Source organism: Rhodoferax sp. ZS1R8, from assembly GCF_056521325.1.
Map to the genome: position 1 here is coordinate 113,485 of NZ_JBWMBA010000006.1, position 57,671 is coordinate 171,155.

General features: G+C 61.5%; 49 protein-coding genes (2 of these 49 only partly in view). 22 read left to right on the plus strand and 27 right to left on the minus strand.

The features are described from left to right. The 3 genes in view from xrtQ to AC097P_RS20075 are tightly spaced (at most 13 nt apart) and all read left to right on the plus strand, a layout consistent with a single transcriptional unit that may run on beyond the window. On the plus strand, nucleotides 1-572 hold the 3' portion of the coding sequence (xrtQ, locus tag AC097P_RS20065) for an exosortase Q (RefSeq protein WP_479612206.1). It extends 358 nt beyond the left edge of the window; only the last 572 of its 930 coding nucleotides appear in the window; its start codon lies beyond the left edge, outside the window; its stop codon occupies nucleotides 570-572. A gap of 13 nt (nucleotides 573-585) precedes the next feature. Continuing rightward, complete coding sequence (locus tag AC097P_RS20070) at nucleotides 586-1,152, plus strand: hypothetical protein (protein ID WP_479612207.1); 567 nt, start codon at nucleotides 586-588, stop codon at nucleotides 1,150-1,152. Then, complete coding sequence (locus AC097P_RS20075) at nucleotides 1,149-2,507, plus strand: biosynthetic peptidoglycan transglycosylase (RefSeq protein WP_479612208.1); 1,359 nt, start codon at nucleotides 1,149-1,151, stop codon at nucleotides 2,505-2,507. Before AC097P_RS20070 ends, AC097P_RS20075 begins: the two co-directional genes overlap by 4 nt. 6 nt (nucleotides 2,508-2,513) lie before the next feature. Here AC097P_RS20075 and AC097P_RS20080 read toward each other — a convergent pair whose 3' ends face one another. The 10 genes from AC097P_RS20080 to slmA form a co-directional block, all read right to left on the minus strand. Further along, entirely contained in the window at nucleotides 2,514-3,368 is an 855-nt protein-coding gene (locus AC097P_RS20080; RefSeq protein WP_479612209.1) for an SDR family oxidoreductase, read from the minus strand. Between the two features lie 99 nt (nucleotides 3,369-3,467). Further along, nucleotides 3,468-4,235 carry an enoyl-CoA hydratase gene (locus AC097P_RS20085; RefSeq protein WP_479612210.1) on the minus strand — a complete coding sequence of 256 codons (768 nt, stop codon included), beginning with the start codon at nucleotides 4,233-4,235 and terminating at the stop codon, nucleotides 3,468-3,470. Nucleotides 4,236-4,269: 34 nt separating this feature from the next. Beyond that, a complete protein-coding gene (locus AC097P_RS20090) occupies nucleotides 4,270-5,088 on the minus strand; it encodes an acyl-CoA thioesterase (RefSeq protein ID WP_479612211.1) in 819 nt (272 codons plus the stop codon). 51 nt (nucleotides 5,089-5,139) lie between these two features. Continuing rightward, on the minus strand, nucleotides 5,140-6,333 hold the full coding sequence (locus AC097P_RS20095; RefSeq protein WP_479612212.1) for an acetyl-CoA C-acyltransferase: 1,194 nt from the start codon (nucleotides 6,331-6,333) through the stop codon (nucleotides 5,140-5,142). Between the two features lie 9 nt (nucleotides 6,334-6,342). After that, nucleotides 6,343-6,879 carry a DUF4442 domain-containing protein gene (locus tag AC097P_RS20100; RefSeq protein WP_479612213.1) on the minus strand — a complete coding sequence of 179 codons (537 nt, stop codon included), beginning with the start codon at nucleotides 6,877-6,879 and terminating at the stop codon, nucleotides 6,343-6,345. A gap of 1 nt (nucleotide 6,880) precedes the next feature. Further along, a complete protein-coding gene (locus AC097P_RS20105; protein WP_479612214.1) occupies nucleotides 6,881-9,280 on the minus strand; it encodes a 3-hydroxyacyl-CoA dehydrogenase/enoyl-CoA hydratase family protein in 2,400 nt (799 codons plus the stop codon). 78 nt (nucleotides 9,281-9,358) lie between these two features. Further along, nucleotides 9,359-9,796 (minus strand): DUF2147 domain-containing protein, encoded by a 438-nt coding sequence (locus AC097P_RS20110; protein WP_479612215.1) that lies wholly within the window; start codon nucleotides 9,794-9,796, stop codon nucleotides 9,359-9,361. Nucleotides 9,797-9,855: 59 nt separating this feature from the next. After that, the gene (locus AC097P_RS20115) at nucleotides 9,856-11,652 is read right to left on the minus strand and encodes an acyl-CoA dehydrogenase C-terminal domain-containing protein (protein WP_479612216.1); all 1,797 of its coding nucleotides are present in this window, start codon (nucleotides 11,650-11,652) and stop codon (nucleotides 9,856-9,858) included. Between the two features lie 37 nt (nucleotides 11,653-11,689). Next, the gene (locus AC097P_RS20120; RefSeq protein ID WP_479612217.1) at nucleotides 11,690-12,397 is read right to left on the minus strand and encodes a TetR/AcrR family transcriptional regulator; all 708 of its coding nucleotides are present in this window, start codon (nucleotides 12,395-12,397) and stop codon (nucleotides 11,690-11,692) included. A gap of 109 nt (nucleotides 12,398-12,506) precedes the next feature. Beyond that, a complete protein-coding gene (slmA, locus tag AC097P_RS20125; protein ID WP_479612218.1) occupies nucleotides 12,507-13,223 on the minus strand; it encodes a nucleoid occlusion factor SlmA in 717 nt (238 codons plus the stop codon). A gap of 328 nt (nucleotides 13,224-13,551) precedes the next feature. On the opposite strand from slmA, the gene AC097P_RS20130 reads away from it, so the two are divergent. Next, complete coding sequence (locus AC097P_RS20130; RefSeq protein WP_479612219.1) at nucleotides 13,552-14,331, plus strand: CPBP family intramembrane glutamic endopeptidase; 780 nt, start codon at nucleotides 13,552-13,554, stop codon at nucleotides 14,329-14,331. Between the two features lie 210 nt (nucleotides 14,332-14,541). Here the strand turns inward: AC097P_RS20130 and AC097P_RS20135 are convergent, their stop codons facing one another. The 3 genes from AC097P_RS20135 to argB form a co-directional block, all read right to left on the minus strand. Further along, nucleotides 14,542-15,993: an ATP-binding protein gene (locus AC097P_RS20135; RefSeq protein WP_479612328.1), complete on the minus strand. Its 1,452-nt coding sequence runs from the start codon at nucleotides 15,991-15,993 to the stop codon at nucleotides 14,542-14,544. Between the two features lie 40 nt (nucleotides 15,994-16,033). Further along, the gene (locus tag AC097P_RS20140) at nucleotides 16,034-16,768 is read right to left on the minus strand and encodes a response regulator (RefSeq protein ID WP_479612220.1); all 735 of its coding nucleotides are present in this window, start codon (nucleotides 16,766-16,768) and stop codon (nucleotides 16,034-16,036) included. Between the two features lie 72 nt (nucleotides 16,769-16,840). Further along, complete coding sequence (gene argB / locus AC097P_RS20145; protein ID WP_479612221.1) at nucleotides 16,841-17,731, minus strand: acetylglutamate kinase; 891 nt, start codon at nucleotides 17,729-17,731, stop codon at nucleotides 16,841-16,843. 127 nt (nucleotides 17,732-17,858) lie between these two features. Between argB and rarD the strand changes: the two genes are divergently transcribed. Then, on the plus strand, nucleotides 17,859-18,755 hold the full coding sequence (gene rarD, locus AC097P_RS20150; RefSeq protein WP_479612222.1) for an EamA family transporter RarD: 897 nt from the start codon (nucleotides 17,859-17,861) through the stop codon (nucleotides 18,753-18,755). 140 nt (nucleotides 18,756-18,895) lie between these two features. Here rarD and AC097P_RS20155 read toward each other — a convergent pair whose 3' ends face one another. Continuing rightward, on the minus strand, nucleotides 18,896-20,869 hold the full coding sequence (locus AC097P_RS20155) for an NHL repeat-containing protein (RefSeq protein WP_479612223.1): 1,974 nt from the start codon (nucleotides 20,867-20,869) through the stop codon (nucleotides 18,896-18,898). Nucleotides 20,870-21,194: 325 nt separating this feature from the next. Further along, nucleotides 21,195-22,448, minus strand: coding sequence for a diaminopimelate decarboxylase (gene lysA, locus AC097P_RS20160; RefSeq protein WP_479612224.1), 1,254 nt, complete (start codon nucleotides 22,446-22,448; stop codon nucleotides 21,195-21,197). Nucleotides 22,449-22,578: 130 nt separating this feature from the next. Between lysA and AC097P_RS20165 the strand changes: the two genes are divergently transcribed. Continuing rightward, entirely contained in the window at nucleotides 22,579-23,583 is a 1,005-nt protein-coding gene (locus AC097P_RS20165; protein WP_479612225.1) for a LysR family transcriptional regulator, read from the plus strand. A gap of 26 nt (nucleotides 23,584-23,609) precedes the next feature. Next, nucleotides 23,610-24,440, plus strand: coding sequence for an ABC transporter ATP-binding protein (locus AC097P_RS20170; RefSeq protein ID WP_479612226.1), 831 nt, complete (start codon nucleotides 23,610-23,612; stop codon nucleotides 24,438-24,440). Here the strand turns inward: AC097P_RS20170 and AC097P_RS20175 are convergent. After that, nucleotides 24,427-26,430, minus strand: a complete 2,004-nt coding sequence (locus AC097P_RS20175) for an O-linked N-acetylglucosamine transferase, SPINDLY family protein (protein WP_479612227.1) — start codon at nucleotides 26,428-26,430, stop codon at nucleotides 24,427-24,429. The two genes, AC097P_RS20170 and AC097P_RS20175, sit on opposite strands and share 14 nt — an antisense overlap. Nucleotides 26,431-26,645: 215 nt before the next feature. Between AC097P_RS20175 and AC097P_RS20180 the strand changes: the two genes are divergently transcribed. Beyond that, on the plus strand, nucleotides 26,646-27,935 hold the full coding sequence (locus AC097P_RS20180; RefSeq protein ID WP_479612228.1) for a hypothetical protein: 1,290 nt from the start codon (nucleotides 26,646-26,648) through the stop codon (nucleotides 27,933-27,935). 51 nt (nucleotides 27,936-27,986) lie between these two features. Here the strand turns inward: AC097P_RS20180 and AC097P_RS20185 are convergent, their stop codons facing one another. Continuing rightward, nucleotides 27,987-28,928 (minus strand): hypothetical protein, encoded by a 942-nt coding sequence (locus tag AC097P_RS20185; RefSeq protein ID WP_479612229.1) that lies wholly within the window; start codon nucleotides 28,926-28,928, stop codon nucleotides 27,987-27,989. Between the two features lie 38 nt (nucleotides 28,929-28,966). On the opposite strand from AC097P_RS20185, the gene AC097P_RS20190 reads away from it, so the two are divergent. Then, entirely contained in the window at nucleotides 28,967-29,116 is a 150-nt protein-coding gene (locus AC097P_RS20190; protein WP_479612230.1) for a hypothetical protein, read from the plus strand. Between the two features lie 32 nt (nucleotides 29,117-29,148). After that, nucleotides 29,149-29,634, plus strand: coding sequence for an acyl-CoA thioesterase (locus AC097P_RS20195; protein ID WP_479612231.1), 486 nt, complete (start codon nucleotides 29,149-29,151; stop codon nucleotides 29,632-29,634). 70 nt (nucleotides 29,635-29,704) lie between these two features. Here the strand turns inward: AC097P_RS20195 and AC097P_RS20200 are convergent, their stop codons facing one another. Then, nucleotides 29,705-31,684, minus strand: coding sequence for an alkyl/aryl-sulfatase (locus AC097P_RS20200; protein WP_479612232.1), 1,980 nt, complete (start codon nucleotides 31,682-31,684; stop codon nucleotides 29,705-29,707). A 124-nt stretch (nucleotides 31,685-31,808) separates the two neighbouring features. Here AC097P_RS20200 and AC097P_RS20205 point away from each other — a divergent pair, with 124 nt between their 5' ends. Continuing rightward, nucleotides 31,809-32,732, plus strand: a complete 924-nt coding sequence (locus AC097P_RS20205; protein ID WP_479612233.1) for a LysR family transcriptional regulator — start codon at nucleotides 31,809-31,811, stop codon at nucleotides 32,730-32,732. Between the two features lie 12 nt (nucleotides 32,733-32,744). On the opposite strand, the gene AC097P_RS20210 is transcribed toward AC097P_RS20205, so the two are convergent. Next, entirely contained in the window at nucleotides 32,745-32,945 is a 201-nt protein-coding gene (locus AC097P_RS20210) for a CsbD family protein (protein WP_479612234.1), read from the minus strand. A gap of 204 nt (nucleotides 32,946-33,149) precedes the next feature. Here AC097P_RS20210 and AC097P_RS20215 point away from each other — a divergent pair, with 204 nt between their 5' ends. Then, nucleotides 33,150-33,590 (plus strand): hypothetical protein, encoded by a 441-nt coding sequence (locus tag AC097P_RS20215; RefSeq protein ID WP_479612235.1) that lies wholly within the window; start codon nucleotides 33,150-33,152, stop codon nucleotides 33,588-33,590. A gap of 94 nt (nucleotides 33,591-33,684) precedes the next feature. On the opposite strand, the gene AC097P_RS20220 is transcribed toward AC097P_RS20215, so the two are convergent. Continuing rightward, on the minus strand, nucleotides 33,685-34,803 hold the full coding sequence (locus AC097P_RS20220; protein ID WP_479612236.1) for a beta/gamma crystallin-related protein: 1,119 nt from the start codon (nucleotides 34,801-34,803) through the stop codon (nucleotides 33,685-33,687). 215 nt (nucleotides 34,804-35,018) lie between these two features. On the opposite strand from AC097P_RS20220, the gene AC097P_RS20225 reads away from it, so the two are divergent. Both AC097P_RS20225 and AC097P_RS20230 read left to right on the plus strand, forming a co-directional pair. Further along, nucleotides 35,019-36,257, plus strand: a complete 1,239-nt coding sequence (locus tag AC097P_RS20225) for a nucleotidyltransferase family protein (RefSeq protein WP_479612329.1) — start codon at nucleotides 35,019-35,021, stop codon at nucleotides 36,255-36,257. Nucleotides 36,258-36,356: 99 nt separating this feature from the next. Then, entirely contained in the window at nucleotides 36,357-38,078 is a 1,722-nt protein-coding gene (locus AC097P_RS20230) for a putative bifunctional diguanylate cyclase/phosphodiesterase (RefSeq protein WP_479612237.1), read from the plus strand. 62 nt (nucleotides 38,079-38,140) lie between these two features. On the opposite strand, the gene AC097P_RS20235 is transcribed toward AC097P_RS20230, so the two are convergent. Beyond that, a complete protein-coding gene (locus AC097P_RS20235; RefSeq protein WP_479612238.1) occupies nucleotides 38,141-38,365 on the minus strand; it encodes a prenyltransferase in 225 nt (74 codons plus the stop codon). 345 nt (nucleotides 38,366-38,710) lie between these two features. Between AC097P_RS20235 and AC097P_RS20240 the strand changes: the two genes are divergently transcribed. The 3 genes from AC097P_RS20240 to AC097P_RS20250 all read left to right on the plus strand — a co-directional run bounded on the left by AC097P_RS20240 (nucleotide 38,711) and on the right by AC097P_RS20250 (nucleotide 42,659). Then, entirely contained in the window at nucleotides 38,711-41,014 is a 2,304-nt protein-coding gene (locus AC097P_RS20240) for a hybrid sensor histidine kinase/response regulator (RefSeq protein WP_479612239.1), read from the plus strand. A 93-nt stretch (nucleotides 41,015-41,107) separates the two neighbouring features. Then, complete coding sequence (locus tag AC097P_RS20245; RefSeq protein WP_479612240.1) at nucleotides 41,108-41,908, plus strand: response regulator; 801 nt, start codon at nucleotides 41,108-41,110, stop codon at nucleotides 41,906-41,908. A gap of 25 nt (nucleotides 41,909-41,933) precedes the next feature. Next, a complete protein-coding gene (locus AC097P_RS20250) occupies nucleotides 41,934-42,659 on the plus strand; it encodes a Crp/Fnr family transcriptional regulator (RefSeq protein ID WP_479612330.1) in 726 nt (241 codons plus the stop codon). A gap of 44 nt (nucleotides 42,660-42,703) precedes the next feature. On the opposite strand, the gene AC097P_RS20255 is transcribed toward AC097P_RS20250, so the two are convergent. Continuing rightward, nucleotides 42,704-43,288, minus strand: coding sequence for a BON domain-containing protein (locus AC097P_RS20255; protein WP_479612241.1), 585 nt, complete (start codon nucleotides 43,286-43,288; stop codon nucleotides 42,704-42,706). A 131-nt stretch (nucleotides 43,289-43,419) separates the two neighbouring features. Here AC097P_RS20255 and AC097P_RS20260 point away from each other — a divergent pair, with 131 nt between their 5' ends. Genes AC097P_RS20260 through AC097P_RS20275 form a run of 4 tightly spaced genes read left to right on the plus strand, consistent with a single transcriptional unit; the run spans nucleotide 43,420 to nucleotide 46,751 of the window. Beyond that, the gene (locus AC097P_RS20260; RefSeq protein WP_479612242.1) at nucleotides 43,420-44,454 is read left to right on the plus strand and encodes an ABC transporter permease; all 1,035 of its coding nucleotides are present in this window, start codon (nucleotides 43,420-43,422) and stop codon (nucleotides 44,452-44,454) included. Nucleotide 44,455: 1 nt separating this feature from the next. Then, nucleotides 44,456-45,286 (plus strand): ABC transporter ATP-binding protein, encoded by an 831-nt coding sequence (locus tag AC097P_RS20265; protein WP_479612243.1) that lies wholly within the window; start codon nucleotides 44,456-44,458, stop codon nucleotides 45,284-45,286. Further along, entirely contained in the window at nucleotides 45,271-46,128 is an 858-nt protein-coding gene (locus tag AC097P_RS20270) for an MlaD family protein (RefSeq protein WP_479612244.1), read from the plus strand. Before AC097P_RS20265 ends, AC097P_RS20270 begins: the two co-directional genes overlap by 16 nt. Further along, nucleotides 46,125-46,751, plus strand: coding sequence for an ABC-type transport auxiliary lipoprotein family protein (locus AC097P_RS20275; RefSeq protein ID WP_479612245.1), 627 nt, complete (start codon nucleotides 46,125-46,127; stop codon nucleotides 46,749-46,751). The genes AC097P_RS20270 and AC097P_RS20275 overlap by 4 nt, the downstream gene beginning before the upstream one ends. A 67-nt stretch (nucleotides 46,752-46,818) precedes the next feature. Here the strand turns inward: AC097P_RS20275 and AC097P_RS20280 are convergent, their stop codons facing one another. The 5 genes from AC097P_RS20280 to AC097P_RS20300 form a co-directional block, all read right to left on the minus strand. Further along, entirely contained in the window at nucleotides 46,819-47,133 is a 315-nt protein-coding gene (locus AC097P_RS20280; protein WP_479612246.1) for a BON domain-containing protein, read from the minus strand. A 116-nt stretch (nucleotides 47,134-47,249) separates the two neighbouring features. Then, the gene (locus tag AC097P_RS20285; RefSeq protein ID WP_479612247.1) at nucleotides 47,250-55,688 is read right to left on the minus strand and encodes a glycoside hydrolase family 94 protein; all 8,439 of its coding nucleotides are present in this window, start codon (nucleotides 55,686-55,688) and stop codon (nucleotides 47,250-47,252) included. Nucleotides 55,689-55,692: 4 nt separating this feature from the next. After that, nucleotides 55,693-55,935 (minus strand): hypothetical protein, encoded by a 243-nt coding sequence (locus tag AC097P_RS20290; protein ID WP_479612248.1) that lies wholly within the window; start codon nucleotides 55,933-55,935, stop codon nucleotides 55,693-55,695. 26 nt (nucleotides 55,936-55,961) lie between these two features. Continuing rightward, nucleotides 55,962-56,894: an OmpA family protein gene (locus AC097P_RS20295; RefSeq protein WP_479612249.1), complete on the minus strand. Its 933-nt coding sequence runs from the start codon at nucleotides 56,892-56,894 to the stop codon at nucleotides 55,962-55,964. Nucleotides 56,895-56,916: 22 nt separating this feature from the next. Further along, a complete protein-coding gene (locus AC097P_RS20300) occupies nucleotides 56,917-57,306 on the minus strand; it encodes a DUF4398 domain-containing protein (protein ID WP_479612250.1) in 390 nt (129 codons plus the stop codon). A gap of 245 nt (nucleotides 57,307-57,551) precedes the next feature. On the opposite strand from AC097P_RS20300, the gene AC097P_RS20305 reads away from it, so the two are divergent. Next, nucleotides 57,552-57,671 carry the 5' portion of an OmpA family protein gene (locus AC097P_RS20305; RefSeq protein ID WP_479612251.1) on the plus strand. Its footprint extends 1,032 nt past the window's final position, so only the first 120 of its 1,152 coding nucleotides appear in the window; its start codon is at nucleotides 57,552-57,554; the stop codon falls past the right edge of the window.

Here is a 57,671-nt window from a genome sequence, read left to right on the forward strand (position 1 = left end):
TGACCACAGCCCTGCACACACAATTGCCGGATCTGCTGGTCGGGCTGGTGGGCTTGTTGTCATTGGCCGCGGGTCTGCTGGCTTTCCTGCCGGCACAGGTGGCAACGGCGCCGGTGCTGGGTTTGTCGGTGCTGTCCTTGCCGCTGCTGGCATCGCTGCAGTTTTACGCGGGCTTTCCACTGCGCGTGGTCACCGCCGAGGCCAGCAGTTGGTTGCTATCCCTGGCCCACACCGTGGAGCGCAGTGGCAGCAGCCTGGTCGTCGATGGGCAACTGGTCATCGTCGACGCACCGTGCTCGGGCGTGCAGATGGCCTGGCTGGGCTACTTCACGGCGTGCGCTGTGGCGCTGGTGGTGGGCCGCAACAACCGCAGCTTTCTGCTGCGTCTACCGGTGGTGAGTGTGCTGGTCCTACTTGGCAATGTGGTGCGCAACACGGTGCTGGTCGCGTGTCAGGCCGGCGGCCATGCGCTGCCTGGCTGGGGGCACGAAGCCGTTGGCCTGGTGGTACTGGCCGTGGTCTGCGCCGGCATTGCATGGGCGATGGCATTGAAGCCCCGTACCGATCGCTGAACACGAGGTGACTATGGACATTCTGGCCAACCGCTTTCTGAACCGCGTACTGCACAAGACCTTGTGGGCTGCCGTGCTACCGCTGTGCGCGCTGGCGGGCGTGGTGCAGGTCACCATAGATACCGACCGCGGCGCGCCTGCAACCCGCGCTACATCCTCCCAGGCCAGCGAGCTGCCCAGCCAGTGGCAGGGCGCTGCGCTGCGCCCGCTGGCGCTCAGCGACGTGGAACTGCGCTTTGCCCAACACTTTCCGGGCACCGTGGCACGTATGACCGACGACACGCACACGCTGGTGCTGCGCACCGTCAACAAGCCCACCCGCATGCTGCACCCGGCAACGGACTGCTACCGCGGCCTGGGCTACCGCATCCACAGCGAGCAACTGGAAGTCCACTCCAATAGTAGCGACCGGTGGCGCTGCTTTGTCGCCCAGCGCAATGGGCGAAGCGTGCGCGTCTGCGAACGCATAGAAGATGCCGACGGCCAGGGCTTTACCGATACCTCGTCCTGGTACTGGGCATCCATCGCCGGCCAATCACACGGCCCGTGGAGGGCCATAACCGTTGCAACACCGCTATGAACCGATCCTTGTTGTCCTTGCATGCCGTGTTGCTGTCCAAGGTCCGCGCCCTGTACCGAGTGGCCTACCGCCTGGCCTACCGCCTAGCCTATGGGGTAGGCGTGGCCACGTTCAGCCTGCTGTGCGCCGCCCTCCTGCTGTTCTTTGTGGCCCGCGCAGCCATTCGCCCGGCACCCGGCGCCTGGGCCACCACGGTACACCTGGGACCTGTGCCAGTCGAAGTGGGCGTCGCGTCTCTGTTGTGGCTGGGCACCACGCCATGGGTGGCGCAGCGCCTGGCGGGCCACACGCTGCCCTCCCCCGCGGGGCCGGTGCGGCTGGGCTGGGATGCAAGCACCCAGGCGGTGACGCTGCACTGCCAGCCCTGCAGCCTGCACAACGCCAGTTGGGGAAGTGCTGCACTGCGCTTGCCCGCCGTGGATGTGACTGTGCGCCGTAGCGGCATGCAATTGCAAGGCACGGTTGCGGCCGGCGCCGTGTCGGCCACATGGTATGGCCAGCTGACGCATACCAGTCTGGTGCTGGACATGGACCTGCCTGCCACGCCGGTGCGCGACGGCTATGCGCTGTTTGCCAATGCCATCCCCGAACTGGCTAGGGCACAGATCGACGGCACGTTCGCGCTGCGCGCCACACTGAGTCTGCCGTCCCGCGCGTTAACGGTGCAGCCCCAGCTGGTCGGCATGGCTGTGCAGGGTCTGGGCACTGACCTGTGGACTAACGCGCAAAGCGCCTGCAGCAAGGGGCTGCCGCCCCGCGCGCAGAAGGTGGCGCTGGGTGCCAACAGCCTGCTGGCCCGCGCGGTGATTGCGGCAGAAGACCAGCGCTTTTTTGAACACACGGGTTACGACATCGTGGAGATTGCGCATGCGCTGCGCAGCAACAACCAGCGCAATGTCCTCGCCGTCGGTGGTGCGCCATCCACCAGCCTGCGCGGCGCCAGCACGCTGTCGCAGCAAGTGGCCAAGCTGTTGGTGACCGGCGGCGAACGCGCACCGGTGCGCAAGCTGCGCGAACTGCTGTATGCGGTGGAGATGGAACAGACGCTGGGCAAGGCGCGCATCCTGCGCCTATACCTGGACAACGCTCCATGGGGCGCAACCGTTTGCGGTACCCAGGCCGCTGCCCACACCTACTTCGGTAAACGCGCCGACCAGCTCACGGTGGACGAAGCGGCTTGGCTGGCAGCCATGCTGCACAACCCGGCACGGGAAGCGCGCCGCTGGGCCGAAAGTGGCCGCATCAACGAAGCGCGGGCGCAGTGGGTGGCTGGTGAAATGCGGTTGGCAAGTGGCTCGCGGGCCGCAGGCTGCACCAGGCACGGCAACGTGCAGCCCTGCACCATGCAACGTTAGAGGTGTTTAGTCGACAAAGAAATCCGGCAAAAAGTTCTTGTTGCCCGGCGTCACTGCATAGCCATCCAGATCGGTGATGCCATGCGCGGCCAGCACCGCGTCGTCGATGTAGAAGTTGCCGGTCTCAAACGTGCTGTGGGTCAACACGCTGTAGGCGGCGTCCGCCATGATCTCGGGCGTGCGGCACAGCGCAATGTCCACGCCGGGAATCATCTGCATCGCGGCCGTAGCGATGGCCGTGCGGGGCCACAAGCTGTTGACAGCGATGCCCAGTTTCTTGAACTCACCGGCATGGCCCAGCGTGCACATACTCATGCCGTACTTGGCCATGCTGTAGGCCGTGTGCGGTGCAAACCAGTGCGGCTGCATGGAGAGGGGTGGTGACATCGTCAGCACCTGGGGCTTGCGCCCCGCGGCGGCAGATTTCTTCAGCTCCGGCAAGCAGGTCGCCGTGCACAAATAGGTGCCCCGCGCATTGATGCCATTCATCAAATCGAAGCGTTTCATCGGCGTCGCTTCGGTGTTGGTCATGCTGATGGCACTGGCGTTGTTGACCAGGATATCAATGCCACCAAAGGTTTCTACAGCCTTGGCCGCGGCGGCAAACACCGCGTCGTCGTCGCGTATGTCCACCGCCAGTGGCAGCGCCTTGCCACCGGCGGCTTCAATCTCCGCGGCGGCGCTGTAGATGGTGCCCGGCAGCTTGGGATTGGGGTCGGTGGTCTTGGCCAGGATCACGATGTTGGCGCCATCGCGTGCCGCGCGCTTGGCAATGGCCAGGCCAATGCCGCGCGATGCGCCGGTGATGAACAGGGTCTTGCCCTGCAGGGTGTGGGGTCCGGGTGTGGTACTGGCGTTCATCGGTTTGTCTCCTGGTTGGCAGTCAAAATATTGCTACCGTTTTTATAGCTGCTTACGCGCTCTGCACGGGGGCTGCAGGCCGTTTTCAAGTTTTACCTCTCAGACATTGGAGAAATCCGGCTGGCGCTTCTCCAGGAAGGCGGTGAAGGCTTCCTTGGCGGCGGGCTCCTGCAACAGGCGGGCAAAACTATCACCCTCTTCTGCGATCTGTGCCAGTACTTGGTCCATGTGCCCCTTCTTCATCAGGCGCTTGGTTTCGATCAGCGATGCCAGCGGTTTGGCAGCGAGCTTGCGTGCCAGCGTCTGCACAATACCATTGGCCTCGGTAGGCGGCACGATGCGGTTGACCAAGCCGACCTCGAGCGCGGCCTCGGCCATGAAGGGCTCGCCCAGCAGCAGGGCCTCGGCCGCGCGGTGGTAGCCCATCATCTGCGGCACAAGCAAACTGGAACCGGCCTCGGGGCACAGGCCCAGGTTGACGAAGGGCATCGAGAAGGCGGCGTTGTCGCCAGCGTAGACCAGGTCGCAGTGGAACAGTAGTGTGGTGCCAATCCCCACGGCCGGGCCACAGACCGCGGCGACGATGGGCTTGGGGTGGGTCACGATGCCGCGCAGGAACTTGAACACCGGCGCTTCGTCCTGCGGCATCGGCTTGCGTTGCAGAAAGTCGCTGATGTCGTTGCCCGCGCTGAACACGGTCACATCACCCTGGATGACAGTGACGCGGATGGCGGCGTCGTTCTTGGCCTGCTCCAGCGCATCGGCCATGGCGCCGTACATGGCCTGAGTGAACGAATTCTTCTTGTCCGGGCGGTTGATGGTCAAGGTCATCACGCCGTCGGCAATGTGGGTCAATAGGTCCTGCATGGGGTCTGTCTCCTGATGGGTTCTTTTGACAATATCAGTGTTTGTAGTACGCGACCTGCTGCGTCGTCACCAGCAGGACACCGGCTTCATTCCATAGCTGCGCCGTGTGGTCAAAGTAGCCGTTGCGAAAGGCCTGGGCTTTGGCCTGGGCCAGCAGGTAACCGCTGCCGGTGGCCTGCAGTTGCGCGGTGTCGGCGTGGAAGTACACCGTCATTGTCACCGTGCCCACCGGCACCGCGGTGGCGCGGCGCACGTAGAGGCGGGGGAAGAAGATGTCGGCCAGCGCCGTCAGCGACGCGAAATCCAGCGGGCGCGGCGGCGCGTCACGCACCCACTGCTGCGTCAGGCTGCTGTCGCCACTGCCATCCCACACCTGCGGCATGCCGCCGGCGATAGGCCGCATTTCGTAGTTCTGCACCCAGGCCATGGGTATGCCGTTGGCGGCCAGCGGCACATCGGCGGGCGCAGGTACGGCGGGCAAGGTCTGCTCGTCCAGGCTCCAGGTGTCGCGGCGCACGGCGGTGAAGGCAGTCGCAGTCAGCACCGTCTCGCCGTTTTGCTGCACGGAGATCACCCAGTGCTGCGTGGAGCGGTTGGTGCGTGCCGGGCTGGCGGCTATGGTGAAGGGGCCATCGGCCAGTGCGGCCGCGTAGTTGATCGTCAGTGCCACCGGCTCGCCGAGTAGCTGCGGGTGCAGCAGCACCGCGTTCATGACCTGGGCAGCGCTGATGCCGCCAAAGGGGCCAACCATATTGGCATAGGCCGGACTAGTGTGGCCGGCGAATGTGCCGTCCGCTTGCTGTGCCAGCGCTACCGCCGCGTCAAAAGCATGCTGTGGTGTTGTCGTCGTCAAAAATTTCTCCCATGCAAAAGGCCACCCGCAGGTGGCCTTTGTTCGTTGCGATCAGACGCGTTCAAAGATGCCGGCTGCCCCTTGGCCGGTGCCCACGCACATGGTCACCATGCCGTACTTCAGATTGTGTCGGCGCAGGGCGTGAACCACTGTCGCGGCCCGGATAGCACCGGTTGCGCCCAGCGGGTGGCCCAGCGCGATGGCGCCGCCCATGGGGTTGACCTTCTTCGGGTCCAGGCCCAGCGTGTTGACGACGGCCAGCGACTGGGCGGCAAAGGCTTCGTTCAACTCAAACCAGTCAATGTCGCTGTGCTGCAGGCCGGCATAGCGCAGCGCGGCGGGGATCGCCTCGATGGGGCCAATGCCCATGATCTCGGGCGGCACGCCGCGTGCAGCAAAGCTCACAAAGCGGGCCAGCGGCGTCAGGCCAAATTGCTTGACCGCTTTTTCGCTGGCCAGTATCAGCGCGCCGGCGCCATCGCTGGTCTGCGAACTGTTGCCTGCGGTGACGCTGCCGCGCGCTGCAAACACCGGCTTCAACTTGGCCAGGGCTTCCAGCGTAGTGTCGGGGCGCGGGCCTTCGTCGAGGCTGACGGTGCGGGTCTTGGTACGCAACTCGCCAGTGGCCAGGTCAGGCGAGCGCTCGATGACGTCAAACGGCGTGATCTCATTGGTGAACTCGCCGGCCTGCTGGGCCTTGACGGCGCGCAGGTGCGACTCCAGTGCGAAAGCGTCCTGCATCTCGCGGGAGATTTTCCATTGCTGGGCCACCTTCTCGGCGGTCAGACCCATACCGTAGGCAATGCCGACGTTCTCATCGCGCTCGAACACGGCGGGGTTGAACGAGGTCTTGTTGCCGCCCATGGGCACCATGCTCATGGACTCGGCGCCACCGGCGATCAGGATGTCGGCCTCGCCCACGCGGATGCGGTCAGCAGCCATCTGGATGGCAGTCACGCCAGATGCGCAGAAGCGGTTGACGGTGACACCACCCACGGGGTGGTCAAAGGCCAGGCCCACGGCGATGCGCGCCATGTTCATGCCCTGCTCACCCTCCGGGAACGAGCAGCCGATGATGGCGTCTTCAATCGCCTTGGGGTCCAGCGTAGGCACCTGTAGCATCGCGCTCTTGATGGCGGCCACCAGCAGGTCGTCGGGACGGGTGTTGCGGAAATAGCCGCGGCCCGAGCGCCCGATGGGCGTGCGGGTGGCAGCAACGATGTAGGCGTCTTGAACTTGTTTCATGGTGCTTCCTTAGCTAGCTTTCTTTTTGCCCGACGGTATCCAGGCCCAGATAAATTCACATGCGATGGGCTCGGCGCCGGACTCGTCCGTCACCTGCACGGCAACCGTGACCTCGCCCTTGTCGGACTGCTGCATCAGCGCGCGTTGCGCGTCCGTCAGCGTGGCAACGGCATGCATGGCGCCCTGCGCGCGTTTCTTGAACGCGACCTTGAGTTCCTTGGCCAGTGGCAGGCAGTCGTCGCGCACATTCATGCCCACGACCATGCCGGTGGCGGTCTCGGCCAGCAGCGTCATCGCCGCAGCGTGCACGCCCTGGATGTGGTTCTGCACGCGGCGCTGGTTGGCCACGGCAATCTCCACGCGCTGCGGTGTCAGTTGCAGATACTCCAGCTTGGCTGTGCCGGTGAAGGGCACCGCGCGACGCAGCACTGCATTGCGTGCCCAGGGGCGCACGATGCTGGGCATCTTGTCCAGCTGGCGGATAGAGCGGGCCAGCCGGTTAGGACGGGCCGACACCGTCGAAGCGGTGGCAGAGGCTTTGTCCATATCAGTTACGCACCGGTTTGCCGGTGGACATCATGCCCATGATGCGCTCTTGGGTCTTGGCATTGGTCAGCAGCGATGTGAAGGCCTTGCGCTCCAGAGTCATGATGTACTCCTCGCTGACCAGGGTACCGGCATCCACCTGACCGCCACACACCACTTCGGCAATTAATTTGCCAATGTGGAAGTCATGCGCGCTGATGAAGCCACCGTCACGCATATTGACCAGCTGCGCCGTGATGGTGGCAATGCCGCTGCGACCGGCCACGGGGAACAAGCGCTTGTGCGGGGCGCGGTAGCCGCTGGCATAGAGGGCCTTGGCCTCGTTGATGGCCACGAACAACAACTCATCTTTGTGCGGCACGATGACATCGCTGTCCAGCAGGTAGCCCAGCTTGCGGCTTTCCAGCGCGCTGGTGCCCACCTTGGCCATCGCGGCACCAGTGAAGCCTTCGGTGAGGAAAGGCAGTAAATCCTTCGACGTGGACAGGGCCATGTTCTCGGCCGCACGGCGCGCGATATAGGTCAGGCCACCGGCACCGGGCACCAGGCCCACGCCCACTTCCACTAGGCCGATATAGCTTTCCATGGCGGCCACGCGCTTGCTGGAATACACGGCCAGCTCGCACCCGCCACCCAGTGCCAAACCGCGCACGGCGGAGACCACCGGCACATTGGAGTAGCGCAGCTTCAGCATGGCTTGCTGCATCTCGTGCTCGGCGCCGTCGATGGCGGCAGCACCGCCGATCATGAAGGCAGGCAGCATGGACTGCAGATCGGCACCGGCGGAGAACATGTCATCCGGCGACCAGACGACAAGCCCCTTGTAATCCTTCTCGGCCATGTCCAGACCTGCCAGCAGGCCTTCGACCACACCGGGGCCGATAGCGTGCATCTTGGTCTTGATGCTGGCGATGACTACTTCGTCATCCGGCGTCCACAGGCGGATGTGTTCGTCCTCATGCAGGGTCTTGCCAGCCGTTGTGGCGGACGGTGCATTCGCACCCAGCACACTTTCCGGAAAGTGCTGGCGGGCATACACAGGCAGACTGCGCGGCGCAACAAATTTGCCAGTTGTGGGGTTGAACGAACCTTCGGGCTGGTGCACACCACCGCGCTCGGCGACGGGGCCTTCAAACACCCACTTGGGCAGCGGTGCCTTGCACAGTGCCTTGCCGGCGTCGATGTCTTCCTGGACCATCTTGGCCACTTCCAGCCAGCCGGCTTCTTGCCACAGCTCGAACGGGCCTTGCTGCATGCCAAAGCCCCAGCGCATGCAAAAGTCCACGTCACGCGCGTTGTCGGCAATGTAAGCCAAGTGCACGGCCGCGTAGTGAAAGGCATTGCGCAGAATGGCCCACAGGAACTGGCCCTGCTTGCCTTCGGCATTGCGCAACAGCTTCAGGCGCTCAGCCGCGGGCTTCTTGAGCATGCGGCCATAGACCTCGTCGGCCTTTTCGCCACCGGGTACGTACTCCTTGCTGGCCAGATCAAAGCGCAGCACGTCGCGGCCGACCTTTTTGAAAAAGCCGGCCTTGGTCTTCTGGCCCAGGTTGCCCATTTCCAACAGCGTCTTCAACACTTCGGGGGTGGCGAAACTGGCGTAGAACGGATCGGTCTCGATGCTCAGTGTGTCCTGCAGCGTCTTGATGACGTGGGCCATCGTGTCGAGCCCCACCACGTCGGCGGTGCGGAAGGTGCCGCTGGATGCGCGGCCCAGCTTCTTGCCGGTCAGGTCGTCAACCACGTCAAAGGTCAGGCCGAAGTTCTCGACCTCTTTCATCGTCGTCAACATGCCGGCAATACCGACGCGGTTGGCGATGAAGTTGGGGGAATCCTTGGCATGCACGACGCCCTTGCCCAGGTTGCTAGTCACGAAGGCTTCCAGGTCGTCCAGGACCTGCGCTTGGGTGGTGGGGGTGTTGATCAACTCCACCAGGGCCATGTAGCGCGGCGGGTTGAAGAAATGGATGCCGCAGAACCGTGGCTTGATTTCTTCAGGCAACGCCTCAGACAGCTTGGTGATCGACAGGCCGGATGTGTTGGACGCGACGATGGCGTGTGGTGCCACGAACGGTGCGATCTTCTTGTACAGGTCCAGCTTCCAGTCCATGCGCTCGGCAATGGCCTCGATGATGAGGTCACAGTCTTTGAGCAGGTCCATGTGCTCTTCGTAGTTGGCCTGCTGGATCAGTACCGCGTCTTCCACCACGCCCAGCGGTGCGGGCTTGAGCTTCTTCAGGCCTTCGACAGCCTTGGTGACGATGCCGTTCTTCGGGCCTTCCTTGGCGGGCAGATCAAACAGCACCACGGGTACTTTGACATTGACCAGATGGGCCGCGATCTGCGCACCCATGACACCAGCGCCTAGCACGGCGACTTTTTTGACTTGAAAACGGGACATTTAAGTTCCTCTCATTTGACTTGAGCAGTTGAGGACAGAGCTTGCGGCCTTGCCGCTGCGGTCTGTCCCGCAAAGTTATTAGTTGACGCGATTCCAGATCTGCGTGCGGTAGAAGAAGCCGATGTAACCCCGCATCTGCAGCTTCTTGCCGCCTTCGATGGGGGTCACGGTGGCCTTGTAGACCTTTCCGTTGTTGGGGTCGAGGATATTGCCGCCTTCCCACACGTCCTTGCCGTCGGTCTTCTTCAGGCCGCGCAAGATTTCCATGCCCAGAATGGGCTGGTCCTTGCGCTCGTCGGTGCACTCGGTGCACTTGGCGTCCGGCTTGGCCTTGGGGTCGAGGATCTTGTCGATCTTCCCGGAGACCACGCCCGCGTTCTCGACGATGCGAATTTCAGACTTGACGGTGCCGTCCTTGTCATCAATGGTTTGCCACACGCCCGCTGGCGACATCTGCGCCATGGCCGACACACTGAAACCACATACCGCCACTGCAAAAACAGAACGCAAGAACATGAAAACTCTCCCCAAATTTTGGATAGAACCGAACGGACGAAGGTACAAGGCCGCGTGCATCAGGCCAGTGCCAGATCCGTGTCCATCAGTACCTTGCTGCCGGCACGCGCGCTGCGCATCAGGGTTGCAGTCTCAGGGAAGAGCTTGGCAAAGTAGAAGCGTGCCGTCTGCAGCTTGGCGCCGTAGAACGGGTCGGTATTGCCGGCTGCGATTTCGCGCAGTGCGACCTGTGCCATGCGTGCCCAGAAGTAACCAAACACCAGGTGGCCGGCCACGCGCAGGTAGTCCACCGCGGCGGCGCCCACTTCGTCGGGGTTTTGGAAACCCTTGAAACCGATCTCGGTTGTGAACTTGGTCATCTGGTCACCCAGGATGGCGATGGGCGTGATGAACTCGGCCATCTTTTCGTTGACGCCTTCTTCCTCGACCAGCTTGCCCACCAGCTTGCCGAACTTCTTTAGCGTGGCGCCGTTGTTGCCCAGAATCTTGCGGCCCAGCAGGTCCAGCGACTGGATGGTGTTGGTGCCTTCGTAAATCATGTTGATGCGGTTGTCGCGCACAAACTGCTCCATGCCCCATTCCTTGATGAAACCGTGACCGCCAAACACCTGCATGCAGGCATTGGTGGAGATGTGGCCGTTGTCGGTGAGGAAAGCCTTGACGATCGGGGTCAGCATGGCCAGCAGTTCGCCGGATTCCTGGCGCACCTTTTCGTCGGGGTGGTTGTGCTCTTTTTCCAGCAGCATGGAACAGAAGGCCTGCAGCGCGCGGCCGCCTTCGGCATAGGCCTTGGCAGTCAGCAGCATCTTGCGTACATCTGGGTGCACGATGATGGGGTCGGCGGGCTTGTCCTTGGCCTTGGGGCCGGACAGGGAACGCATCTGGATGCGGTCCTTGGCATAGGCCAGTGCATTCTGGAACGCCACTTCGGTCAGGCCCAGCGATTGGTTGCCCACGCCCAGGCGGGCAGCGTTCATCATCACAAACATGCCTTGCATGCCTTTGTTGGGCTGGCCAACCATGGTGCCGATGGCGTCTTCCAGCACGATCTGGGCGGTAGCGTTGGACTTGATGCCCATCTTGTGCTCAAGGCCGCCACAGTAAATGCCGTTGCGGCTACCCAGTGTGCCGTCCTTGTTCACATTGAACTTGGGCACGATGAACAGGCTGACGCCCTTGATGCCGGGGGGCGCATCGGGCAGGCGGGCCAGCACCAGGTGGATGATGTTGTCGGCCATGTCGTGTTCGCCAGCGCTGATGAAGATCTTGTTGCCGGTGATCTTGTAGGTGCCGTCGGCTTGCGGCTCGGCCTTAGTGCGCATCAGGCCCAGGTCGGTTCCGCAATGGGGTTCGGTCAGGCACATGGTGCCGGTCCACTCACCGCTGGTCATCTTGTGCAGGTAGGTCTGCTTCTGCTCGTCGGTGCCGTGCGTATGCAACGCAGCATAGGCGCCGTGCGTCAGGCCGGGGTACATGGTCCAGGCCTGGTTGGCGCTGTTCAGCATTTCGTAGAACATGCTGTTGACGACCAGCGGCAGACCCTGGCCGCCGAACTCGGTGTCGCAGCCCAAAGCTGCCCAGCCGCCTTCGATATACGTCTTGTAGGCTTCCTTGAAACCCTTGGGTGTGGTCACTGCGTGGGTCTTGGTGTCCAGCGTGCAGCCTTCGGCGTCGCCAGAAATGTTAAGCGGGAAAATCACCTCGGTGGCGAACTTGCCGCCCTCTTCCAGCACCGCGTTGATGGTGTCCACATCCATCTCGGCGTGCTGCGGAATTTGCTTGAAATCGTCCACCACGTTGAGCACTTCGTGCATCACAAACTGCATGTCACGCAGGGGGGGGTTGTATGTAGGCATATCGATTACTCCTTGTGGAACAGTGACTCAGAAAAAATCAAAAAGTGGAAGTAGCCTGGGCGCCATAGCGCGCCAGGATGTTTTCAAAGCCCTGGTTGGCGCGGGCTATCGAGCCAGGTTTTTGCAGGAAACGGGCTTCGTAGTGCAGGGCCAAGATCAGGCCGTGGATCTCGAACGCCATTTGTTCTTCGTCAACATCGGCGCGCAGGTCGCCGCAGGCCTTGGCCAGCACGATAGATCGGTTCATCGCCGCCAGCCAGGTCTGTACGGATGTGGCCAGCGCATCGCGCACGGGGCCGGGGCGGTCGTCAAACTCTACGGCACCACTGATGAAAATGCAGCCGGCCTGGATCTCTTCGGCCACCAGCTTCATCCAGTTGGCAAACAAGGCCTTGACCCGGGGCAGGCCGCGGGGCTGCTCCATGGCGGCAAAAAACACATCGCGCTCGAAATGCGCAAAGTATTGGTGGATGACGGAAATCTGCAGTTCTTCGCGTGAGCCAAAGTGGGCGAACACGCCCGACTTGCTCATATTGGTGGCCTCGGCCAGTGCGCCGATGCTCAGGCCCTCCAGGCCGATCTGCGTAGCCAGGCTTAAAGCGGCATCGACGATAGCCAGTTTGGTCTGCTGGCCCTTTTGCAGCGCACGCCCGGACGGGGATTTGGCCGCAGCGGCGGTTGCGGCACGTGCTTCGGCCGGGCGGGCTTTGCGGATCAGCTTGGCGGAGAGGGACGCGATAGACATGGACGCAATGTACTACAAAATAGAACGATCGTGCTATTCTGCATGCATTACATCCCGCGACAGAAAATTTTTTGTGGTCTAGAGCCGGCTTTCTAAACGCCAGGCGGGTTTACCCCAGCAGTACCCGCAGCGTGGCGTCCAGGTGTTCGGAGGGCGCGCGCTTGTAGCCCGAGCGCACAAAGCGCTGCAGGCGCCCTGCCACAAATGCCACAAGCGCCGAGGCCCTCAACTGCGCATCCACCGTGGGCGTGGCCGACGCTGCTGCACCGTCGCGCAGGCACTGCTTGAGCGTGGCTTCTATCTTGTCGAAGAATTGGTTCATGCGCTGCTGCAGCCGTTCGTTCTCGAACACCAGCGCATCGCCAACCATGACGCGGGCCATGCCGGGGTTCTTCTCGGCGAACTGCACCAGCATCGCAATGACCCGGGCGGCTTGGCGCGTGCCCAAATCGCCCGCAACGTCCCCAGCAGCGGCCAGCTCACGCTCGATGATCTGGTTGACCAGCGAGAAAACCGTTTGCTCAATGAATTCGATCAGCCCTTCGAACATCTGCGCCTTGCTGGCGAAGTGGCGGTACAGCGCCGCTTCGCTGACATCAAGCCGGGCCGCCAGTGCTGCCGTCGTGATTCGCTCGCCGCTGGGCTGCTCCAGCATGCTGGCCAGGGCCTGCAGGATCTGCACCCGGCGTTCACCCGGTTTGGGGCGCTTGCGTGTCGGCGTTGTCGTCGTGCCGGTGGTGATCGTGGCCGCCTGCGCATTGGATTCCACCCCGGGCTGGGCATGGTCGTCTGGCGGCTCATGGGACTGGGTAAGTGCGTCTGGCATGGTGCGCAAAGCGATAGTGATAAATCATTCTCGCATAGGGGTGGTGAGGGTTTTGCCTAAGTAAAACTCTCAGTTCGTTGCAGAGTCCGTCAACGATCAACGCGGAACGCTTCGGTTGGATAAGCGACTACTACGATGATTGTTGAGTAAAGTGAAATTGATCGAGTCAATGGTGCAGATTTTTTGGGCCACTTGAGAACTGACTTCAAAGAAGCCGACGTAAAACGCACCACATGAGAATACAGTGGCTCTCAGTAAGATTTATTTAATGTGTAGCAGGCACAGAGAAACACGTTGCTGCTGATGACAATACCAACAAATTTTAATGATGAATCCAAATACTGAAATTGTAGAAATAGCTTTGATCAAACTTATATTTCTAATAGCAATACTCTATATATTCTCGTTCGTGGCGGACGCTTTTCTGGTTTCAAGATTGGATTTCCCAGAAACAGTAGTCAAGTGCATTAGCACGGTCGCTTTACTATTATGTTCATTGTTTCTAGTCAAATATGCCAACACACCATTTACTTATAGTGACTTCAAGGCCCCCTCGATTGGTTGGTTTGGTGTTTTTTTATGCATTATTACTTCTCTAGTTTTTCTCGAAACCGTCGGGATCATGGCTGATAAAGTCGGTACGCTCGATATTAGAAAAATGTGTAGCGGAAAGGGTCTAAATTATTTGCAAATCATTAGAAGTTGTGTTTTATCCCCGGCGGTTGAGACCGTACTATTTGTAAAGCTCCTTCCTACTTTTTATTTCCGTGGGAATCCGAAATCATCCCCCTTTAGAGTGTTTCTTGTTTTGGGATTTTTCTTTTCCTTGATGCATTCCCGTTTTTCAACGGTTGGCTTTGGCGGTGCTGTGCTGGCAGCTATGATTTTTTGCTACGTATATTACGGAACGGGCTCGCTTTTGGCTTCCTTTTTAGTACATGCAAGCCTGAATGGCGCCTTACTATCGCTCGATACATTCTGCATCCAAATATTGGAGCAACTCCTGTCTCTTACCCATCTGGCCTCCTATCTCTTGGCTTCGACCGCTCTCGCGGTAATTTCCGCTGCGATATATGCACTCGATAGGCGAATTAAATTGCAGACATGACTACCGCATTGAACATTTGATACGAGGGGCGGGCGAGTGAGATTTCTTTGAACGCACTATCTGTAGCATATTCTCCAGAGTTTCTAAGTTAAGAAAACTCTGGATTGCGCAGAAGGACGGTTTGATTGGAGCGAACCATCCTTTCTAGAAACCGCGCAATTTATGGATGGGCACGCTCTGTTGCACCCAGGCCCCGTTTGGTGACTATCACTACGCAGGTAGAGATAGCCGCATACGCAACCCACGCCCGTGGCCATCCAGCACCTGCAAATGGCTGTTGTGCACCCTGGCAATTTCCTCGGCAATGGCCAGGCCCAGACCCGTGCCCTCGCCCACTGTGCCGGCCAGGCGATAGAAGCGCTCCAGCATGCGTGCACGTTCGGCCACCGGCACGCCGGGGCCATTGTCCTCCACCTCCAGAAAGGGCTGAGGGGTGTCGACGCCAGGCTCCTGGGCCCAGCCGCAGCGCAGCGTGATGCTGCCGCCCTTGGGCGTGTAGCGTATGGCGTTGTCCAGCAGGTTGCCCAAGAGCTCGCGCAGCAGCCACTCGTGGCCGGTGGCGTGTACGTCGACCGCTTCCAGCCCCAGATCCATTTCCTTGGCGGTGGCGGCGTCCAGATGGGTTTCGAGCAGCATTTCGCACAACTGGCGCAGATCCACGCGCTGCATGGCCTGGGTATTGGCGCTGCGCGCATCGGCGCGCGACAGGGCCAGCAACTGGTTGGCCAGCTGCGATGTACGGCGCACGGCTTGGCGCAGCTTGAAGACCTGGCTTGCTTCCAAAGTAATAGCAGTGTTGGCAAGCTCCGCGGGGGCTAGATGGCTATTCTCCATATAGACATGTTCGGGATGGGCCTGCGCCGCTGTCGCGCCCACGGCCTGCGCCCAGGCCTCCACCTGGGCCTGCAGGCCAGCCAGCGGCGTGCGCAGCTGGTGGGCGGCATCCGCCACAAAGCGGCGCTGGCTTTCAGCCTGGGCGTTGACCAGGTCGAACAGCCGGTTCAAGGACTGGACCAGCGGGCGCACCTCGTCGGGCGAGCCCTGGGCGTCCAGCGCCGACAGGTCGCGCGGCGAGCGGTGCTCCACCGCTTCCTTCAGCTCGATCAACGGTCGCAGCGCGCGGCGCACCGCCCAATTGACGCCAAAGAACGCGGCCACGACCAGCACCAGGTTGGGCAGCGCCACCTTGAGCCACAACAGGCGCAACCATTGCTGGCGCGGGTCGGAGCCGTCGGCCAGACGCAGCACCAGGTCGCCGGCCACGGTGTGCATGCGCTGGCTGACGATGCGGTAGATCGCGCCATCGAACTCCTGGCTGGAAAATTCAGGCTCGTTGGTGGCTGGCGGCATGCCGCTGAGCCAACTGTCGCCCACCAGCACACTGCCTTCGCGTGCGACAAAGGCATAGGCAGACTGACCGGGCCGCTGCGTCAGGAAATCTTCCAGCGGCGGGGCCATCAGCAGCACCGGCGGTGCGTCATCGGTCGCGCCTTTGGCCACCACCGAGCTGGCCATCATCGGCACCATGGCCAGCAACTGACGGTCCTGCTGCAGCGCCGCGCTGTCGGCGGAGCGGAAATCAAACCACGCGTTCAGCGCCGCCAATAAAAACAGCGGCACCAGCAGCAACAGCAACAGGCGCCGCTCCAACCCGGAGGCCATGCCGGCGGGCTGCTGCGCGGATGGGTTCACGGGCGCGGGCTCACGCGGCTGGCGCGGTGGGCGCAGGACCGGTCGGGTCCGTCAGCGGGTTGAGCAACTCCAGCCGGTAGCCAAAGCCGCGGATGGAGCGCAGCGCCAGGCCATGCGGCTCCAGCTTGCCACGCAGGCGCGAGATGTAGACCTCGACCGCGTTGGGGGTGATTTCCTTGTCCCAGCCGGTCAAGGCCTGCAAGAGCTTGTCTTTGTTCGCCGGCTTGGGGGCCTGCAGCATCAGGTACTCCATGACCGTCCACTCGCGCGGGCCCAGCTCGATAGGCTGACAAGGGCCATCGGCACCGCCGGTGCGTATGCAGGCTTGGCGCAGCGCGGTGTCCAGCTCCAGCGGGCCAAAGCTCAGCGTGGCCGAGGTAGCGGCCTGTGATCGGCGCAACAGCGCGCGCAGCCGGGCCAGCAGTTCGGGCAGCTCAAAGGGTTTGACCATGTAGTCGTCGCCGCCCATGTCCAGCCCCTGCACGCGGTCTTGCAACGCGTCGCGGGCCGTCAGTATCAGCACAGGCATGGCATGGCCGGCCTTGCGCAAGGTTTGCGTCAACACCAGGCCGTCCATGCCAGGCAGGCCGATGTCGATAACGGCCAGGTCGAATGTCTCGGCGCGGGTGACCTCCAGCGCGCGCTCGGCGCTGCCGACCCAGTCCACTGCATAGCCCGCGCCGGTCAGGCCCAGCTTGATGCCGCTGGCCACCATCACATCGTCTTCCACCAACAAGAGTCGCATGGCTAATTGACCTCCAGCCCCCGCGGAATGCGCGTAAGCAGCTATGAAAACAGTAGCACTTCCACCGAACCTTCAATGGGAACGGATCATGGTTCCGAAAGCCTGGTCCGTCAGAATCTCCAGCAGCAGCACGTGGGGCACGCGCCCGTCGATGATGTGCACCGCGTTGACGCCGCTCTTGGCAGCGTCCAGCGCACCGGCAATCTTGGGCAGCATGCCGCCGCTGATGGTGCCGTCGGCAAACAGTTCGTCGATGCGCCGCGCAGTCAGGTCGGTCAGCAGCTCGCCATTCTTGTCGAGCACGCCACTGATGTTGGTCAGCATCATCAGCTTTTCGGCCTTGAGCACGGTGGCCAGCTTGGCGGCCACCACGTCGGCGTTGATGTTGTAGCTCTCGTTGTTTTCACCAAAACCGATGGGGCTGATGACGGGAATGAAGGCGTCGTCCTGCAGCGCCTTGACGACGCTGGGGTCTACGCTGACGATGTCGCCGACCTGGCCCACGTCATGCTCGACACTGGGGTCGGCGTTGTCCATCATCTTGAGCTTTTGCGCGCGTATCATGCCGCCGTCGCGCCCGGTCAGGCCCACGGCCTTGCCGCCGGCCTGGTTGATCAGGCCCACGATGTCCTGCTGCACCTCGCCGCCCAGCACCCACTCCACCACTTCCATGGTTTCGGCGTCGGTGACGCGCATGCCCTGGATGAATTCGCCCTTTTTGCCCAGGCGCTTGAGCGCGTTCTCGATCTGCGGGCCGCCACCGTGCACGACAACCGGGTTGATCCCGACCAACTTGAGCAGCACCACGTCTTCGGCAAAGTCGGCCTGCAGCGCGGGGTCGGTCATGGCGTTGCCGCCGTATTTGATGACCATGGTTTTTCCGTGGTACTTGCGGATGTAAGGCAGGGCCTGGGCCAGGATTTCGGCTTTGTCGCGGGGAGCAATGTGGGCGGTGTCGGACATGGTGGGTGCGGGTGGAGCGATGGCGCTCTATGGGTTTGCGGGAAGTGACCGGATTGTGCCGCATCACGGGGCACGCCGGGTGGGGGTCGACAGCCATCCGTCAGCCCTCTGCACGACAATGGTGCGCATGAACCCTGGAATTGGCTACGCCCTGTCCGCCTACATGATCTGGGGCCTGTTTCCGCTGTACTTCAAGCAGGTGGCCGATGTGCCCGCGCTGGAGGTGGTAATGCACCGCACGGTGTGGTCACTGCTGTTTGTGATGCTGATCCTGCTGGTGCGCAAGCGATGGGCCTGGCTGGGTGCGGTGGCGCGTCAACCCAAGGTGCTGGGTGCGTTTGCGCTGTCGGCGCTGCTGCTGTCCAGCAACTGGCTGACCTATGTGTGGGCGGTGCAAAACCAGCATGTGCTGGATGCCAGCCTGGGGTATTTCATTTTGCCGCTGGTCAACGTCACCTTCGCCTACGCCTTCCTCGGCGAGCGGCCCCGCCGTGGCCAGTGGATGGCAGTGGGCTTGGCGGCGATGGGCATCGTGTGGCTGACGGTACAAACCGGGCGCCTGCCCTGGGTGGCCCTGGTGCTGGCGCTGACCTTTGGTTTCTACGGCCTGCTGCGCAAGGTGGCGGTGCTGGGCGCGCTGGAGGGGCTGACGCTGGAGACCCTGGTGCTGGCACCGATAGCGGCCGCCTACCTGGCCTATGGCGTGTGGCACGGCGACAGCGTGCTGCTGCAGGGGCCGAGCACGACGCTGGCCTGGCTGGCCGTCGGTGGCCCGCTGACCGCCATTCCGCTGCTGCTGTTTGCGGCCGGCGCGCGCCGCATACCGATGACCACACTGGGGATCCTGCAATACGTGTCGCCCAGCATCCTGTTCCTGCTCAGCGTACTGGTGTTCAAGGAGCCGCTGCAAGTGCCGCGGTTGATCGGCTTTGCGCTGATCTGGGGCGCGCTGGTCGTCTACAGCCTGGAGGGGCTGTTCAACAACCGCCGGGCGCGGCTGGCACCGGCCGGTAACGTCGCCTGACCGAAATCCTTAAGCCAAATCGGGCTGCAGCCCACGTGCAGCGTGAGTAAGCCGCTATCACTTGTATAGCGGTTTTCATCTTCATCCTATACGGATTTCAACGCAATCAGCTCCGCCACACTCTGCTTGCGACACCTTTTCTACTGCAGGCGAATGCGGACGATTGCTTTTCCATCTGCGACAACCAACATAGAACTGCTACTGTCCGTGGCCATGGAGGTTGGGCGGAAAATACTACCCGTTGTGCCCATCACGGTATCGACACTACCTGGTGTACCGGCGATGGTCTTCACAGTTCCATCTGGCGTAATTTTTCTGATCAGGTTGTTGTCGGTATCTCCGACATAGACATCGGTTCCCACCACAGCAATACCGTGAGGGTGGTTGAACTGGGCCGTGGCCCCGGGACCATCTTTGTAACCTGGCTTGGAATCCATCCCGGCCAACGTGGACACTACACCGCTGGTGCTGACTTTCAACACGATGGAGCGCCACCGGTCCACCGCATAGGCGTTTCCGGCGGCATCGAAAGCGACGGCCGTGACATAGGGGCCTCCCAGATCAGCCATTGTTTTTCCGCTGCTCAGGTTGACTAATTTGCCATCCGATTCACCATACAAATTATCCTGGGCGTCAACTGCCAGCAGGCTCGATCCAGTCGCATAGGTCTTTCCCGTCTCAACTCCATCGAGCGTGAATTGCTTCATAGTACTGCGACTAAATTCGCTAGCGCCGGGGTCGTACACGTACAGAAATCCTCGGCTATCAAGGGCAAGGCGCGGTTGCCCTTGCCGCGTCAGTAGGGTTGTCCAGCTTCCGCCAGGGCTGAGCCTGCGTACCGCATAGTCATCGGCAACCACTACATTGCCCCGTTGGTCCGCGGCCAAGCGGCTAATCCCATCGGCCGTTCCGGCAAGCGTTGAAACAACACCGTCCTTAGAGATGGCACGCAGGGTGTTGTTGTTCCTGTCAGCCACCACCAGATTGCCCTGTCGGTCTGCCGCAATCCCCATTGGCAGATTGAATCTGGCGCTCAACCCCTGGCCATCATTGAACCCGGTTTCACCCTCAACACCGGCGATCGTTGTCAAAAGGCCTTGGGACGACAACTTCAAAATGGTGTTTTTGATGAAGGCTACCTGGCGCAAACCTGCCGTGATATATCCATTGGTCAAGTAAACATTACCAGCAGCATCCACTGCCATTCCGTTGGCACCCAGGCCGATGCCGGCGGGGAATTCATAGACCTGTGTCAAAACACCTGTTGGTGTGAGCTTGTGCAATACATGCTTATTAGACGTGGACTTGATGAACAAATTTCCACCGGAGTCTGCAGCCAGAAGAACTGAGTCAACTATGGTACCCGGCGGCAGAGCCAGGGTGGCGACGGATCCGTCGGCCGCAATCTTTCGCAGTGCATTCCCATCCCACACAAAGATGTTGCCGGTCGGGTCGGCCGCGACGCTGCCGATACTTCTAAACTGCGCCGCGGCGCCTTTCCCGTCTCCTGAACCGGGCAGCCCAGGGCTACCAGCAAGGGTGGATACCAGCCCAGCAGGCGTTATTTTCCGGATGGTGTAATTGCCGGAGTCAGCAACGTAAACATTGTCGGCCGCGTCCACGGCAATGCCGACAGGGCTCGAAAATCGGGCGCCAGTGCCCGTGCCATCGACGTAACCGGAATTTACAGGGTCACCCGCAAACACGGTCACCACGCCAGCCGGCGAGATTTTCCGGACCGAGTGCAGTTGGGACTGCGTGATGTAGGTGTTACCCAGTGAGTCGAGAGCAACGCCATCAGGCGCAACGATGCGAGCCTGAGCGCCGCTGCCATTAGTCGTCTGAATGGTGCCAGCCACCAAGCTGAGCTCCGCAGGCTTTTGCACCACGGGCGGCGGATCTGCAGGCTTGGGCTCGGCGGCAACAGTTCCCCCACCCGATCCCCCGCATGCGACCAACGCCATGCTGCAGATACCAATGACTAGGGATACCAGTGAAGTTCGCGGCAACTGCCAGAAGCTAGGTCGGCCCAGAAAAAAAGACTCCCTTTTTGTTTTCATAAATTTTCTTTTTGAGGTTTTTGGATCATGCGCAAGCGATAGGACTTTGCGCACTGCGGGGACTGTTTCCCACGCGCGGCATGCCGTCTGTGCGCCAATGAACCATGTCTCCACTTATCAAGTGGCCGCACACCGAATGAACAGCTCCAACACTGCCATGGTGCGTCTTTCACACTGTACACAACGCATCGAATAGCCGACCCATCACACACAGATTGCGGGGGCCAGCTTTCCAACGGCATGCGACCGGCATGGTACTGCAATCCACGTGCCGGACCGCTCCCGCCCTGTCAACATCCACAGCGACGGGTCGCACTAACAAAATCAGACGGCAGCCCTCTTCGATATAAGCTTACCGCTATTATTACGATAGCAACTGTTAGACCGCCTCCAACGCAATCAGCTCCGCCACGGTTTGCTTGCGGCGTATCAGCCGGGCCTGGCCATTGGCCTCCACCAACACTTCAGGAATCAGCGGTCGCGTGTTGTAGTTGGAGGACATGGATGCGCCATAAGCACCCGTGTCATGGATCACCAGCAGATCACCCACCTGGGCCGCGGGCAGGTCGCGCTGCAGCACCACACCACCCTCGCCCTGCGTAAACACGTCGCCCGATTCGCACAGCGGCCCTGCCACGACCGTGGGCTGCACAGCGCTGGTGGCGGCTGTGCCATCGGCGCGGATGATCTCCATGCCGTGGAAGCTGCCATACATAGACGGGCGCATCAGGTCGCTGAAACCCGCGTCCACCATCACAAAATGCTGGTTACCCTGGGCCTTGGTGGCGCGCACCTCGGCCACCAGCACGCCGGATTCGGCCACCAGGTAGCGGCCCGGCTCCAGCTCCAGCGCCACGGCGTGGCCCAGGTCTTTGGCAATCTGCTGGCGGGCGGTATCCCACAGGGAGAAGTAGTGCGCGGTATCAATCGGCGCCTCATCCGCCCGGTAGGGAATGGACAAGCCGCCGCCCGCCGACACCGCATGCAAATCCATGCCCTGCGCCTTGACCGTGCGCACCAGACCCACCATGGCGCCGCACACCTCTTGCAAATGGCCGTAGTCCACACCCGAGCCAATGTGCATGTGCAACCCCTGCAGCGCCAACCCGTTGCTACGCACCTTGGCCAGCGCAGCCACCAGCTCGCCATGCCAAATGCCGTGCTTGCTGTGCTCGCCGCCAGTATTGGTCTTGTTGCTGTGGCCATGGCCAAAACCGGGGTTGATGCGCAACCACACTGGGTGGCCGGGGCTGACCGCACCCAGCTGGTCCAGCATGTCGATGGAGCCGCAATTGACGGGAATACCCAGCTCGACCAGGCGCGGCAGTGTGGTGCGGTCCAGCAGGTCGGCGGTAAAAACGATTTCGGCATGGCCGTTGTGCAGACCGGGCGTGTAGCCAGCAGCCAGCGCGCGCTCGACCTCGCCTAACGACACCGCATCCACCATCACGCCCGCAGCTTTAAGCAGGCGCAGCAGGTGGGTATTGGAGTTGGCCTTTTGCGCAAAACGCACCACATCAAACTGGCGCAGCGCCTGGACGCGGGCCGCAATGGTGGCGGCGTCATACACCCACAGCGGCGTACCGTGTTGCTGGACCAGGGATGCGAGGGTGGAGGGGGTAAAGGGGTTCATAGAATGCAATGATCCCAGCCCGAACCGATTCAATCAATGCCATTTTTATTAGCAAACTATTCAAATTGGACATAGTTAGGCCATGCCCCGCTCAAACAAGCCAGAAATAACAAGCCCTCCAGGGGTCTGGGTGGCAGAGCGTTTTGCGCAGGTAAAGGAGGAGCCCGCAACGCGGGCGGGGGACACGGAGCAAAACGCTCTGCCACCCGGACACCGAGCGCGCACCGATAACGCCCCCCCGTTAACCCACCGCCAACTAAGCCTGTTCCGCGCCATCATGCTGCACAGCAACCTGAGCCGCGCAGCAGACGCCACCAACTCCAGCCAACCCACTCTGAGCCGTGAGCTGGCAAGGCTGGAATACGTCTTGGGCTTCGCCCTCTTCGACCGCGTGCGCGGCCGCTTGCGCCCCACGGCCCGTGCCTTGGCGCTGATGCAAGAGGTAGAACGCTCCTTCATAGGCCTGGAACAAATAGCAGCCCGCGCCCAAGAGTTACGCACCCTCAGCACCGGGCGTCTACGCCTGGCCTGCCTGCCCGCGCTGGCCCATGCGCTGGTACCCCAAGCCCTGCAACATTTCAGCAAGGCTTTGCCCGAGGCCGGCGTTACCGTCGTGCCGCTGGAATCCCCCTGGCTGGAACAGGCGCTGAGCGAGCAACGCTTTGACCTGGGGATCGGCGAAACCACCGAGGCCCCCACCGGCGTCGAACTGCGCCCGCTGCTGCAGGTGAACGAGGTGGCGGTACTGCCTGCCGGCCACCGCCTGTGCAGCCGCGCCGTGCTGCAGCCGCAAGACTTTGAAGGTGAACGTTTTGTCAGCTTGGCCGAAGGCGACCCGTACCGCCGGGCCATAGACGCGGTGTTTGCGGCGGCCGGCGTGCAGCGCGCCACGCGGCTGGAGACTGCCAGCGCAGTGGCCGTCTGCGCCATGGTGCAACAGGGCCTGGGCGTGGCCATCGTCAACCCGCTGACCGCTGCGGCAATGGCCGGGCCGAAACTGGTTGTAAAACCTTTGTCCATGGCCATCCCATTCAGCGTGGGCCTGCTATTGCCCCAGGTCGCTACCCCGCACCCGCTGCGGGATGCACTGGTGGACGCCATCACCCGTAGCGCCACCGGGGCTATCATTGCGTAGCACCCGCTCACCGGTACGGACTCCCCATGGCAATCACCCCACCCTCCTCCCTCGTCGAATTCAGAAACTTAAGCTTCAGCTACGGAGACCACAAGGTCCTGGACAACGTCTCGCTGCGCATTCCCAAAGGCAAGGTCACCGCGCTGATCGGCCCCATGGGTGCGGGCAAGACCACCGCGCTGCGGCTGATGGGTGGCGAGCACAAGGCCCAAAGTGGCGAGATGCTGTTCGACGGCCAGGATGTGGGCCGCATGGACCAGCAGCAGCTCTACGCCGCACGCCGGCGCATGGGCGTGCTGTTCCAGTTTGGCGCGCTGTTTGCCGATTCCACGGTGTTCGAGAACGTGGCCTTTCCGCTGCGCGAACACACCGACCTGCCCGAGGCGCTGATACGCGACATCGTGCTGATGAAGCTCAACGCCGTGGGCCTGCGCGGCGCACGCGAACTATTTCCCAGCGAAGTCTCAGGCGGCATGGCGCGGCGCATCGCGCTGGCCCGCGCCATCGCGCTGGACCCCGAACTGGTGATGTACGACGAGCCCTTTTCCGGCCTGGACCCGATCTCGCTGAAGACTGCAGCCAAGCTGATACGCCAGCTCAACGACTCCATGGGCCTGACCAGCGTGTTCGTGTCGCACGAACTCAAACATACGCTGGAACTTGCCGACCACGTCATCGTGCTGGCCAACGGCAAGGTCGCCATCGAAGGCACAGCGGAAGAAGTCCGCACCAGCACAGATGCTTTGGTCTACCAGTATGTGAACGCCAAGCCGGATGGGCCGGTGCGATTTCACTTTCCTGGGGTGACGGTGGACGAGGACTTTGCGCTGGCTAGCGCGCCATCTATCCCTGGTTGAGGCCGCGCCGGCTGGCACACCAGGTGCGCCACATGGATCGGAAGGCGTGCTCCGCCTCGACCGCAAGACCACGGCCATCCAGCAAACCGGCATCTTCCATCCGCGTACGCAGCGACGCGCGCAATGCACCCAGCAGTTGGGGGTCATTGGCCAGCGCGACAGCTTTGCCAACATATGCCTGCGCATCACTTGCGGCCCACTCGGCGAGCCCCATGCCGGTCAGTATGCTGGCACCGACCCGGCTGGCTGCCGTCTCCCCCCTGAGGGTGATGACAGGTAAACCCATCCATAGCGCGTGGCAGGTGGTGACGCCGCCGTTGAACGGAAACGGGTCAAGCGCGATATCGGCCTCATGGCCCAAGCGCATGTAATCTTCAATAGTGGTCCACCCGCGCAGCGTCAGCCTGTGCGGCGCAATACCCAAGTCGCTGAACGCACGGCTGACGGTGTTGGCCAGCTCAGGGTTCTCCAGGCCCGCGGCCTGCAGCAACAGGCGTGCGGTGAGAACGCGGGTGAGGATGGTGGCCCACACCTCCAGCATCGCTGGGGTTATCTTGGCCAAAGTGTTGAACGAGGCGAATGTTACGAAACCATTGCGCGCAACCGGCTCCGCACCGACCTCGCCGCACACCGGGTCCGGGCGGTAAGCTGCGTAAAAGCGTTTGAACCGGATCAGCTGTTCGCTGTGAAAGGCTTCGCTGTGGCCCGGTGGGTCCATGACCGCATCGGTAAAGCGGTATTGCATGGCTTGCAAGCCGGTAGACACCGGAAATCCAAACCAGCTGACCTGCACAGGCGCAGGTTGGCGCGCAAACACCAACAGCCGATGGCCCTCGGTGTGGCTCGAAAGGTCCACCAAAATATCGATGCCATCTGCCGCAATGCGCTCCGCCAAAGCGGCATCACCCATAGCCGCGCACACGACCCACTCGTCAGCAAAATGTTTGAGGCGTTCGGTGACGCCGTCCACCCGATGGCTGTTGCTGTAGCAAACCAGGTGGCAGTCACCTTGGTGCAAACCGGCCAATAACGGCTCAATCCAATATGCCGCGGCATGGTTGCGAAAATCCGCAGACACCAACCCCACCCGCAACCGCCGCTCGGGGTCCACAAGATTGGTATGCCGCAGGTCTTTGCCTTGTAGGGGAAGACCGTGCAGATGGCCCCAGACTTCGACCTGCTGCCACAGTTCGCGCGCGCTCGCCGTCACATAGCTGCCAGCCAGGATACGGCTGCTACGGGTCAACGCTTCCTTGGGATCCAACCGCAATGCCTGGTCCAATGCCATGACTGCATCGCTTTGGCGGCCCAGGCGCAGCAGGGCTCCGCCCAGGTTGGCGTGGTACATCGCCCGCGACGGCTGGAGCTTGACCGCCATACGGTACGCGTCTTCGGCCTCCACCACCTTTTGCATCAGGAGGTAGGCACCACCCAGATTGCAATGGGCCTCTGCAAAATCCGGCTTGATTGCGATCGCTGCCTTGCAGGCCGCTACCGCACCGTCCAGGTCGCCTTCGGCCTTGAGTTCCAGGCTCAGGCTATTGAGTGGATCCGCATAGCGTGGGGCGAGGTCTATGGCGCATTGGAAGCTGGCCTTAGCGGCCTCTCTGTTACCGGACTGACTCCACGCGCGCCCCAGGTTGTTATGGGCCACGGCGTAGTCGGGCTTGAGCCGAATCGCCTCGCGGTAGTAGCGGATGGACTCGGCCAGATTCCCTTGTCGCAACAACATGTTCCCCAGGTTGTAGCAATAGGCTGGCACCGTGGGATCGGCTTTGATGGCCTTGAGCACCAGCTTGATGGCCTGATCAGCGCTCCCCATTTCTTCAGAGAGGCAACCCAACAGGTGCAGCACCTCCGCGTTGTCCGCGTCTTTGCGCAGGATGTCCGAGTAGACGGCTTTTGCGGCCTTCAGATTGCCCGACTGCCGGTAGCGCAGGGCCTCCCCAAGCAGCTTGGCCGCGTCGGCCTTGGATGGCTTCACTGCCATTCAATTCTCCATGCGCCAGCATCGGTTGCAACTTGGAATGGGTGAAAAAGGGGCACGGACAAGGCTCCTGCAGGGATGAGAGGGCTGAATTATCCGTGCAATTGGCCAGACAACCGGGGTCACCACACGACACCAACGGTTACAAAAATGGACGCGGCCCAAAGGCAAAATTCGACACCTGAGGGCGAAGATAGGCCCCAGCTTAGGAGATCACCATGAAGTACAGCAGCAAGAAGTTGGGTTACCGCGCCACTGCGGCGGCAGTGGTGGCACTGGGCGCCGTTTTGCAAGCGCATGCCATTGACACATTCGACGCCAACAGCAAACTGCTATCTCTGGACGCCGTCTCCATGGGTGGCATTACCTACAGCCAGGTCCAGGCGACTGTCAGCTCCTACATCCTGCTGGGTGTGGACGGTGGGACGCCGGGCACGGACAGTTTCGACGCCGGCACCAATCTGCTGACGCTGGGGGCGGTCAGCTTCCAGGGCACGACTTACAACAATGTGCGCGTCCAGATCAACGCGTACACCCTGCTGAGCGTGGGCAACAACACACCCGGAACGGGTGGCAACACGGCGGTGTATGCCAACCTGAAGGGCGCCAGCCTGGGCGCGGGTGCGAGCCTGAACGGGGCGATTCCGTTCCCGGCCAACAACGCGTGGAACACCGACGTGTCCGGTGCGGCGGTAGACCCGAATTCGGACGCGTTGATCGCCAGCATAGGCCTGACGCGCGGTCTGCATCCAGACTTCGGCTCGGGCCTGTACGAGGGTGCGCCGATCGGCATTCCGTATGTAGTCGTGTCATCCGCACAGGCCAAGGTGCCTGTCACCTTTACCGACTATGGCGACGAGAGCGACCCCGGCCCCTACCCGATACCAGCGGATGCACCGATCGAAGGCCAGCAGGCCAATGGCAGCGCCTTTGGCGGCGACCGCCACGTACTGGCCATTGACCGCGATGCCAACCGTTTGTATGAAACCGGCAACTCCTATCCCCAAGCCGGCGGCGCGTGGCGGGCCAGCGGCGGTGCGGTGTTCAACACCGATTCCAACACGGTGCGCCCTGGTGGTCGCCCGGGCTGGACCAGCGCCGATGCCGCAGGTCTGCCCATCTTCCCGGGCCTTGCCCGCTATGACGAGGCCTCGACCGGTGTCATCCGCCATGCGCTGCGCTTTACCGTCAGCACCACGCGCAAAGCCTATGTGCCGCCGGCTACGCATTGGGCGTCCAGCAACACCAGCGCCAATGTGCCGCCCATGGGCATGCGCGTGCGACTGAAGGCCAGCTATGTGATACCGGCTAACTTCAGCACCGAAAGCAAGGCCATCCTGCAAAGCATGAAGACCTACGGCATGTTCGTGGCTGACAACGGTTCCAACTGGTATGTCAGCGGTGCGCCCGACCCGCGCTGGAACAATGACAAGCTGGTATCCGAACTGGGCAGCGTCAAGGGTGCTAGTTTTGAGGTGGTGCGCATGGATGGGTTAGTCACCCCATAGACCCAAATCGCGCCACGCAGCGCAGATGTGCGGGCGCTTCCGCTGCAAATCCTAACGGGTACCCGGTGGGTGCGCCAAATCTTCGTGCTTTTGCGCCAGGTATTCGTCCAGTGTCAACTCGTGCAACTGCGGAGAATGCCGCTCTGATAGCGCGAACCAGCTGCGCAACCGTGCATCCGTCTGCGGTTGCCCCACGGCACCGGGAACGCTGGTATAGGCTAACAACGCGAGGTAATTGCGGATCACATTGCGCTCTATTGAGCCCCGCTCGCCCTGTACGAACTGGGGCTTGCCATCCTTGGTGGTATCGACCACGGTGAAACCAATCTTGTTGCGGCCGGCGGTGGACAGGTAGATACCCAGCGCCATCTTGGCCATGGTGCCGTAGCTGTAGCCGTAGCCGAAATGCAGGAAGCTGCGCTGACTCTCCAGCGGCGTGACTTCAAAAACAATGCGGTAGTCCGCTGTGGACAGCGGGCCGGTTGCGGCCGTCAGCGCTACACGCAGATAGTCCGCGGTGCTGGCCTCGACGCGCATGCTGTAGTTCATCGTATAAACCGAACCACCCGTCACCCCCTGTTTGGGTCCGGCCGTCAACACCAAGCCCGCTCCAGCGGTGCCTTGACTGGGCTGACACGCCCGTATGTTCAGATGCAGAAACATGACGCCGCAGATGTTTTCCGGTGCGCTGAGCAGGCTACTCGCTTGCGCGAATGACACAGGCACTTCGGCATACACATCCGCATGCAGACGCTTACCCGAATCTTGGGACACCAAGTGCACGGGCTCACCCAAGACCTTGGCCTGCAACTGGGGCTGCAACTCGGCATGCTTGGCCAGCAGGCTGGCAGCGTTGCCGCCAGCTGTCGCCTCAGGCGCTGCCAACACGGGCAACCCCAAAGACGCCAGAAGCACCGCAAGCAGCAGTGAGGACGCTGCCCGAATCGGGTTGCGGGGCATGGTGAAGTGTGCGTGCATGTTGTTGGTAGCCATTCCCGTTGATCTTGCCATGCTCTGTTGAGAGTGTCAGTGTGCCACCCCACACGCAGATTCTGGCACCACTTTATGTACTCGGAAAGTCGGAATTCCGGCTGGCTATTCTGGTAATTCACGCCAAGCACACCGGCCTGGATTTTGCCGATGTGGCCATCGTCAGTGCCGACAAGGAGGTCCGGCGGTGACAATATAGGACCCCTTACCCCGGAACCACCGCATGGCGCTCACCCCCAACCACGAACTCAGCATGACTGTGCTGATGACGCCCGACATGGCCAACTTTGCCGGCAATGTGCATGGCGGCACGCTGCTGAAATTTCTAGACCAGGTAGCCTATGCCTGTGCCAGCCGCTACGCCGCCCGCTATGTGGTAACCGTCAGTGTGGACCAGGTCATGTTCCGCCAGCCGGTGCATGTTGGTGAACTCGTGACCTTTATGGCCTGCGTCAACTACACCGGAAAATCGTCGATGGAGATCGGCATCAAGGTGATCGCGGAAAACATCCGCAGCCAGCAGAAGCGCCATGTCAACAGCTGCTTCTTCACGATGGTGGCCGTGGACGATGACCGCCGCCCGGTCGCCGTGCCGGTGCTGCAGCCCCAGAGCGCCCGCGAGAAACGCCGCTACGAGCAGGCGCTGCTACGCAAGGAGCTGCGCCAGGAACTGGACACCCGCTTGCAGGCCATCAAGACGATGAGTTAGCCCCCACGGTCGCCCACTGCATGTAGCTCCCTGCCCCCAAGGGGAGGCGGCCCGCCGCGGCGGCTGAGCCCTAGCGGGTAACGATCGCAAAGTTGCCGGGGGCCTTGTCGATCAGGCCAAAAAAGCGCACCAAATCGACCGTGCTGCCGGTCACTTTCAAATCGTCGCTGAGCAGCGTGTCTTTGACGCCTGCCGTCCCTGCAAGCATCTTGACGAAAATGTCTTTGGTCAACGCCAGCGTGGCGTTGGCGTCCGGCGCTGCCTCGCCGCGTTTGAAGTGCAGCACCGCGTTCTCGATCCACAGCACATAGGTTTCCTTCAAGTCGGTCAGCACCAGGTTGACCTTGAGGTTCTTGCCGTCGGCGTCCGGGCCATTGAGCCCAGCTGCCATGGCTTCCAGAAAGCGCTCGACGGGAGTTTGCAGCAGCATGTCCACCAGCATGGCCTTCGACGCGCCCTTGGCCGGTGGGCCGTTGCGCAGTTCCTGGGCCGCTGTCAGGTAGGAGTTGCGCCACGTCGAGGCCTCGGCCATATAGCCCATCTGGTCATAGGTCCTGGCCAGCAACTCCTTGGCGGCCCTGTTCGACGGCTCGCCAAACACTGCGTGGTTCAGCAGCTCGGCGGCCCACCGGTAGTCCCCCTTGTCAAAGGCATCCTGGGCGGCCGCCACGGTTTTGTCGACACCGCCCAGCAACGCCAGGTAGCGTTTGGCGGACTCCTGCGGCGGCAGCGGATTTAGGTTAGCCGGGTTGCCGTCATAGGCACCCAGGTAGAACTGGTATACGGCCTTGACGTTGTGGCGCAAGTCACCGTAGTAGCCGCGCGCGCCAAAGAATCCGGACAGCGATGCAGGCAGCTTGACCATGTCGGCAATCTCGCGCGGCGTGTGGCCGGCATTGATCAGGCGCACCGTCTGGTCGTGCGTGTATTTGTAGACGTCGCGATGCATGGTGATCATTTTCTGGATGTTGGCCTTGCCCCAAATGGGCCAGTTGTGCGAGCCGATGTAGATGTCGGCGTCCTGGGTCTGCTCCAGCGCCTGGTCCATGTAGTTCGACCAGCGCAATGCGTCACGCACCTTGGCGCCGCGCACTGGCAGCAGGTTGTGCATGGTCTGGGCGAGGTTCTCGGCCCCGTCGTACAGTTTTTTGCTGGGAATGCTGAAGGTCAGCTCGGCCGGGCACTCGGCGCCCGGCACGTTGTGAAACATAAAATCCACGCCATCGAGCTGCAGCACCTGCGTGGGATGCTCAATCAGGCGGTTGGGCGGCAGAATGCCTATGTTGCCGTAGGCCACATCTTTGCCGAGGCCCGTGTCCACATTGCCCTTGGCTGAGCGCGGCAGATCGCGCCCAAACTGGTACAGCGAGCGGCGCGCCATGCCGGTCCCCACCAAAATATTTTCGCTGGTGGCCTCTTCCATGAAGCCCGCCGACGCAACGATGGGCAGCTTGCGATCCGCCACGTCCTGTGGGGTGGTGATGCCCAGCACGCCGCCGAAATGGTCGGCGTGGGCATGGGTGATGATGATGGCCGACACCGGTTTGTTGCCCAGGTGCTGGCGCGCAAAAGCCAGCGCAGCGCTGGATGTTTCGCGCGCCGTCAGCGGGTCGACAACGATCCAGCCGGTCTTGCCTTCGACCAGCGTCATGTTCGCGATGTCGAAGCCCCGCAATTGGTAGACCCCGTCTGTCACCTTGAACAGGCCGATGTGGGCATTGAGCTGCGCATGACGCCACAGGCTGGGGTTGACGGTGTCCGGTGCCTTGCCGTCCAGAAAGCTATAGGCCCCAAAGTCCTTCAAAACCGTGCCATCCGCCAGCGTGATCTTGCCGGTGGGCTTGGCGATGAAGCCGCGCTTGGCGTCCTCGAAATCCTGAGCGTCATCCAGTTTCAGGGTCTGGGCAAACTGGGCGTTGGCTTTTAAGGTATCGGGGCTGGCGTCGCCTGCCGCACCGCCTATACCGCTGGTTTTGCTGCAGCCGCTGGTCACCACCAGTATCGCTGTCGTAACTGCAAGTGCGCGTAGCGTCACTGGCCTGCTTTTCATGCTGGGGTGTCCTCTGCGGGGTGCAATCAAAACGGCAATTGTGAAACCCGATCTAAAATCCGTCCAATGCATTCAAACTTAGATTTCAATGCATTCACTGCATGGAAAAACCAGGTAACCCACGATGGACATCCGCAGACTCAAGCACGTGGTGGCGCTCGCCGACGCCCGTAATTTTGGCCGCGCCGCGCTGCAGTGCCATTTGAGCCAGCCAGCGTTCAGCCGCAGCATTCAGGCGGCTGAAGACGAGTTGGGGCTACAGCTGTTTGACCGTGGGACGGTGGACGTACGCTGCACTGACGCTGGCGCGTTTGTCGTGGAGCGAGCACGCAAGCTGGTGTTCGACAGCCACTGCCTTGAACGCGATGTGAGCCTGTACCGCGAGCGCCAGATCGGCGACATCGCGCTGGGCGTCGGGCCCTTTCCGGCAGCAACACTGCTACCGGTGTTGCTGACCGACATGCGCACGCGCTTTCCCGCTGTGAATGTGCGGGTGGAGGTCAACAACGCAAACTATCTTGCAGAACACCTGCGTGCCGAGGAGCTGGATTTCTATGTGGCGGATCTGCGCAATATCCCGGCCACGTCAGAATTTGAGATCACGCGTATCGGCCAGTTGACTGCGAGATTCTACGTTCGTGCGGGGCACCCATTGCTCGAAACCCCTTCTGCTCCCGGCAAAGCGCTGCTGCACTATGGCCTAGCCAGCGTGCGCGTGCCCGACAAGATTCTGTTCTTGCTGGCGTCTTTGATGGGATTGCCCGAAGGCGTGCGCCTGCCGCTGGCGCTGGAGTGTGATGATTTGAATCTGCTGAAGACGGTGGCGATGGCCACTGATACGGTGCTGGCCTGCGCGGATGCGGGCGCATTGCAGGAAGTAGCCCAAGGCCGATTAGTGCGTTTGAAAACGCCCGACCTGCCTACCCAATTTTCCGACATGGGCATCGTGTCGTTGAACGGCCGAAGCTACTCACCCATAGCGCAGTACGCGGTTGATTTTCTGGCCCAGCTGGGGGTTACAGCGGGCCAGACCGTGAGGCCAGGGTGAGGTGCTCAGCAGTTAGCGCACGGAGTCCTTGACCCAATCCTTGGCGTCCTTAACCAGCTCCTTGGCATCACCTGCATGCTTTTGGGCTTTGCCAGTGATTTGCTTTTCCAAGCCTTTCAATTGCTGATCAGTGCTACCCACCAATTTGCCGGCCTCTTCCTGGACTTGTCCAGCAATGTTCTTGGCGGTGCCCTCAACTTGATCCTTGTTCATGGTGATATTTCCTTTCAGACGATTAAAGTACATGTGAGTCTTTTCCAAGACTTACGGGTAAATGGTACGGATAGACCGATAACTCATCCGTGCGCCCGCGCACAAACTCTGCAAATTTTTTTGGTTCGTTAACGCACTGACCGACGGCTTGGTGTGCGGTACGGTTGACCGACTGAATTCAACGCGATTTTTTCGGAGTAGTACATGGACAAATCCAACCCACCAGAAACCTTTGGCATCTTCAAACCCACCGGCCACACGGTCATCGTGTTGCGGTCTACAGAAGACCTGGAGGCTGCCAAGACTGCTCTGGAGAAGAGAGCTTTCTCACCCGACGGCATGGTTATCTACAGCCCACAGGAGATGGCCGCGCTGGCCCGGTCAGAGCGCCAAGCGTCAAGCCGGATGGCAGCGTTTGGTTATGAAATGGAGTTGCTGGACACCCATCTCGAGCTTGCCGAACAAGGGTGTAGCTTTCTGGTCGTACCGGCACCCAACGACGAGCAAATTGATGGCATCACTGAAGTAGCAACGCAATGCAACGCGGTCTCAGCGCAGCATTACGGTCGCTTCCTTATACGGGACTTGATCGATAGCACTGCACCGAATGCGCCGATCAAGGAAACGCCTACGCCCGTCCGCTAGCGCTTTCCCAGGTTTTCACCGCGGCCACAAAACCATGTGGCCGCCACGCAATACCACCGTCACGTTGGGTGGCACTGGTGAGGGTCTTGCGCGATCAGCTGCGCGGCTCGCCCTGGGCATTGACAGGAATCGTGGCTCCCGGCGCATATGTCATCTGAACGCGGTGCTCGACACCTCGGAAGGTGTACGCCACGTCCCAGAATGCTGGAGCGGCAGCGCTGGGCTGCGTCTCGCACTTCTGAACATCACGCGTAGTGGCTGGAGTCCCATTCTTGTTACGCCCCACATTGGCGCCTACAGCTGCACCTGCTGCCAAGCCTCCAACGGTGGCAATGTCTTTCCCGACCCCGCCGCCAATCTGGTGACCCAGAATTCCGCCGACCAATGCGCCGAGCACGGCGCCGCCTACGTTAGCTTCGCCGCGCGTAGCAGCAACCTCTTCACGCTCCATCCAGCAACGCTGCTCGGGCGGACCCACCACAGCACGAACGGACGTTACGTTGGCCTCGTAGACGCGCTCGTCTTCGCGGCGGCGGTTATCGTAGACCGGCATACGTTCTGGCGCATAGCGGCGGTCTTCGACCCGCGTGTTCCAGTCCAGCGCCCGCACCGAAGAGATACGATCATTCAGGCCCATCGCGGCCAGGGACGGATACCGTCCAGGGTTCAACACTGTGCACTTCCCATTGAAGCGGCTGTGTTCGCAGACCTCCCATCGCTGGCCCAACACCACGGCGGACGAAGCCCGGTCATTAAAACCCGACCGCGCGAAATCATCAACGGTCTGATCCGCTGAAAAGGTGCGGCCCTGGAAATTTTCGTCCTCGTAGAACGTCGCCTGGGATGGCAGCGGTGCGGGGGCAAGCCTCTCAGCGATATCCCGGCCATTGCTGTCTACTGGTTTCAGAGATGACACACGCTCGTTCAAACCCATGGCGCTCAAAGAGGAGTATTGCCCCGGGCGCAGGATCATGCAACGACCACCGAAACGGACGTCATCACAGACCTCCCACCGGGTATTTGTATCCCCACGGACAATGACCGAGGAAGCGCGATCGTTGAAGCCGCCGCGGCGCAGGTTGTCTACCCTTTGCTGGGATGTAAATGAGCGCCCCTGGAAGTCTTCTTGCTCAAAAAATGTGACATCAGCAAACGCCAAGCCTGCCATCAGCGCCGCCGCAGCGGTCAGCGTCAGTCGTAAAGCGGTTTTCATAGATTGCTCCTCTAAAAGTCAAAAACCGTAGGCTACGCAGCATCCACCCTGGCGTCCGTTCGGTGACGAACACAGCTCGACAATTTCGCAACGGCATGTGTGCGCCATCACACGGTAAATGCTGCGCTGCACGCCTAACATCAATGGCTCAAGCCCCCGGGCAACGTGCTCGAAAATCGACAATCAATCAGGGAAGAAACAAGATGGCCAAAGGAATGATTCTTGCTGCGGGCCAAGGAACCCGCGTGCGACCGCTCACCCAGGATTTGCCGAAACCCATGGTTCCCATACTCGGCAAACCCTTGATGGAATACCTCATCGAGCACCTGGCCCGACACGGCGTTACGGAGATCATGGTGAATGTGGCCTTCCACCACCAGCGCATCGAAGAGTATTTTGGCGATGGCCATCGCTGGGGCGTGCATCTGGGCTACGCGTATGAGGGCATCCGCGACCATGGCGACATACTCCCCAGACCCCTGGGTTCAGCCGGTGGCATGCGGCGCATTCAGGACTTTGGTGGTTTCTTTGACGAGACCACATTGGTGTTGTGCGGTGATGCCTTGATTGATCTGGACATTACGGCTGCGCTGGAAGAGCACCGCCAAAAGGGTGCCATGGCAAGTGTCGTGGCACTGGATGTTCCGCGTACCGACGTCCAGGCGTATGGCATTGTGGTCGCCGCTGCGGACGGTCGCATCCAGTCGTTCCAGGAAAAGCCCAAGCCGCACGAGGCGCGGTCTACTCTGGCAAGTACCGGCATCTATCTCTTTGAGCCTGAGGTGCTCAACAAGATACCGTCAGACACCGTGTATGACATTGGATCCCAGCTATTCCCGCAACTCGTCGCCGAACAGGTTCCGTTCTTTGTGCAAAATCGGCCCTTCAACTGGCTGGACATTGGACGCGTCAGCGATTATTGGTCGGTATTGCAACGCGTTTTGAACGGTGAGATCGACTACATGAAGATGCCCGGCGAGCAGATCCGCCCCGGTGTCTGGGTGGGCTTGAATACGTCTATTCCCTGGGATGAAGTAGACATCGAGGGCCCGGTCTATATTGGCTCCAATGTACGCATAGAGCCCGGTGCCACCATTACTGGGCCGGCCTGGATCGGCCATGGCAGCCTGGTCCGCACAGGTGCCCGTATCACCCGTAGCGTGCTGTTCGAATACACGCGCATCGCCGCCGACATGCATTTCAGCGAAATGATCGTGTCCCGCCACTATTGCGTGAACCGAAGCGGCGAAACCCTGTACCAAGGCGATGAAGCCACCGATCTCCGGTGGGGAGACGCGCGTGCTGAGGCGTTGACGACAAGGCTTGCCGCCAAGCCCCAAGCGCGACCGCTGCGGCTGGCGAGCTACCGGCCGCAGGAATCGAGTCCCACTCCAAAAGCCTGGAAGGGGTCCAACGGCTTGGCCGCTGCCTCCAACGCATCGACTGTGGCCTAGCCAATATCTGGCCCCCCACGCGGCCCGGTCTCACCACATCCCGCGATGCTCGCCGCCCTGCCCATGCAAGAATCAAAAGCATCGAAGAGACCTGCCCCTGTGGCGGTTCTGCAGCGCGATGTTCAGCCCGCCGTTTTGCGCGTTCCTGAATTGCACTACCGCAGGCTATTCGAAACTGCCCGAGACGGCATCCTGCTGCTGAACGCAACGACTGCTGAGATCGAAGACATCAACCCATATCTGACGGAATTGCTGGGCTACTCCCACGCTGAGTTGATGGGCAAGAAGATTTGGGAGGTTGGGGCATTTGCAGATATCGTCGAAAGCAGGGAAAAATTCCGAGAGCTGCGCAACAAGGGCTTTATCCGTTTTGACAACCTGCCGCTGCGCAAGAAATCAGGCGCGAGCGTTGCCGTTGAATTTGTCAGCAACACCTATGACTGTGCCGGTGTTACCGCTATACAGTGCAATATCCGCGACATCAGCGAGCGCAAGCAGGCGGACGAAAGAATCAGCGCGCTGGCCTTCTTCGACCCGCTGACGCGCCTTCCCAACCGCACATTGCTGCTGGACCGTTTACAGCAAGCCATGATTGTGGGGGCGCGCAGCGACAGCCATGGCGCACTCTTGTTTCTGGATCTGGACCACTTCAAGGCACTCAACGACTCCCTTGGGCACCACGTGGGTGACGAGATGCTGCAGCAGGTGGCGCAGCGACTCAGCGATTGCGTGCGCGAGGGCGACACCGTTGCCCGCCTGGGTGGCGATGAGTTTGTCGTGGTGTTGGCGAACCTGCACCAGCGCCCGCGCGAAGCCGCCAACCAAGCCCAGGATATCGGCAGAAAGATACTCACGACGCTGAGCCAACCGTACCGGCTGGGCGACACGGCCCGCACGTGCACCGCAAGTATTGGTGCAACGCTCTTCAGCGGCGGCAAGGAGTCCATCGACGATTTATTGAAACAAGCTGACTTGGCGATGTATAAAACCAAGGACAGGGGTCGCAATGGCTTGCAGTTCTTTGACCCCGCCATGCAGGCCGCCATCCGGCAACGTACAGCGTTGGAGAAGGAGTTGCGCCAGGCCATCACACAGAACCAGTTGGTACTGCGGTTCCAGCCCCAGGTGGTCGGTGATGGGCGGCCTACCGGTGCTGAGGTACTGGTGCGCTGGCAACATCCAGAGCGCGGGTTGATGCCACCGGGGGACTTCATTCCATTGGCAGAGGAAACGGGCTCGATATTGCCGTTGGGGCAGTGGGTGCTTCAGGCTGCCTGCACGCAATTGGCTGCATGGGCCACCAAGCCCAAGACCAGGAACCTGCGTTTAGCCATAAACATCAGCGCGGGCCAGTTTCGGCAAGCTGACTTTGTGGATCAGGTGTTGGGAGCACTTGCCCGCACCGGCGCGAACGCCCAACGGCTCAAAATGGAGCTGCCAGAGAGTCTGCTGGTCGACAACGCCCCATCGATCATCGAGAAAATGTTTACCTTGAAGGCCCAAGGTGTGTATTTCTCTTTGGGTGACTTCGGCACGGGTTACTCGTCACTTTCGTCGCTAAAACGCATGCCGCTGGACGAGTTGAAGATCGACCTCAGCTTTGTGCGCTATATCCTCAGCGACCACCACGACGCATCTATCGCCAAAACAACCATTGCGCTGGCCCACAGTTTGGGCTTGAACGTGATCGCCGAAGGGGTGGAAATTGAAGCACAGCGAGACTTTTTAACCGCTGCGGGCTGCCACGCCTTTCAGGGCTTTTTCTTCAGCGAACCGCTCGCGGTGGCTGGCTTTGAGCGGTACGCACGCCGCGTGCTTTAGACAACGCCGAAGGGGCGACATGCGCCCCTTCGGTTGGCCAAAACATTCTCACAAAAACTGGATTACTTGGGCTTGCCCACTTCGTGGCCAATCGCTCCGCCGACCACAGCGCCAGCCGCTGTGCCCACCGGTCCACCGCCCAGCACAGCACCTGCTGCACCTCCGACAACAGCGCCGGTGGCGGTACTGCGTTCCTGATGGGTCATGCCAGCGCATGCGCTCAGACCCATAACCGACGCCAGCAGTACGGCTGGCATCACTGCAAAAGACCTGTTGTTAAGTTTCATGGTGATAACTCCAAATGGGAAGAACTGCGAAACCGTGAAGTGCAATGGATACCCCCACGGATGAAGCTCCATTGTTGGGGGCTGCCGTAGAAACTTCTGTGCGCGAGCGCACCCACAGCCAACGTTTAAAAAATGCTATTAATTTCGTAGCTGCTTACGCTCTCTAAACAAGGGCTGCCGCCTATTTTTAGCTATAAGTTCGGTGCCGAACAGAGCAAAATCTTGCTTTTCTGTACGCTAGGCGCACTGCCGCTGCCCGCGTGTCGGCGGTAGCGCCAGCGTTATGAAATAGGATGCGCGTTTAAGTGTCCCAAGACAAATCACCACACTCGAAAGTACGCCTCCTTGAAAACTCCCCAAAGAACCTTTGCCTGGCTTGCTACCCTCTTGCTGCTGTGCACGGGCCTCGCATACCTGTTTTGGTCCCAAGGCCAAGTGGTAGCCTGCATCACCACGCTGGTCGTCCTGGCCCTGCTGCTGACGCTGCACAGTGCCTACTCCAGCTATCGGGGGTCGCAGCGCCGGCCGGATGAGCAATCGGCCCACAATGCCCTGCTGCGGACCAGCCCTGTGACGGCGGACTACGCCGCCCAGCAAACCCTGCGCGACAGCGCAGCACAGGTGCAGGCCATTCTCAACACGGTCAGTGATGGCATTGTGACGCTGCAGGCTCAGGGTGGCATCATCGAGTCCGCCAACCCGGCCGTTGAACATATGTTCGGTTACCGCGCTGCGGAACTCAAGGGCAAGGCCTTCGGCTTGCTGATACCCGAGTTAAACCAGGAGCAGCACCAGGTGGCCCTGGAGCACTACGCCGTCGGCGCCGCGGCGCGCGCCATGGGACAGGGCCGTGAGGTCATGGGCTTTCGCAAGGACGGTAGCTTCTTCCCAGTGGAGATTGCCGTCAGTGACATGCTGCTGGGCGACCAGCGCTATTTCACCGGCATCCTGCGAGACATCAGTGCCCGCAAGCAGGCCGAAGAGGCGCTGCGCAAGGCCGGCGCGCTGCAAAACGCCATTTTCAACAGCGCAAATTTCTCCAGCATTGCGACCGACGCCAACGGTGTGATCCAGATCTTCAACACGGGAGCCGAGCGCATGCTGGGCTATACCGCTGCGGATGTCATGAACCTGATCACCCCGGCTGACATATCCGACCCCGGCGAAGTGGTTGCACGCGCCGAGGCGCTGAGCGTGGAGTTGGGCACCGAGATCACGCCGGGATTTGAGGCGCTGGTGTTCAAGGCATCGCGTGGCATCGAAGACATCTACGAACTGACCTACATCCGCAAGGACGGCGTACGCGTGCCGGCCGTGGTGTCGGTCACCGCGCTGCGCGACGATGGCAACCAAATCATTGGCTACCTGCTGATCGCCACCGACAACACAGCCCGCAAGCTGGTCGAGGCCGAACGCGCACAGCTGGGCCGGGCGCTGCACCTCAAGAATGTCGAACTGGAAGCTGCGCGCTCCACGGCCGACAAGGCCAACCTGGCCAAGTCGGAATTTTTATCCAGCATGAGCCATGAGTTGCGTTCCCCGTTGAATGCCATTTTGGGCTTTGCCCAACTGATGGACTCCGGCCTGCCACCGCCAACACCCATCCAGAAGAACAACATCCAGCAGATCCTCAAGGCCGGGTGGTATCTGCTGGAACTGATCAACGAGATACTCGATTTGGCGCTGATCGAGTCGGGCAAGCTGTCGATGTCGATGGAGCCGGTATCCCTGCAAGAGGTGCTGCTGGATTGCCAGACCATGATGGAGCCCCAGGCACGCCGTCGCGGCATCCAGATGCGCTTCCCCCAGTTCAAGGCGCCCTGCTACGTGCAGGCCGACCGCACCCGCGTGAAGCAGGTGTTTGTCAACCTGCTGAGCAACGCCATCAAGTACAACCGCCAGGATGGTTCGGTGGACATCACTTTCCGGCCCGCGGGCAAGACCCGCCTGCACGTCAGCGTGCGCGATACCGGCGAAGGCCTCTCGGCCAAAAAGCTGGACCAGCTGTTCCAACCTTTCAACCGCCTGGGGCAGGAAGTAAGCGACGAGGAAGGCACAGGCATTGGCCTGGTCGTCAGCAAACGGCTGGTGGAGCTGATGGACGGCAGCATTGGCGCGCACAGCTCCGTGGGGGCGGGCAGCGATTTCTGGATCGAACTGAACCTTGCGCACCCGCAATCCTTGGTGCTGGATGCGGCGCAGGAACTGGGCTTGCTGCCGGAGGCTGCACCCAACGGCACTGCGGTGCGCACCCTGCTATATGTGGAAGACAACCAGGCCAACATGGAACTGGTGGCACAGCTGGTGGCACGCCGGCAGGACATTCGCCTGCTGCGGGCCGAAGACGGTGTGCGCGGCATGGCCATGGCGCGCACCCACCTGCCGGACCTGATCCTGATGGACATCAACCTGCCGGGCATCAGCGGGACCCAGGCGCTGGGCCTGCTGCAGGATGACCCGATGACCCGCCACATACCCGTGCTGGCGCTCAGCGCCAACGCCATGCCGCGGGATGTGGAGAAGGGCCTGCAGGCGGGATTCTTCCGCTACCTGACCAAGCCCATCAAGATCGCCGAGTTCATGCTGGCGCTGGACCAGGGTCTGGAACTGGCGCAAACTCAATCCGACCCTACTTCACATGCCAAATAGGCCTGCAGCCCCCGTGCAGAGCGCGTAAGCAGCTATACATTCAGGAGCGCTTTTTTGCGCCCCTCCTTATTGATAAGTCCATCGGAGAACACCATGATCACCTCAAGCGACATCCTCGCCGCAAAAATACTGGTCGTTGATGACCAGGAATCAAATGTGCAACTGCTGGAGCAGCTCTTGCACGGTGCCGGCTACACCGCCGTAACTTCCACGCAGCAGCCCCAGGACGTGTGCGCGCTGCACCGCGAGAATGCCTATGACCTGATCCTTCTGGATCTGCAGATGCCGGTCATGGATGGCTTTCAGGTCATGGAAGGCCTCAAAGCCAACAGCGACGATCCCTACCTGCCCGTCATCGTGCTCACCGCGCAGCCCGGCCACAAGCTGCGCGCCCTGCAGGCAGGCGCCAAGGACTTCGTCAGCAAGCCGTTTGACTTGGTTGAAGTCAAGACGCGCATCCACAACATGCTGGAGGTGCGCCTACTGTACAAGCGCCTGGACGACTTCAACAAAGTGCTGGAGCAGACCGTGCTGGAGCGCACTGCCGAACTGCGCGAGAGCGAGGCGCGATACCGTAGCCTGACCGAACTGGCGTCGGACTGGTACTGGGAGCAGGACGAACACGGCAGCTTCACGCAGGTGTCCGGCCCAGTACTGGATATGTTGGGAATGGCCAACACGAACCCCACGGCAGCAGGCTGGGACCCTGCCGACCGCGAAAAGCTGCGCAGCACCATTGCCGCGCGGGAGCCTTTTTTGGACTTCATCATCCATCGCCACCACGCCGACGGTACGCAGCAGCAGTACCGGGTCAGCGGTGAGCCCATGTTCAACCGCAGCAGCCGTTTCCTGGGTTACCGGGGCATTGGCGTTGAAATCGTTGCAGGTGCGTGAAGTGACCAACACCGTACCCCACCAGATGAAGCCGCTGCACTTCCCACAACAAAACCATCTGCTCGCGGCACTGCTGCCAGCAGACTTCGCGCTCTTTGCCGAGCACCTGGAGCTCGTGCCGATGGCACTGGGTCAAATGCTTTACGAGCCTGGCACCCAGTTAGACCACGCCTTCTTTCCCACCACGTCTATCGTGTCGCTGCACTATGTGACCGAGACTGGCGCATCGGCAGAAACCGCCGGCGTGGGTAACGAAGGGCTTGTAGGCATTTCGCTGTTCATGGGGGGCAATACCACTCCCAGTTCGGCCGTGGTGCAGACGGCGGGTTATGCCTACCGGCTGGACCGCCAAGTACTCCAAAGCGAATTCAACCGCGCGGGCGCCCTGCAACGGCTACTGCTGCGCTACACCCAGGCCCTGATGACACAGATGGCCCAGTCGGCCGTCTGCAACCGCCACCACACGGTGGAACAACAGTTGTGCCGCTGGCTACTGCTAACCATGGACCGCGTGCCAAAACGCGAACTGGTCATGACGCAGGAACTGGTGGCCAGCATGCTGGGTGTGCGCCGCGAGAGCGTTACCGAGGCCGCCGGCCGCCTGCAGGCGCAGGGCTACATCCGCTACCGCCGGGGACACATTGCGGTGCTGGAACATGCGGGCCTGCAGGCCAGTGCCTGCGAGTGCTACTCCGTGGTCAAGAAGGAACTGGCGCGCCTGCTCAGCGACGTGCAAAGCAGCCACGGTTAACACGGCTCCGTCCGTCTCATCGCTGCGCGGGCCTGCGCTTGGCCCTACTTCTTGATGCTCATCTCGTTGCGGACGAGACGCACGCCTTCAACGCCGCGGGCGACCTCCATTGCGCGGTCAACCTGGGTTTGGTTGTCGACAAAGCCGGTTAGCAGGACCTCGTCGTCTCTGGTGACCACGGCGATGTCCAGGCTTTTGATGCTGGGGTCGGCCAGCAGCCCGGCCTTGACCTTGCTGGTAATGATTCCAGCATCCACCTTCTTGCCCACAGTCGTGGGGCCACTCTTCAGCACCACATTGTTCTGAATGCCTTTGACGCCAGACACGGCCCGGGTGACGGCGGTTGCACGGTCCACCTGCGCCTGGTTATCAACAAAGCCGCTGAGCAACACTTCGCCCTTGCGGGTCTGGACCTTGAAGTCAAAACTTTTGATATCCGCATCTGCGAGCAACGCGGACTTGACCGTACTGGTAATGACACTGTCATCGATAACGGTACCAACGGTTGTGCTGGGGGCCGGCATGCCGGCGCCAGTGCCCTCCACCGGCTTGCTGCAGCCCACGGCTGCAGCAGCCACAACAGCGGCCAATGCGGCGCTCAGCAACCTGGTATTCATATGGGTTTTCATAGGCTTGCTCCAAAAGGGAAAGTGGCCACGGGTGTGGCGACGCCGCCCAGCATGCACGGATTATTGATGAGCTTCTGTTCGCTTGCGAACAAACAGCCCAACCGGCTACCCCTACGCTCCAGTTGAACCATGTGACAGGCCAAACCGATGCCAGCGCCACACAGCCACACCCCGACACTCTGACACTAGGCGGTGTGTGGACCGCGCGCGGCTTGGGTACCGTCCCCACCCAACTGGCAAGCCTGCAGTTTCCTGGCACGGCAGTGCAGATCGAGGCAGGCGGCGTAGACCGACTGGACACGGCCGGCGCCTGGGTACTGCACAAGCTGCTAACCCGCCTGCGCGCGCAGGGCCATGAGGTCTCTGTGCAAGGCTTTCAGCCCGACAGTGCGCGGCTGTTGCAAACCGTGGCCCAGCATGAGGACGACCTGCAAACCCGCACGGCGGCCACTGGGCCTGCAGCCGTGCCGGTGCGCATGCTCGAACGCGTGGGCCGCCAAGCCGGGTCTGCTTGGGAGCAATTTGTCGCCATGCTGGCTTTTGTAGGTGAAACCGCATGGGCGTTCGCTGGCTGCATCGCCCACCCTTCGCGGATGCGCTGGCGTCCGATTCTGTTCAACATCCGCAGGGCCGGCTTTGATGCGCTGCCTATCGTCGGGCTGATGCTGCGGGAATTTGCACCGCTGATCACTGCCATCACCATCGCCGGGCGTTCGGGCTCTGCCTTTGCTGCGCAGATCGGCACGATGTCCGTCACCGAGGAAATCGACGCGATGAGGACCTTGGGCATCGCGCCGCTTGAGCTACTGGTGATACCCAAAGTTATCGCCCTGGTCATCGCCCTGCCCTTGCTTACTGTGTTTTCCGACGTATTGGGGGTGGCGGGCGGCATGGTCATGGCGCGTAGCCAGCTGGAGGTGGGCTATGGGGAATTTCTGGACCGCATGGGCAAGGCCGTCAGCGTGACATCTTATTTGGTCGGCATTGCCAAGGCGCCGGTGTTTGCCGTCGTCATCAGCATGGTGGGCTGCTTTCAGGGCTTTCGCACGCGCGGTGGCGCCGACAGCGTGGGTTTGCAAACCACCCGCAGCGTAGTGCAGTCCATCTTCCTCGTCATCGTGGCGGACGCACTGTTTTCCATCGCCTTCAGCATCCTGGACTTGTGACATGGAAGGCGCAGCGCAATCCCAGGAGACGGTCATCGAGATGGAAAGGGTGGTGACCCGTTTTGGCGATCACGTGGTGCACCAGGGCGTGGATCTTGCGGTACACCGGGCCGAAATATTTGCGGTGATCGGTGGCAGCGGTACCGGCAAGTCCACGCTCTTGCGCGAGATGATCTTGCTGCAAAAGCCCACCGAGGGCCGGATACGGGTGCTGGGCGTGCCGCTGGAGGGCATCTCGGACAAGGCGGCGCTGGAATTGCGCCAACGCTGGGGTGTGATGTTCCAGCAGGGCGGCCTGTTTGGCTCGCTGACTGTGCTGGAGAACATCGGCCTGCCACTGCGTGAGCACACGGACCTGGACGATGCTCTGATTGATGAAATAGCGCACTGGAAACTGTCCACGGTGGGACTGAAGCCCGAAGTGGCGGACCAGTACCCTTCCGAACTCAGCGGCGGCATGATGAAGCGGGCGTCGCTGGCGCGCGCGCTGGCACTGGACCCTGAATTGCTGTTTCTGGACGAGCCTACTGCGGGCCTGGACCCCGACAGTGCCGCAGGCGTAGACGATCTTGTGCGCTCGCTGCGCGACCTGTACGGGCTGACCATCGTCATGATCACCCACGACCTGGACCTCCTATGGCAGGTGGCCGACCGTGTGGCCGTGCTGGGTGATGGCCAGGTGCAGGCGGTCGACTCCATGCAAACGCTGGCACGCTTGGACAAGCCTTTGATCCGGCCTTTTTTTGATGGTCCACGTGCGCGCAGCGCCCAGCAACAGGCCAACCCCTCCTCTTCCAACCCGTCCCAGGAGACAGCATGGAAACCAAAGTAAGCTTTTCCATCGTGGGAGCTTGCGTACTGATTTTGGGCGCCACGCTCATCACTGGCGCGCTGTGGCTTGCGTCCGGCGGCGCCTGGCAAAAAGACTACGACACGTTCTGGGCGATAGAAAACGAGTCCGTATCCGGCCTGAATCTGAATGTGCCGGTCAAGTACAACGGTGTGGACGTAGGCAAGGTGGTCGCCATCGACCTGGACCGGGCACACCCCGAGCGCGTGATCCTGTCATTCGCTATCGAACGGGGGATTCCCGTCAAGGAGGACACCATTGCCGTGCTGAAGACACAGGGTCTGACCGGCATCACCTATGTAGAACTCAGCGGCGGTGCCTTGAACTCACCGCCTCTACAGGCCGTGCCGCCCAATCGCTACCCGGTTATACAGACCAAGCCATCCCTCAGTGCCCGGCTGGAGAATGTACTTACGTCCGTGCTGGGAAAGCTGGACAGCACGTCCAACAACATCAACACCATACTGAGCCCGCAGAACCAGACCGCGTTCAAGGACATCCTGAACAACACCGCACAGGCCACGGCCAAGCTCGGACCGCTGATCGACCGGGTAGGGCGCAGCGCCGACGCCGTCGGCAAGATGGGCAATGACCTCTCCACCGCCGGAGCAAGTGCCTCACGGGCGGCGGACGGGCTGGGCGCCGGCGTAAAACGCCTGGGCACCGAAACCCTGCCCGAAGTCGAACATCTGCTCGGTGAGCTCGGTAGCCTCAGCAATGCGCTCAAACGCCTGGCAGACCAAACGACCCGCGACCCGAGTGGCCTGCTGTTCGGTCGGAAAGCGGTGCCCAACGGACCTGGAGAAGAGGATAAAAAACCATGAAACCCTACCTTTTAGGCACATGCATAGCCGCCGTAACGCTGAGCGCATGCAGCATGCTGCAGTCTTCAGCCAACAGCACCCCACCAAGTTACTACGCGCTGGAGGCGCCACGCGTCACTGCGCCTTCGAACACGGCCCAGCGCGGCGCGCCTGCAAACGCCCCGACGCTGATCATCAGCCCGGTGCGGGCGGCGTCGGGCTTTGACAGCCAGCGCATCATCTACGTACGGGAGCCACACAAGCTGGAGTATTTCTCGCACAGTGAATGGATAGACGCACCAGCCCGCATGTTGGGGCCACTGATGGTGGCAGCGGTCGAGCAGACCGGGGCATTCCGCGCGGTGGTCATGACACCGGGCTCTGCCGGTGGCGATCTGCGTCTGGATAGCGAAATCGTACGCCTGCAGCAGGATTTTCAGACCAAGCCCAGCACCGTCCAGTTCGCACTGAGGGTCTACCTGGTGGAAGAAAAAACGCGCAAGGTCGTGGCCTGGAGAGCGTTCGAGACGCAGGTCGCAACCGCCAGCGATGATCCGCGTGCCGGCGTCATCGCCGCCAACCAGGCGGTTCAGACCGTACTGCAAGAGCTGTCACAGTTCTTGCAGAGCCGGCCACAGCAATAAACGCCAGGAATTAAAAAGCCCCTGTGCTCCGCAAGGAGCCAGGGGCTTTTTTTACTAAACGCTGTGATCAGGGGCGCACAGTGATCTCGTTGCGCACAGCAACCACGCCCTTGACACCGCGGGCGATTGCTTCAGCCGTATTGCGCTCGGCGCTATCTTTGGCAAAGCCAGACAGCATGACGGTGCCCTTCAGGGTTTCCACCTTGATCGAAGCGGCATCTACCTGTTTGTTCTCAATAAAGCGGGTCTTGACCAGGGTTGTAATGCCTGCGTCGTCGACGTAGTTACCGACGCTTTCCTGGCCGCGCTGCACAGCACAACCGGTGGCAGTGAGTAGAACAATGGCTGAAATGGCAATCGCGAGTGTTTGGCGGATCTGCATAGTGAATCTCCAGTAAATAATTGAGTTAAGAAGCGAACAAGTCAACTATAAAAAAATACTGCCGATGCGTCGGTGTGCTACCGCACCGAACAAACCCAAGTCGGGAAACTAAAGCGTTACCCCACCAAAAGCGGGATGACAAAGCAGCTATCGCCCGCCAGTTCCGCCCAGTGCAGGGCTTGGCCAGGCCGTAGCGCATGTGCTCCCAACTCCGCCGTTGCGTCCAGTGCATCTCCCAGGTTGGCGCGCAGGAACACGAAGCGCAACGAACGCCCATCGCGAACCAGGCGCATCTCTGCGCGATCCCAATGCGAGGGAAGGCAAGGCTGGAATGACAACTGCTGGGCCTCCAATTGCAGGCCGAAGATGGACTCGATGGCCGCGCGGTGTAACCAGGCTGCAGCCCCGGTGTACCAACTCCAACCACCACGCCCGACATAGGGTGGCTGGGAGTACACATCTCCGACCATCGCGTAGGGCTCAACGCCATACGCCAAGCCGCGGGACGGATGGCTGGACCGGTGCGCCGGGCTCAGGTACGTGAAATAGCGGTAGGGTGCGTCACCCCCGCCATCCGGGTGTTGTACGTCCTTGGCGCGCAGGGCCTGGGCCATCAGCCCCCACACGCCAGCGTGCGAGTACTGGCCGCCGTTTTCGCGAACCCCCGGTGGATAGGCCTGAATGTAGCCCGGGCTGGGCACGGACTGGCTGAAAGGTGGATCCAGCAACTTGATCAACCCCGTTTCAGGGTCTACCAGTTGGCTGTCCATGGCCGTCATGGCCATGCTCTGCATGTCCAACGGGGCTGCCCGAGACAGCACGGCCCACGATTGGGCGATCAGGTCTATTCGGGCCTCGGCATTGGCGCTGGAACCCAGTGCCTGGCCATCGTCGAAGAACGCCCGCTTGAACCACCGACCATCCCATGCAGGGCCTTGCAGCGCAGCCTGCCAACCGCGCACGGCCGACTCCCATGCCTGCACGCGTGCGTCTTCGCCACGCTCTCGGGCCAGCGGCACAAAGTCAGACGTCAGGCGGCACAAAAACCAAGCCAGCCAGACCGATTCGCCGCGGCCCTCGATACCGACGCGGTTCATGCCATCGTTCCAGTCGCCACTGCCCATCAGCGGCAACCCGTGCTCCCCGACCCGCAGGCTGTGGTCGATGGCGCGCGCAGCATGCTCGTAGACAGAGGCCGATTGGGCGGTAACGCCAGGCGTGTAATACGCGTCCTCCGCGCCGGCAGGAATAGCTGCGCCTTCTAGAAACGGCACCTGCTGGTCCAGCACCGTCTTATCTCCGGTGACCTGTACATAGCGCGTGCAGGCATAGGCCAGCCACAGCAAATCGTCTGAGAAATGGGTTCGCACACCGGCGCCCAACGGCGCATGCCACCAGTGCTGCACATCACCCTGCTCGAACTGCCGCGACGCACACAGCACGATCTGGTCGCGCAGCATCTTGGGCGCAGCCCATGCCAGCGCCATCGCATCTTGCAACTGGTCGCGAAAACCAGTCGCTCCGCCCGCCTGGTAGAAACCTGCCTTGGCCCACAGTCGGCAAGTGACCGTCTGGTACAGCAACCAGCGGTTCACCATGGCATCGAACAGCGGGTCTGGCGTTTGCACCGTCGTGGCGCCCAGCAGTCGGTCCCAAGTATCGAGCACGCTTTGCAGCCGGCTTTGGCCGGGCACTTCCGCGGCCGCGGTTGCCAGCGCCAGCGCCGCATCGGGGTCGGCCGCATAGCCGAGCAGAAAAATGCGTTCGCCCGAGCCACCTGCACCCACGTCCAGACGCGCAGCCAGTGCGGCACAGGGATCCAGCCCTATGCCGCTGCGCCGTCCAAATTGTTCGGGTAGTACGAAATGGCCACTGGTATCGAAGCATTCGCGCCGGTCACACGTCCAGTCCGCATCTTCGCCTTCATCGATACCGGCCAGGGCCAGAAACGCAGTGCCATCTCCGAACCCTGCAGAGCGTTCACGCTGCGTGGAGAACAACACCGAAAGCTGGCCGACAGTCAAGGGCTGGTGACAGAAATCGGTCTGCACCGTGCCACGGTCGGCGCGGTTGGCACCCATCATCCACTCGGCCATCGCAATGGCGCGCAGGCGCACTGGCTTGGGGTTGCGGTTGACGACGCGCAGTGTCACCTGCTTGACCGCCGTATGCGGGTCTACACACCAGTGTGCGCTGATGTCCAGGCCACCACGCTGGTGACTGATCACGCTGTAGCCCTGGCCGTGGCGAATCTCGTACTGGCAGCCTTCTGCGCCCCAGGCGTTCGGCGTAACACTCCAAACCTGCAGGGTCTTGAGGTCCTGAAGCAGAAACCACTCCGACGGCGGGTCAGCCACCGGATCGTTGGACCACGCGGTCAACTGGTTCAGACGGCTGTTCACCGCCCACGTATACCCACTACCGGCCTCAGACAGCTGGGCACCGAACTGCGGGTTGGACAGCACATTGATCCATGGCCTCAACGGGCGCACGCCTGCACCCACCGCAAATCGGAATTCCCCCGATTCCTGCATGAACTCGCCCGTGGGGGCGGTGAGCGTCAATCCGGTACGGGCTCTGGCCTGCAATTCGGCGAAAGAGACCGCGCGCCGCTCATCCATAGCCTGACTGTGCAGGTCCATCCACTCCTGCACATGGTGCGCCAGCGGGCGCCCGTCGGCATGGAGCCGCACCCGCGCATGGGCCTTCAGCGTGCTGAGTTCGTCTGCCGACAACTCGTTGGCCGATAGGAACACAAAACCGGCAACAGCCGCGCGACCGGTGTCAAACAGGTGGCGATCGCGCAATGCAGCCACTTCGCGCTGCAGGGTCATATCGTACGAGGCCGGCTCCGAGCTCACGACCACCAGATCGCAGGCTATGCCGCCCCAGGCCCACAAGTTGAGCGCCTGTGCCATGACACGCAGCAGGCCCAGGCCCTGCAACACCCCGGCCGATACCAAAATAATGGGGCGGTCGCCGGAGACACCAAAGCGCCACAACAGACGGCGGTCGCATACACCCAACTTGGGGCTGCCGCCGCTCGCCGTGCGGCGCAGCGGCCGGGTCAGGGTCAAGACCAACGCCGTGGTGAGGGTCTGCATGGCAGCAAGATTTTCAGCGCTGATACGCAGTTCCCGAAGGCGAATACCCATCAGCGTTGCCGACATCAACGACGCACGTTTGACGTTATTGCCCAAACGGTATTTGTCAATCACTGCGCGCAGCGTGGCGCTGTTGTCCGAGACAGCAGTCGCAAATGTCAACTGGATACGCCCCCGGGGCGCTATATGCACCCGTACGGCCAGTGCGCAGACCGGGTCCAGCCCGGTCATCAGAACCGCGCTGCCTTCCTCCCCACCGGAGGGCGCCGCATCAAGCGCCGCCAACGGCTGGGCCGTAGTGTGGTTGCGGCCCAGCCAGCGCTGCCTGTCGGCTTGTATGGATAAGCCCCGTATGCGGGGATCGGACGTGGTTAGAAAATGCGCCATGTGCAGGCCCTGCTCCGTCGGCAGGCGAGGCTTGCGCTCGTATAGCAAGGCCTGGTGCGTGGCTAGCCATGCAGCGCGGACAAACAGGCTGGTAAAGGCCGGGTGGGCCTCATCGGCCATCCGGTCAGCCAGCGTGGGCTCGAACGCCGAGATGAGCTCAGTGTCCAACGGCTGATCGCTGTCATTGCGCAATTCGACCATGCGGAATTCGATGTCATCCTCCGGGCTGACCCACACTGTGGTTTGGGCGTGGACGCCCGGCCATTCCGTATCGAAGCACACGCGGTCTGCGTGGAAGGTGCTGCGATAGGTCGCCCGGGCATCGGGCGACGGATGCTGTGTCAGCGATACCGGCTTGCGCTCTGGGGCCCAACGCAGGTAAAAGAAGCTGCCACGGTCATCGCGCAGGGCGTCGTCACGCTGGCGGGTGACACCGGTCTGCCCCCAGCGGCTCCAGCCGGCCCCGTTGGCACGCAGCGCAACACTGTAGCGCCCGTTGGACAGCAGGTGGGTGGGCTCCACCGCGGCCTCGCCTGGGGACACTGCACGCAGCAGGCTCGGAACACGGCGACGTTGCTGCCCCAGCGGCCGCAAGGCTGGTGGGGGTCCGTACAGCAGCGACACCGCGCGCGGCACCGGTTCGTGCAGCAGGGACACCACCGCTTCCATCGACGGATTGGCCATGCCCCAGCGCTGCGCGGGCTTTTGCAGCAACGCATTGGCCAGGGCAACAATGCTCATGCCCTGGTGGTGGGCCATGACGGTCTCTACGGCAGTGAAAGACTTGCCATCCACGCGGCGCGCCGGGCTGTAATCCAAAGCGTCTATGAAGCCATAGCGACTGCGTGCGCCCAGACTTTCCAAAAGGCGCAAGTTTCGGGTGGCGGCACGCGGTGCAATCAAGGCCACCAGGGCAGTGGCATACGGCGCGATAACCAGTTCGTCGGCCGGCGTGCGTCGCAAGGCCAGGCGCGGTACACCTTGTGGCGCATACTGGTAGGCCAGCGTATGGTCACTGGCAGCGTATGCCGACTCCGACACCCCCCAGGGCAAGCCCTGCGCGCGCGTGAACAGCATCTGCTCACACAATGCAGTTTCGCATGCGGCTTGCAATACGCTGCCTTGGGGCTCGGCCATCACCAGGCTGGGCATCAGGTACTCGAACATGGAGCCGGTCCAGGACCGCAACCCTACCCGGCCACCCACTGCAAAAAATGGACGCCCCAGCGATGCCCAGTGGCGCACCGGCACGTCCCCCTTGGCAATGGCCAGCAGGCTGGTCAGGCGGGATTCAGACGCCAGCAAGTCGTAAAACGCAGAGTCTCGCTGGTGCTCTGCGACCCGGTAGCCGATGTGGAACAACCGACGCTTGGGGTGGTACAAGAAGGTGAAGTCTGCCTGCCACGCCAAATCTGCCAGGGACTGCGCCAGCGTGCGCAAACGTTGGGCGGTGTTGACGGGGTCCAGGGGCTTGTCCAGCGCGGCCGATCGCAGCGTGGCGCGATGGTCTGCCAGCATCCACCGCAACTCTTCGCGCATGCGGGGCGGCAATTGGGAACGCAGCGCCAACAATGGCGCCATGCGGGCTCGAGAGGCCGCAATGGCGCTCTGCTGGGCAGTACCGTCCAGCGGCGCTTTCGCCAGTTCCAGGCAAGCCTGCGACACAGCCAACAAGTGTCCGCAGAGGTTGCCGCTGTCCACCGTGGACACGTACTTTGGCAGCAAGGCTGCGCAGTTGCTGGTGTCGTACCAGTTCAAGAAGTGGCCGCGGTGGCGCTCCAGCTTCAACGCCGTGGCCAGCGTTGCTTCAAGGCGGGCCACCATCTCGTGCGTTCCGATCCAGCCAAACTGCCTGGCACAGGCAACGCTCAACAGGTACAAACCGATATTGGTCGGAGACGTGCGTTGCGCGACGATATCGTGGGGGGTGAGCTGCAGGTTGTCGGGCGGCAAATGGTTGTCTTGCGCTCCCACGCAGCGCTCAAACAGGCGCCAGGTATCGCGGGCCACACCATTCAGGTAGGCAGCATCCTGTGCGGACATCGGTGCATCGGTTTGGGGTGACCCTGGGCGGCTGGCCCACCAAGTCCACAGCGGCGAGCCCGCCCACACCAGGCACAACACCACGCTGAATGCCGGGTATGGTGTGCCGACCAAGAGCAGCAGCGCCAGCAAGGCCACCGCAGCCGCGCACACGCGCCAATGCAGGCCGATGATGGCAGCCAGTTGCGTCCTGGCCTGCGCTTGTGCAGCCGCCGCCGTGGTCCACTGCAACAGGTGGCGCCGACTGACGAAGCTTCGGTACAGCGCGCGCCCGATCGCGTCCAGCGCCAGCAGCGATTGTTGCAACAGTTGGGCCACATGCCAGACACCGGCCAAGAGGGCTCGGCCTAGGTCAACGGCAGCACCGACAAAAAAGCGCCGCCTGGCCAGATCAGTCTGGCGTAGAGAAAACCCGGCCAGCGCCCCCAGCAGCGGCCCGGCCGTAAACGCGAGAAATACCACGGCAAGCGCCACCCATGGCGACACGGCAGTGCCCGCCAACGCACCCACCAGCAGCACGAGCGACAGCGGCGCCACCAGTGAGCGGCGAAGGTTATCCAGCATCTTCCATAGATTGACGACCCGTATGCCGTACCGCTGGGGGCGCAGCAGGGCCGTCACCAGAATGGGCAACAGCTGCCAGTCACCGCGGGTCCAGCGGTGCACGCGGGCAGCGGCGACATCGGCGTGGAAGGGGGCATCCTCAATGACCGTTAAATCGGTCACGGCCGCACAGCACGCGATCGACCCTTCCAGCAGGTCATGGCTCAGCACCTGCTCCTCGGGCAGGCGTTTGGCCAACACCGCATGCAGCGTTTGCACATGCAACAAACCCTTGCCGGTGAATGTGCCTTCGCCAAACAGGTCCTGGTAGACCTCTGAACTGGCCACGCTGTAGGGATCAATACCGCACTGGCCGGCAAACAGCCAATGGTAGGGCGTAACCTGCTCGGCAGCGGGTAGTGGCGTTACGATGCGGGGCTGGAAAATCCCATAGCCGCTTACAACGCGGCGCCCACTGGCGTCCAGCTGCGGCTGGTTGTGTGGGTGCGCGGCCACGCTGACCAGCTCGCGCAAGCGCCCCGGAGGCAGGTGGGTGTCGCTGTCCAGCGTCACGATATACCGGGTACCACGCGCCATGCGCGACACCACGCCCAGCTCCACAAACCCTTCGCTGGTATCGGTGGCCAGCGCGCTGACCAATTGCTCCAATTTGCCGCGCTTGCGCTCCCAACCTATCCACCGCTGTTCACTGTGGCTAAACACTCGCTTGCGGTGCAAGAGGATGAAACGGGGGGCAGTGTGGACATCGCCGTCAGGCCGGGGGTGGCGCAGATTGAGCGCTTCGATCCGTTGCTCTGCCAAAGCCAGCCAGGCGTTGTCGGTTGGGAGTTGCTCGGTATCGGCGTCGGCCCAATCGGTCAACAGCGCAAACTGCGCCTCGCGCTCAGGATTGGCCAAGTAGTGCAGTTCCAGCTGGTGCGCCAGTTCGTCAATGGCCGCTGGCGCAGTCAGCATGCCGGGAATAGCAACCAGCACCCTGTGTTCCGCAGGAATACCCTCCAGCAAGGCCAGCCGTGGCAGGTGCTGCGGGCGGGCCGATTCGCTGATCAGGCGGTTGACCGTCGCGACCACTGCCTCCGACGCAGGGATCAGCATGGCCAGCGCGCAGACCACCGCCAGCCACGGCTGGTCGTCGAAGTCGACGATACCCATGCCGTGGCGCAACAAGACCCACATCAGCAGGGACAAGGCCCCAAACAGAACCAACAGGTAGCCCGGCAATGCCAAGTGTCGGACACAGCTTCGCCACCACTGCCCGGGTGCGTCAGGCAAACCTATGGCCTGCATCAGCGCAAGCCGCCCTGCGCCACGCAACCAGTAGTGGGCAACCGCAGTGGCACCGTCCGGCGTGTCGGTGGATCGCATCAGATGCAATAGAGCCTGCGCCACCGATACCTCGCTGAGCCCACTGCGCCGCGCCAGGCGCTCTATGGCGTGCAGGCTCTGGTCACGGGTGGCATCGTCTTCAGCACAAAACACCGGCGAGCCCGACATCAATTGCATCAGTGCGCTGGTTCTGGCGATGATGCCTGACCAGTCCGCATCGCCAATGGCGCGCAAGGACATAACCGCATTGCTGACACTCAGGTTGTCCTGTGCCTGGTCCGCGCTGTGCCGGATTTGAACCGCGGCTGGATCGGGCAGCGCCGCGCGCAGCCAGGCCTGGACCATGGTCTGGCCATTGTCATCACCGGCAGTACGACGGTCTTGCAGACGCTGCGCCATCTGCGCCAGAAACATACGGTCGACTCCGCGCGCACTCAGCAGGGTCAACAATCCGTCCAATGCGTCCGCATCGTATTCATCAATGCGGTCAAAGCACAAGTTGGCCACCTCGCGGGCCGCCTTGTTGGCGGCCACGCGCTCAGCCAACCGTCGCAAATTTTCGATGAGGACCACGCGCAGTGTCGTCGGCAGCGCCCAGACCTCGCTTAGTTTGAGTTCGCGAACCTGCTGGTAAGCCTTCAGGAAATGCGCCAGCAGCGCCTCGTCAAACGCGCCATCCGTGTGGGCGACAAACGCCCAAGCAACACCATAGATGCGCGGCAACCCGGCCAAGGGTTCGTCCTGCAAGATGGGGAGGCTGCGAAAATAGCTCCGCGGCAAGCCTTCGTGGATCTCCTTGAGCTGCGCTTCTACGGTATGGAAGTTATCCAGCAGCCATTCGGCTGCGGGACTGATGTCATACCCGGTACTGGCATGCACCCCGATGTAACGGTGTGCCTCGCGCAGCACGCGCATGTTGTCCTTGAGCCGCGGAAAGAAAGTGGCCGCGAAAAAAGATACCGGCTCGGCCCTGTGCACTGCGCCCAGGCTCTGCCCGTGCTGCTCAAAGCGTTGTGCACCGAAAATCTCGGACCGAATAGGCGGCTGTACCGCACCGCGCGAGGGATCAAGGATCTCGCACAGCGCGGGGGAAGCGCCCGGTAGCAAATCTGCCAGGGCGGATTGAACCATGGGCCTACAGTGACATAGCTACCACAAACACCAGCAGCGTGATTCCGATCAGCGTGGTAACCAACCGGTCAGCAACAAAGCTCCCCATGCTCTCTGCTATGCAACGCAGCGTAAACAGCCGTCCATGGGCGTCTTTGCAGACACCCAGATGGTCCCCCAGCGACGTTAACTCCACGGGCGTCGTGTCCGCGTCACCGCCAAACGAGGCTGTGCTCCAGAAATGGACAACGGGGTGATCGGCTTTCATGGGAACTCCTCTATTAGTTGGTGAAATCAGCGGGGCGAAATGGTGCCGCGCTCGTCGGAGAGGACGATCTCAACACGGCGGTTCAGCTGGCGGTTCATGGCAGTGTCGTTAGGGGCTACCGGGTACGACTGGCCATAGCCACGCACCGTAACCTGCGCTCGTTGCACGCCAAGATCTGCCAACGCGTCGCGCACGGCCATCGCACGGCGCTCAGACAACTCTTGGTTGTGCTGCGCAGTGCCGGTGCTGTCGGTAAAGCCTTCGACCAACACCACACGCTTGGGGTTCTGTTGGAGCACGGTTGCAAGACGCTGCACCATGCGCAAGCCATCCGCGTTCAACTTGGCTTGGTCCACGGAGAACAGTACGTCGCCCAGCGTAATGATCAACCCCCGCTCGGTCTTCTTGGCTGACAACTCAGCCATCTGTGCTTCAAGCTGTTGGTTCCGGGCCATCGCCTCGGCAGCCAAGCGTTGGGCATCTGCTTCGCCAGCTTGGGCGGCATTCTTCTGCATCGTGGCTGCAGCAGCAGCTGCTCGCGCGGCCTGTGCGGCACGCTCAGCATCTTCAGCCTTCATACGGGCCTGGTTGGCCTCTTGGGTGCGCTGATCCAGGCGAACCTGGTCGCGGACGGCACCTGCACCAGCGATGTCCGCCTCGGCAGATTTACGGCTGGCGACCTCGGTGGCCAGGGCGACTTTCTGTCGCGCCAGGTAGGCCAGTTTGTCGACTGTTTCCAGGCTCTCGCGTTCGCGGGCCGCTTTTTCGGCCTTGGCCAAGGCCTCGGATGCGGACTGCATCTCCAGCGCTGCGTAAGTAGCTACTTTAGGATTGTTTTGGGCCTGCGCGTAGTCCGAGCGGACCTGCTCAAGCAGAGTAGTCGTCTTGGGGCCGCTGGCGCAGGCGCCGAGCACCAGCGCGGCGGTGATCAGCATGGCAGAGATACGTATTGTTTTCATGGTGTCCACTTATTTTTAAAAATTACTGGGTGTTGGCGCGGTCAAGCTCGCTACGCAAAACACGGATGTCTTCTTGCAGCGTGGCGGAGACGGCTTGGGCTTTGGCCGAACCGGCTTTGGCCTGCGCCAGCTTCGCATCGGCTTGTGCCTGAGTGGCAAGATCGGATGCGGACTTGTAGTCTTTTGCCGCGAGGGCCTGCTTGGCTGCGGCAAGCTTGCTGCGAGCGGCCTGCATCTCTTCGGGTGCGAACGCATTCGCATCCGCACTGTTGGCGTTCTCTACTGCAGACTGCGACACCGCTACGTCCGCCGTGGCGGGGGTCTTCAGACTGCTACTGCAAGCACCAAGGGCGAGAGCGCCGACCATGCACGCGCTGGCGATGAACCATGGTTTGGGTTTAGACAGTTTCATATTTAGCCTTCTTCGTAAATGGATTATTCAGTCGCGTATGAGCGCCTGATAACCCGGTTGTACGTGCAACTCAACAATAAGTCTGTGCCCTGGCGCACGCAGGCGAACCAGCCAACGGTGGATTTAGCGCAACAGTTGGGTCCGAGCAAACGCCTATGTGATTTGGCGCACGGACCGCAGGTCGCCTGCCCGTGAACATGCAGGTTGTACGCATGTACTTATTCAAACACCAACAAAGGAAATGCATGAAAAAACTAAAGCCGCTCTATTTGCTTGGCATTGCAGGACTGGGCTCAGTTCTCGCCGGTTCTGCACTCGCCCAGCAAGACTACAACAACAAGTATTACTACTGGGGCCTTGGACTA

Coding starts and splice junctions, on each gene's coding strand:
- AC097P_RS20180 (WP_479612228.1), top strand. CDS start 26,646: ATGAAGTACAGCAGCAAGAAGTTGGGTTACCGCGCCACTGCGGCGGCA.
- AC097P_RS20255 (WP_479612241.1), bottom strand. CDS start 43,288: ATGAAAACCCATATGAATACCAGGTTGCTGAGCGCCGCATTGGCCGCT.
- AC097P_RS20245 (WP_479612240.1), top strand. CDS start 41,108: ATGATCACCTCAAGCGACATCCTCGCCGCAAAAATACTGGTCGTTGAT.
- AC097P_RS20070 (WP_479612207.1), top strand. CDS start 586: ATGGACATTCTGGCCAACCGCTTTCTGAACCGCGTACTGCACAAGACC.
- AC097P_RS20275 (WP_479612245.1), top strand. CDS start 46,125: ATGAAACCCTACCTTTTAGGCACATGCATAGCCGCCGTAACGCTGAGC.
- AC097P_RS20185 (WP_479612229.1), bottom strand. CDS start 28,928: ATGGCTACCAACAACATGCACGCACACTTCACCATGCCCCGCAACCCG.
- AC097P_RS20280 (WP_479612246.1), bottom strand. CDS start 47,133: ATGCAGATCCGCCAAACACTCGCGATTGCCATTTCAGCCATTGTTCTA.
- rarD (WP_479612222.1), top strand. CDS start 17,859: ATGAACCCTGGAATTGGCTACGCCCTGTCCGCCTACATGATCTGGGGC.
- AC097P_RS20195 (WP_479612231.1), top strand. CDS start 29,149: ATGGCGCTCACCCCCAACCACGAACTCAGCATGACTGTGCTGATGACG.
- AC097P_RS20215 (WP_479612235.1), top strand. CDS start 33,150: ATGGACAAATCCAACCCACCAGAAACCTTTGGCATCTTCAAACCCACC.
- AC097P_RS20250 (WP_479612330.1), top strand. CDS start 41,934: ATGAAGCCGCTGCACTTCCCACAACAAAACCATCTGCTCGCGGCACTG.
- AC097P_RS20290 (WP_479612248.1), bottom strand. CDS start 55,935: ATGAAAGCCGATCACCCCGTTGTCCATTTCTGGAGCACAGCCTCGTTT.
- AC097P_RS20210 (WP_479612234.1), bottom strand. CDS start 32,945: ATGAACAAGGATCAAGTTGAGGGCACCGCCAAGAACATTGCTGGACAA.
- AC097P_RS20130 (WP_479612219.1), top strand. CDS start 13,552: ATGAATCCAAATACTGAAATTGTAGAAATAGCTTTGATCAAACTTATA.
- slmA (WP_479612218.1), bottom strand. CDS start 13,223: ATGCCAGACGCACTTACCCAGTCCCATGAGCCGCCAGACGACCATGCC.
- AC097P_RS20105 (WP_479612214.1), bottom strand. CDS start 9,280: ATGTCCCGTTTTCAAGTCAAAAAAGTCGCCGTGCTAGGCGCTGGTGTC.
- AC097P_RS20120 (WP_479612217.1), bottom strand. CDS start 12,397: ATGTCTATCGCGTCCCTCTCCGCCAAGCTGATCCGCAAAGCCCGCCCG.
- AC097P_RS20100 (WP_479612213.1), bottom strand. CDS start 6,879: ATGGACAAAGCCTCTGCCACCGCTTCGACGGTGTCGGCCCGTCCTAAC.
- AC097P_RS20235 (WP_479612238.1), bottom strand. CDS start 38,365: ATGAAACTTAACAACAGGTCTTTTGCAGTGATGCCAGCCGTACTGCTG.
- AC097P_RS20270 (WP_479612244.1), top strand. CDS start 45,271: ATGGAAACCAAAGTAAGCTTTTCCATCGTGGGAGCTTGCGTACTGATT.
- AC097P_RS20300 (WP_479612250.1), bottom strand. CDS start 57,306: ATGAAACTGTCTAAACCCAAACCATGGTTCATCGCCAGCGCGTGCATG.
- AC097P_RS20220 (WP_479612236.1), bottom strand. CDS start 34,803: ATGAAAACCGCTTTACGACTGACGCTGACCGCTGCGGCGGCGCTGATG.
- AC097P_RS20110 (WP_479612215.1), bottom strand. CDS start 9,796: ATGTTCTTGCGTTCTGTTTTTGCAGTGGCGGTATGTGGTTTCAGTGTG.
- AC097P_RS20135 (WP_479612328.1), bottom strand. CDS start 15,993: ATGGCCTCCGGGTTGGAGCGGCGCCTGTTGCTGTTGCTGCTGGTGCCG.
- AC097P_RS20140 (WP_479612220.1), bottom strand. CDS start 16,768: ATGCGACTCTTGTTGGTGGAAGACGATGTGATGGTGGCCAGCGGCATC.
- AC097P_RS20170 (WP_479612226.1), top strand. CDS start 23,610: ATGGCAATCACCCCACCCTCCTCCCTCGTCGAATTCAGAAACTTAAGC.
- AC097P_RS20295 (WP_479612249.1), bottom strand. CDS start 56,894: ATGAAAACAATACGTATCTCTGCCATGCTGATCACCGCCGCGCTGGTG.
- AC097P_RS20205 (WP_479612233.1), top strand. CDS start 31,809: ATGGACATCCGCAGACTCAAGCACGTGGTGGCGCTCGCCGACGCCCGT.
- AC097P_RS20080 (WP_479612209.1), bottom strand. CDS start 3,368: ATGAACGCCAGTACCACACCCGGACCCCACACCCTGCAGGGCAAGACC.
- AC097P_RS20085 (WP_479612210.1), bottom strand. CDS start 4,235: ATGCAGGACCTATTGACCCACATTGCCGACGGCGTGATGACCTTGACC.
- AC097P_RS20200 (WP_479612232.1), bottom strand. CDS start 31,684: ATGAAAAGCAGGCCAGTGACGCTACGCGCACTTGCAGTTACGACAGCG.
- AC097P_RS20095 (WP_479612212.1), bottom strand. CDS start 6,333: ATGAAACAAGTTCAAGACGCCTACATCGTTGCTGCCACCCGCACGCCC.
- argB (WP_479612221.1), bottom strand. CDS start 17,731: ATGTCCGACACCGCCCACATTGCTCCCCGCGACAAAGCCGAAATCCTG.
- AC097P_RS20075 (WP_479612208.1), top strand. CDS start 1,149: ATGAACCGATCCTTGTTGTCCTTGCATGCCGTGTTGCTGTCCAAGGTC.
- lysA (WP_479612224.1), bottom strand. CDS start 22,448: ATGAACCCCTTTACCCCCTCCACCCTCGCATCCCTGGTCCAGCAACAC.
- AC097P_RS20115 (WP_479612216.1), bottom strand. CDS start 11,652: ATGCCTACATACAACCCCCCCCTGCGTGACATGCAGTTTGTGATGCAC.
- AC097P_RS20285 (WP_479612247.1), bottom strand. CDS start 55,688: ATGGTTCAATCCGCCCTGGCAGATTTGCTACCGGGCGCTTCCCCCGCG.
- AC097P_RS20175 (WP_479612227.1), bottom strand. CDS start 26,430: ATGGCAGTGAAGCCATCCAAGGCCGACGCGGCCAAGCTGCTTGGGGAG.
- AC097P_RS20225 (WP_479612329.1), top strand. CDS start 35,019: ATGATTCTTGCTGCGGGCCAAGGAACCCGCGTGCGACCGCTCACCCAG.
- AC097P_RS20265 (WP_479612243.1), top strand. CDS start 44,456: ATGGAAGGCGCAGCGCAATCCCAGGAGACGGTCATCGAGATGGAAAGG.